General features: G+C 45.1%; 59 protein-coding genes and 2 pseudogenes (1 of these 61 only partly in view). 18 read left to right on the top strand and 43 right to left on the bottom strand.

The annotated features are described in order from the left end of the window. Positions 1 to 976 precede the first annotated feature (976 nt). Entirely contained in the window at positions 977 to 1,558 is a 582-nt protein-coding gene (locus tag ASD40_RS07810) for a polysaccharide deacetylase family protein (RefSeq protein ID WP_268795880.1), read from the bottom strand. On the opposite strand from ASD40_RS07810, the gene ASD40_RS37775 reads away from it, so the two are divergent. Beyond that, positions 1,538 to 1,846 (top strand): hypothetical protein, encoded by a 309-nt coding sequence (locus ASD40_RS37775; RefSeq protein WP_162251207.1) that lies wholly within the window; start codon positions 1,538 to 1,540, stop codon positions 1,844 to 1,846. The two genes, ASD40_RS07810 and ASD40_RS37775, sit on opposite strands and share 21 nt — an antisense overlap. A gap of 60 nt (positions 1,847 to 1,906) precedes the next feature. On the opposite strand, the gene ASD40_RS07805 is transcribed toward ASD40_RS37775, so the two are convergent. The 5 genes and pseudogenes from ASD40_RS07805 to ASD40_RS07785 form a co-directional block, all read right to left on the bottom strand. Then, complete coding sequence (locus ASD40_RS07805) at positions 1,907 to 2,266, bottom strand: GIY-YIG nuclease family protein (protein ID WP_057302757.1); 360 nt, start codon at positions 2,264 to 2,266, stop codon at positions 1,907 to 1,909. A 35-nt stretch (positions 2,267 to 2,301) separates the two neighbouring features. Further along, positions 2,302 to 3,000: pseudogene (locus ASD40_RS07800) on the bottom strand (DUF2087 domain-containing protein). Between the two features lie 62 nt (positions 3,001 to 3,062). Then, entirely contained in the window at positions 3,063 to 3,512 is a 450-nt protein-coding gene (locus ASD40_RS07795; protein WP_235549195.1) for a DUF6157 family protein, read from the bottom strand. 6 nt (positions 3,513 to 3,518) lie between these two features. After that, a complete protein-coding gene (locus ASD40_RS07790; RefSeq protein ID WP_057302755.1) occupies positions 3,519 to 4,067 on the bottom strand; it encodes a DUF1697 domain-containing protein in 549 nt (182 codons plus the stop codon). 183 nt (positions 4,068 to 4,250) lie between these two features. Next, positions 4,251 to 5,498 (bottom strand): TolB family protein, encoded by a 1,248-nt coding sequence (locus ASD40_RS07785; protein ID WP_057302741.1) that lies wholly within the window; start codon positions 5,496 to 5,498, stop codon positions 4,251 to 4,253. Positions 5,499 to 5,672: 174 nt separating this feature from the next. On the opposite strand from ASD40_RS07785, the gene ASD40_RS07780 reads away from it, so the two are divergent. The 3 genes from ASD40_RS07780 (at position 5,673) to ASD40_RS07770 (ending at position 7,731) form a co-directional block, all read left to right on the top strand. After that, on the top strand, positions 5,673 to 6,446 hold the full coding sequence (locus ASD40_RS07780; RefSeq protein ID WP_057302740.1) for a threonine/serine exporter family protein: 774 nt from the start codon (positions 5,673 to 5,675) through the stop codon (positions 6,444 to 6,446). 4 nt (positions 6,447 to 6,450) lie between these two features. Next, complete coding sequence (locus ASD40_RS07775) at positions 6,451 to 6,879, top strand: threonine/serine exporter family protein (protein ID WP_047677780.1); 429 nt, start codon at positions 6,451 to 6,453, stop codon at positions 6,877 to 6,879. A gap of 153 nt (positions 6,880 to 7,032) precedes the next feature. Continuing rightward, positions 7,033 to 7,731 (top strand): class I SAM-dependent methyltransferase, encoded by a 699-nt coding sequence (locus tag ASD40_RS07770; RefSeq protein ID WP_057302739.1) that lies wholly within the window; start codon positions 7,033 to 7,035, stop codon positions 7,729 to 7,731. 5 nt (positions 7,732 to 7,736) lie between these two features. On the opposite strand, the gene ASD40_RS07765 is transcribed toward ASD40_RS07770, so the two are convergent. The 3 genes from ASD40_RS07765 to ASD40_RS07755 form a co-directional block, all read right to left on the bottom strand. After that, a complete protein-coding gene (locus ASD40_RS07765) occupies positions 7,737 to 8,180 on the bottom strand; it encodes a DUF2269 family protein (RefSeq protein WP_057302754.1) in 444 nt (147 codons plus the stop codon). Between the two features lie 219 nt (positions 8,181 to 8,399). Continuing rightward, the gene (locus tag ASD40_RS07760; RefSeq protein ID WP_057302738.1) at positions 8,400 to 8,732 is read right to left on the bottom strand and encodes a hypothetical protein; all 333 of its coding nucleotides are present in this window, start codon (positions 8,730 to 8,732) and stop codon (positions 8,400 to 8,402) included. Between the two features lie 90 nt (positions 8,733 to 8,822). Continuing rightward, the gene (locus ASD40_RS07755) at positions 8,823 to 9,764 is read right to left on the bottom strand and encodes a helix-turn-helix transcriptional regulator (protein WP_057302737.1); all 942 of its coding nucleotides are present in this window, start codon (positions 9,762 to 9,764) and stop codon (positions 8,823 to 8,825) included. A 107-nt stretch (positions 9,765 to 9,871) separates the two neighbouring features. Between ASD40_RS07755 and ASD40_RS07750 the strand changes: the two genes are divergently transcribed. The 3 genes from ASD40_RS07750 to ASD40_RS38495 all read left to right on the top strand — a co-directional run bounded on the left by ASD40_RS07750 (position 9,872) and on the right by ASD40_RS38495 (position 12,675). Next, positions 9,872 to 10,297, top strand: a complete 426-nt coding sequence (locus ASD40_RS07750; RefSeq protein WP_057302736.1) for a VOC family protein — start codon at positions 9,872 to 9,874, stop codon at positions 10,295 to 10,297. A 1,371-nt stretch (positions 10,298 to 11,668) separates the two neighbouring features. Next, positions 11,669 to 12,211 carry a DUF3231 family protein gene (locus tag ASD40_RS38500; RefSeq protein ID WP_235549194.1) on the top strand — a complete coding sequence of 181 codons (543 nt, stop codon included), beginning with the start codon at positions 11,669 to 11,671 and terminating at the stop codon, positions 12,209 to 12,211. 47 nt (positions 12,212 to 12,258) lie between these two features. Further along, positions 12,259 to 12,675, top strand: a complete 417-nt coding sequence (locus ASD40_RS38495; RefSeq protein WP_235549193.1) for a DUF3231 family protein — start codon at positions 12,259 to 12,261, stop codon at positions 12,673 to 12,675. A gap of 55 nt (positions 12,676 to 12,730) precedes the next feature. Here ASD40_RS38495 and ASD40_RS36055 read toward each other — a convergent pair whose 3' ends face one another. The 4 genes from ASD40_RS36055 to ASD40_RS07725 form a co-directional block, all read right to left on the bottom strand. Beyond that, entirely contained in the window at positions 12,731 to 14,176 is a 1,446-nt protein-coding gene (locus ASD40_RS36055) for an eCIS core domain-containing protein (RefSeq protein ID WP_063870739.1), read from the bottom strand. A gap of 103 nt (positions 14,177 to 14,279) precedes the next feature. Further along, a complete protein-coding gene (locus tag ASD40_RS07735) occupies positions 14,280 to 16,109 on the bottom strand; it encodes a cache domain-containing sensor histidine kinase (RefSeq protein WP_057302735.1) in 1,830 nt (609 codons plus the stop codon). 38 nt (positions 16,110 to 16,147) lie between these two features. Then, positions 16,148 to 17,653 (bottom strand): extracellular solute-binding protein, encoded by a 1,506-nt coding sequence (locus ASD40_RS07730; protein ID WP_057302734.1) that lies wholly within the window; start codon positions 17,651 to 17,653, stop codon positions 16,148 to 16,150. Between the two features lie 39 nt (positions 17,654 to 17,692). Beyond that, complete coding sequence (locus ASD40_RS07725; protein ID WP_057302733.1) at positions 17,693 to 18,796, bottom strand: SGNH/GDSL hydrolase family protein; 1,104 nt, start codon at positions 18,794 to 18,796, stop codon at positions 17,693 to 17,695. A gap of 233 nt (positions 18,797 to 19,029) precedes the next feature. Here ASD40_RS07725 and ASD40_RS07720 point away from each other — a divergent pair, with 233 nt between their 5' ends. From ASD40_RS07720 to ASD40_RS07710, 3 genes are all read left to right on the top strand, one after another. Further along, positions 19,030 to 20,619: an FAD-dependent oxidoreductase gene (locus ASD40_RS07720; RefSeq protein WP_200957385.1), complete on the top strand. Its 1,590-nt coding sequence runs from the start codon at positions 19,030 to 19,032 to the stop codon at positions 20,617 to 20,619. A gap of 29 nt (positions 20,620 to 20,648) precedes the next feature. After that, the gene (locus ASD40_RS07715) at positions 20,649 to 21,707 is read left to right on the top strand and encodes a Gfo/Idh/MocA family protein (RefSeq protein WP_057302732.1); all 1,059 of its coding nucleotides are present in this window, start codon (positions 20,649 to 20,651) and stop codon (positions 21,705 to 21,707) included. 80 nt (positions 21,708 to 21,787) lie between these two features. Further along, positions 21,788 to 25,033 (top strand): family 10 glycosylhydrolase, encoded by a 3,246-nt coding sequence (locus tag ASD40_RS07710; RefSeq protein ID WP_156389930.1) that lies wholly within the window; start codon positions 21,788 to 21,790, stop codon positions 25,031 to 25,033. A 546-nt stretch (positions 25,034 to 25,579) separates the two neighbouring features. Here the strand turns inward: ASD40_RS07710 and ASD40_RS07700 are convergent. The 11 genes and pseudogenes from ASD40_RS07700 to ASD40_RS07655 form a co-directional block, all read right to left on the bottom strand. Beyond that, complete coding sequence (locus tag ASD40_RS07700; RefSeq protein ID WP_057302729.1) at positions 25,580 to 26,416, bottom strand: hypothetical protein; 837 nt, start codon at positions 26,414 to 26,416, stop codon at positions 25,580 to 25,582. A gap of 70 nt (positions 26,417 to 26,486) precedes the next feature. Next, positions 26,487 to 28,019, bottom strand: coding sequence for an extracellular solute-binding protein (locus tag ASD40_RS07695; protein ID WP_057302728.1), 1,533 nt, complete (start codon positions 28,017 to 28,019; stop codon positions 26,487 to 26,489). A gap of 113 nt (positions 28,020 to 28,132) precedes the next feature. Next, complete coding sequence (locus ASD40_RS07690; protein WP_057302727.1) at positions 28,133 to 29,053, bottom strand: carbohydrate ABC transporter permease; 921 nt, start codon at positions 29,051 to 29,053, stop codon at positions 28,133 to 28,135. Between the two features lie 66 nt (positions 29,054 to 29,119). After that, entirely contained in the window at positions 29,120 to 30,091 is a 972-nt protein-coding gene (locus tag ASD40_RS07685) for an ABC transporter permease (RefSeq protein ID WP_414858738.1), read from the bottom strand. A 285-nt stretch (positions 30,092 to 30,376) separates the two neighbouring features. Next, a complete protein-coding gene (locus ASD40_RS07680) occupies positions 30,377 to 31,975 on the bottom strand; it encodes a response regulator (RefSeq protein ID WP_057302726.1) in 1,599 nt (532 codons plus the stop codon). A gap of 295 nt (positions 31,976 to 32,270) precedes the next feature. Further along, on the bottom strand, positions 32,271 to 32,501 hold the full coding sequence (locus tag ASD40_RS07675; RefSeq protein WP_156389929.1) for a hypothetical protein: 231 nt from the start codon (positions 32,499 to 32,501) through the stop codon (positions 32,271 to 32,273). 67 nt (positions 32,502 to 32,568) lie between these two features. Beyond that, positions 32,569 to 33,570, bottom strand: a complete 1,002-nt coding sequence (locus tag ASD40_RS07670) for an aldose 1-epimerase (RefSeq protein ID WP_057302724.1) — start codon at positions 33,568 to 33,570, stop codon at positions 32,569 to 32,571. A 471-nt stretch (positions 33,571 to 34,041) separates the two neighbouring features. After that, positions 34,042 to 34,260, bottom strand: a pseudogene (locus ASD40_RS36285) (ribulokinase); the annotation flags it as partial. Between the two features lie 95 nt (positions 34,261 to 34,355). Next, positions 34,356 to 35,459, bottom strand: coding sequence for a GntR family transcriptional regulator (locus ASD40_RS07665; RefSeq protein ID WP_057302723.1), 1,104 nt, complete (start codon positions 35,457 to 35,459; stop codon positions 34,356 to 34,358). 234 nt (positions 35,460 to 35,693) lie between these two features. Continuing rightward, positions 35,694 to 36,743 carry a sulfite oxidase gene (locus ASD40_RS07660; protein ID WP_057302722.1) on the bottom strand — a complete coding sequence of 350 codons (1,050 nt, stop codon included), beginning with the start codon at positions 36,741 to 36,743 and terminating at the stop codon, positions 35,694 to 35,696. Positions 36,744 to 36,877: 134 nt separating this feature from the next. Then, positions 36,878 to 37,495 carry a hypothetical protein gene (locus tag ASD40_RS07655; protein ID WP_057302721.1) on the bottom strand — a complete coding sequence of 206 codons (618 nt, stop codon included), beginning with the start codon at positions 37,493 to 37,495 and terminating at the stop codon, positions 36,878 to 36,880. Between the two features lie 106 nt (positions 37,496 to 37,601). Here ASD40_RS07655 and ASD40_RS07650 point away from each other — a divergent pair, with 106 nt between their 5' ends. Continuing rightward, complete coding sequence (locus ASD40_RS07650; RefSeq protein ID WP_057302720.1) at positions 37,602 to 38,273, top strand: SIMPL domain-containing protein; 672 nt, start codon at positions 37,602 to 37,604, stop codon at positions 38,271 to 38,273. 44 nt (positions 38,274 to 38,317) lie between these two features. Here ASD40_RS07650 and ASD40_RS07645 read toward each other — a convergent pair whose 3' ends face one another. Continuing rightward, entirely contained in the window at positions 38,318 to 38,896 is a 579-nt protein-coding gene (locus ASD40_RS07645) for a histidine phosphatase family protein (protein ID WP_057302719.1), read from the bottom strand. Between the two features lie 71 nt (positions 38,897 to 38,967). On the opposite strand from ASD40_RS07645, the gene ASD40_RS07640 reads away from it, so the two are divergent. Continuing rightward, positions 38,968 to 39,387 (top strand): cupin domain-containing protein, encoded by a 420-nt coding sequence (locus tag ASD40_RS07640; protein ID WP_057302718.1) that lies wholly within the window; start codon positions 38,968 to 38,970, stop codon positions 39,385 to 39,387. Between the two features lie 29 nt (positions 39,388 to 39,416). On the opposite strand, the gene ASD40_RS07635 is transcribed toward ASD40_RS07640, so the two are convergent. From ASD40_RS07635 to ASD40_RS07625, 3 genes are all read right to left on the bottom strand, one after another. Beyond that, entirely contained in the window at positions 39,417 to 39,746 is a 330-nt protein-coding gene (locus tag ASD40_RS07635; RefSeq protein ID WP_057302717.1) for a DHCW motif cupin fold protein, read from the bottom strand. Positions 39,747 to 39,902: 156 nt separating this feature from the next. Beyond that, complete coding sequence (locus ASD40_RS39050) at positions 39,903 to 40,781, bottom strand: collagen-like protein (RefSeq protein ID WP_156389928.1); 879 nt, start codon at positions 40,779 to 40,781, stop codon at positions 39,903 to 39,905. 105 nt (positions 40,782 to 40,886) lie between these two features. Next, entirely contained in the window at positions 40,887 to 42,014 is a 1,128-nt protein-coding gene (locus ASD40_RS07625) for a low temperature requirement protein A (RefSeq protein WP_057302715.1), read from the bottom strand. A 196-nt stretch (positions 42,015 to 42,210) separates the two neighbouring features. Here ASD40_RS07625 and ASD40_RS07620 point away from each other — a divergent pair, with 196 nt between their 5' ends. Continuing rightward, positions 42,211 to 43,248, top strand: a complete 1,038-nt coding sequence (locus ASD40_RS07620) for a stalk domain-containing protein (protein WP_057302714.1) — start codon at positions 42,211 to 42,213, stop codon at positions 43,246 to 43,248. Positions 43,249 to 43,323: 75 nt separating this feature from the next. On the opposite strand, the gene ASD40_RS07615 is transcribed toward ASD40_RS07620, so the two are convergent. The 5 genes from ASD40_RS07615 to hrpB all read right to left on the bottom strand — a co-directional run bounded on the left by ASD40_RS07615 (position 43,324) and on the right by hrpB (position 48,168). After that, a complete protein-coding gene (locus ASD40_RS07615; protein WP_057302713.1) occupies positions 43,324 to 43,767 on the bottom strand; it encodes a hypothetical protein in 444 nt (147 codons plus the stop codon). 208 nt (positions 43,768 to 43,975) lie between these two features. Continuing rightward, positions 43,976 to 44,626, bottom strand: coding sequence for a class I SAM-dependent methyltransferase (locus ASD40_RS07610; RefSeq protein WP_057302712.1), 651 nt, complete (start codon positions 44,624 to 44,626; stop codon positions 43,976 to 43,978). Positions 44,627 to 44,669: 43 nt separating this feature from the next. Next, on the bottom strand, positions 44,670 to 44,936 hold the full coding sequence (locus ASD40_RS07605; protein ID WP_082562114.1) for a hypothetical protein: 267 nt from the start codon (positions 44,934 to 44,936) through the stop codon (positions 44,670 to 44,672). Then, positions 44,929 to 45,648 carry an alpha/beta hydrolase gene (locus ASD40_RS07600; RefSeq protein WP_057302710.1) on the bottom strand — a complete coding sequence of 240 codons (720 nt, stop codon included), beginning with the start codon at positions 45,646 to 45,648 and terminating at the stop codon, positions 44,929 to 44,931. Before ASD40_RS07600 ends, ASD40_RS07605 begins: the two co-directional genes overlap by 8 nt. 33 nt (positions 45,649 to 45,681) lie before the next feature. Further along, the gene (gene hrpB, locus ASD40_RS07595; RefSeq protein ID WP_057302709.1) at positions 45,682 to 48,168 is read right to left on the bottom strand and encodes an ATP-dependent helicase HrpB; all 2,487 of its coding nucleotides are present in this window, start codon (positions 48,166 to 48,168) and stop codon (positions 45,682 to 45,684) included. A gap of 176 nt (positions 48,169 to 48,344) precedes the next feature. Here hrpB and ASD40_RS07590 point away from each other — a divergent pair, with 176 nt between their 5' ends. Together ASD40_RS07590 and ASD40_RS37100 are read left to right on the top strand one after the other, a co-directional pair. Next, positions 48,345 to 48,599 carry a YpbS family protein gene (locus ASD40_RS07590; protein ID WP_057302708.1) on the top strand — a complete coding sequence of 85 codons (255 nt, stop codon included), beginning with the start codon at positions 48,345 to 48,347 and terminating at the stop codon, positions 48,597 to 48,599. Positions 48,600 to 48,613: 14 nt separating this feature from the next. Continuing rightward, positions 48,614 to 48,778, top strand: a complete 165-nt coding sequence (locus ASD40_RS37100) for a hypothetical protein (protein WP_156389927.1) — start codon at positions 48,614 to 48,616, stop codon at positions 48,776 to 48,778. A gap of 54 nt (positions 48,779 to 48,832) precedes the next feature. Here ASD40_RS37100 and ASD40_RS07585 read toward each other — a convergent pair whose 3' ends face one another. Genes ASD40_RS07585 through ASD40_RS07570 form a run of 4 tightly spaced genes read right to left on the bottom strand, consistent with a single transcriptional unit; the run spans position 48,833 to position 51,067 of the window. Further along, positions 48,833 to 49,471, bottom strand: coding sequence for an NUDIX hydrolase (locus ASD40_RS07585; RefSeq protein WP_156389926.1), 639 nt, complete (start codon positions 49,469 to 49,471; stop codon positions 48,833 to 48,835). A gap of 40 nt (positions 49,472 to 49,511) precedes the next feature. Beyond that, entirely contained in the window at positions 49,512 to 49,769 is a 258-nt protein-coding gene (locus tag ASD40_RS07580; protein ID WP_047677672.1) for a DUF2164 domain-containing protein, read from the bottom strand. A 9-nt stretch (positions 49,770 to 49,778) separates the two neighbouring features. After that, a complete protein-coding gene (locus ASD40_RS07575) occupies positions 49,779 to 50,087 on the bottom strand; it encodes a Dabb family protein (protein ID WP_057302707.1) in 309 nt (102 codons plus the stop codon). Positions 50,088 to 50,125: 38 nt separating this feature from the next. Next, positions 50,126 to 51,067, bottom strand: coding sequence for a hypothetical protein (locus tag ASD40_RS07570; RefSeq protein WP_057302706.1), 942 nt, complete (start codon positions 51,065 to 51,067; stop codon positions 50,126 to 50,128). Positions 51,068 to 51,217: 150 nt separating this feature from the next. Here ASD40_RS07570 and ASD40_RS37095 point away from each other — a divergent pair, with 150 nt between their 5' ends. From ASD40_RS37095 to ASD40_RS07560, 3 genes are all read left to right on the top strand, one after another. Continuing rightward, on the top strand, positions 51,218 to 51,394 hold the full coding sequence (locus ASD40_RS37095; RefSeq protein WP_156389925.1) for a hypothetical protein: 177 nt from the start codon (positions 51,218 to 51,220) through the stop codon (positions 51,392 to 51,394). A 143-nt stretch (positions 51,395 to 51,537) separates the two neighbouring features. Next, positions 51,538 to 52,527, top strand: a complete 990-nt coding sequence (locus ASD40_RS07565) for a YpdA family putative bacillithiol disulfide reductase (protein ID WP_057302705.1) — start codon at positions 51,538 to 51,540, stop codon at positions 52,525 to 52,527. A 124-nt stretch (positions 52,528 to 52,651) separates the two neighbouring features. Continuing rightward, the gene (locus tag ASD40_RS07560; RefSeq protein ID WP_235549192.1) at positions 52,652 to 52,954 is read left to right on the top strand and encodes a hypothetical protein; all 303 of its coding nucleotides are present in this window, start codon (positions 52,652 to 52,654) and stop codon (positions 52,952 to 52,954) included. Positions 52,955 to 53,018: 64 nt separating this feature from the next. On the opposite strand, the gene ASD40_RS07555 is transcribed toward ASD40_RS07560, so the two are convergent. From ASD40_RS07555 to ASD40_RS07530, 6 genes are all read right to left on the bottom strand, one after another. Continuing rightward, a complete protein-coding gene (locus ASD40_RS07555; RefSeq protein WP_057302704.1) occupies positions 53,019 to 53,573 on the bottom strand; it encodes a DNA-3-methyladenine glycosylase I in 555 nt (184 codons plus the stop codon). A gap of 84 nt (positions 53,574 to 53,657) precedes the next feature. Continuing rightward, positions 53,658 to 54,464: a TatD family hydrolase gene (locus ASD40_RS07550; RefSeq protein WP_057302703.1), complete on the bottom strand. Its 807-nt coding sequence runs from the start codon at positions 54,462 to 54,464 to the stop codon at positions 53,658 to 53,660. Next, positions 54,448 to 55,224, bottom strand: coding sequence for an ABC transporter ATP-binding protein (locus tag ASD40_RS07545; RefSeq protein WP_057302702.1), 777 nt, complete (start codon positions 55,222 to 55,224; stop codon positions 54,448 to 54,450). Before ASD40_RS07545 ends, ASD40_RS07550 begins: the two co-directional genes overlap by 17 nt. A gap of 18 nt (positions 55,225 to 55,242) precedes the next feature. Further along, positions 55,243 to 56,010, bottom strand: coding sequence for an ABC transporter permease (locus ASD40_RS07540; RefSeq protein ID WP_029194190.1), 768 nt, complete (start codon positions 56,008 to 56,010; stop codon positions 55,243 to 55,245). Continuing rightward, positions 56,010 to 56,300 carry a thiamine-binding protein gene (locus ASD40_RS07535; RefSeq protein WP_029194191.1) on the bottom strand — a complete coding sequence of 97 codons (291 nt, stop codon included), beginning with the start codon at positions 56,298 to 56,300 and terminating at the stop codon, positions 56,010 to 56,012. Before ASD40_RS07535 ends, ASD40_RS07540 begins: the two co-directional genes overlap by 1 nt. Positions 56,301 to 56,327: 27 nt before the next feature. Beyond that, positions 56,328 to 57,074, bottom strand: the 3' portion of a protein-coding gene (locus ASD40_RS07530) for an ABC transporter substrate-binding protein (protein WP_057302701.1). It continues 267 nt past the right edge of the window; the window shows 747 of its 1,014 coding nt (coding positions 268–1,014); its start codon lies off the right edge, out of view — the gene reads right to left on this strand; it ends in the stop codon at positions 56,328 to 56,330.

Raw genomic sequence — 57,074 nt, 5'->3', positions numbered from 1 at the left:
CTTTACCCTCATACGAACAACCTCCGGCTAATTTCATTGTATTTTCTTAGCCTAAAAGTGTCCAACTTAATTAGGGGGCTTTATAGAATTGTTGTACAGAATACAACATTGTTAGCTATCTGAGAAGAAACCAACGATAAATGTTGTACGATGTACAACTTCCCCCTCAACTAAGCCAAGGAAGGCTGTAAAACTGGCTTCCTAATTCACCTACTCTTACTCTTACTCTTACTCTTACTCCTTCTACTACTTCTACTCCTTTTTACTCTTCTACTCCTACTCCTACTCTTACTCCTTCTTACTCTTCTACTTCTACTTCTACTTCTACTTCTACTTCTACTTCTACTTCTACTTCTACTTCTACTTCTACTTCTACTTCTACTTCTACTTCTACTTCTACTTCTACTTCTACTTCTACTTCTACTTCTACTTCTACTCCTACTTCTACTTTTACTTTTACTTTTACTTTTACTTCTACTCCTACTTCTACTTCTACTTCTACTTCTACTTCTACTTCTACTTCTACTTCTACTTCTACTTTTACTTTTACTTTTACTTCTTCTTCTACGCCTTCTCTTTTTCTTTTTCTTTTTCCTTTTCCTTTTTCTTTTCCTTCCCCTACTCCTTCCCTTCTAACCGACTACAAATACACATTCCAAAAAATTCAATTTAACAATCTGACTTTGCCTAACAAACCAATCAAGCAAAACGAGCTAACCAAGCAGAACGAGCTAACCAAGCAGAACGAGCTAACCAAGCAGAACAAGCCGAATAAGCTAACCAAACTAAATAAGACAACTAAGACACAAACCTGGCCTTCCAAGCTAATAAGGATAAGTTTTACTCTCCAAAAACTCCATAAAAATTAATCTAGTCTGTCAAAACAACCGGATTTGTAGCACTTTAGTACATTACTCTACAGTCTAGTTAGATCGAAAAAGGGATAAGGTGATACTTATTACTCTACGTGAGTAACTTATTTCCTTCTTCCTGAATATAGAAGCTTCTGAACCCATGTAGCGAAATCATCTTCGCCATGAACGACAATTCGACTTAGTTCATATGGCGATTGGTTCGACGAAGCGTAGCCTTCCTTCGTTGTAAACGCGTAGCGGAATTCCTCCTCTTTTAAGATCTTCAACGTATCCTCGTTGTACTCGCCATACGGATGTGCAAAAACATCAGCGCTCTTCCCAATCGCCTGTTCAATACGTCGGCGCGATTCCGTGATCTCCTCGCGCTGCTGTTCTATACTGAGCTGCGGGAGATGCGGATGTGTCATGCTATGCGGCGCTATGTCCCACCCCGCCGCGCTCAGCTCTTGTACTTGCGGCCAGCTCAAGTAGCCTGGCTGGCCAATGAATCCTGGCGACAGGAACAGCGTCGCCGGAAAACCGTGCCGCTGGAGGATCGGCATCGCCACCTCAGCGTTGTTCGCGTAGCCGTCATCGAACGTGAGCAGCACGGGCCTCTCCGGTGACGGTTGTTTCTTCTCGATGATGCGCGCGAAGTCGCCCAGCGTCAACGGGGTGTAGTGATGCGCGGACAAATAGTCCATTTGACGCGCGAACTTATCGGGGTGGAGCACGTACGTGTTCCCTGGTTCCACCCCGATGCTGTGGTAGTTCAGCACGGGAATCGCGATCCCATGCTGCTGCCCTTCCGCCGCGACTTGGGACGCGGATGCTCGGGTTACTGCTGGCGCGAAGCATGCCAGCCAGAGCCACACGAACGCGAATATAGGCGCAAGCGTTCGCACAATTCGCAAATAATTATTAATACCCCTACCATTCATCGTTCACACCCCATTCTAGAATTATCTCCTTCACTTCACTTGCTCTCATAAAACATGTCATATATCTTATACTCCACACATTTCATTCCCGTATTATCTCCAATATTTGAATTACATCCCTAGCAAAAGGGGATTATAACCGCGATCCTCATATGGCTGGAGCTCCTCAAGCCACTTCTCTTCCAGCTTTTTCAGCGCATCATTTTCGTCGAAGTAACCGGTCTCCTTCACTTTGAGTACTTCTAGAACCTCAAGCACGAAGGCATCGCCACCAAATTCGTTCCATTCCTTCTGCAGAAGCTGGTTCCGATGCGTGTCCATTTGTAATTCCATTAGCTTCCCATTCATAGATTTTAAATTCTTCGTGCTTATAACCCACAGCTTTCCATTAATCGTATTTCGGACTTGAAATACACCGGCTTCCTTCTTCGTTTCTTTATATTGCTGCTGCAGCTCTTGTCTACGATTCATCTCATTGATCTCCTTTTTATTCATGTTGTTCATATTCATCCTTTCAGCCAATATTGACTTCCGTCTGGTTGTCGATCGAGAAAGCCATATTCAATGATCATCTCGTTTACTTCCTTTTCTCCATAAAAGCGATCCTGTTCGAATCGTTTGGCAATTTCACGCAGCACAACGACTTTATGCTTTTCTTGCTGTGAAAATGAGACTAGTTCACCTGACGTACCATCAGGGAAATACTTCTTAACGATCTTCTCGTACTCATCTTCCGTCATATTGTATCGTTCATCCACCATCTTGGCCGATTTATGAATCTCTACAAAAGCTGGCGCATGCTGGTCCTTCTCTTTCAACAGCTCCATCATCGTCACAAAAATTTTGGCTTAGCGCTCTTTCTCCTTCAATCCAAATCGATGATTGCGAATCGTTGAAGCACTGCCAATTCCCAATTCCTTTTGGATTTCACTATCGCTCTTTCCTTCATAGAAAAGCTGAAGCAAACTATTTTGATGATCAGTTAGACCTGTAAGCTTTTTATCCAACCCGATCAAATATTGAAAGACAGATCCATGTGCATGCCCAATATGCCATTTCAGATAACGCTCTGCCTCATACAAGACACCATCTTGGGGGTAAATAATCCCTGCTTCCGTTCTCTTGCCGCAAAGTAAACAAATGTAACCATCATCTTCCTGTAGATAGCCGCGTTTCCACTCATCGAGTGAGGCTTTCCAGAACATTACGAATAAAAAAAGAATCCCTTTCCGATAAAAGGATTCCATGTTTTCATTTCCTATTTCTTTCACCCGCGAGAATTTCTCATCGCAAATAATAACTTTGGACCATCTTCATGTCCCGTACCTGCTTCAACAAATTGCTGGTAAGCTTCAGATTCCATGGGGTAAATCGCAATTTTGCCTTCTTCATTGTAATGTACACCCCAACCGTGCTTCTTTGGAAGCATGGATGCTCTTAAACAAGGGTGGTTTTTAGAAAAAAGCTCCTCACGAATTTCATCACTACGAGCTTCGATTTCGCTCTGAGGTATTTGCTTATGTTGCAAATAGACTTCATAAATAAGCTCGCCTTGGGTATATTTGTATGGGTTCTGAGACAGCAGCTCGTATTGGATCAAATGAGCGGTTTTACTATCCTTTTTCATGGAAGGTACAATCCCTACTTCAACTGGACAGTCAGCAGAAACCTGTATAAATGTATTCTTATAACTCATGTGTTCATCATCATAGGCCATCTTGGTTTAACTCCCTCCTTCTGCAAGTTGAATCAATTTATTCACGGTCTCCCAGTTCCTTGTTGTCGCGGATACACCTAGCTTCTTTTCGATAAAATTGTTGCTGAACTTTGATTCTCCGTAGTTTTTACGAATGAGTAAATATACGGTTAGCCCTTTGACACGGAACTCGTCCACTTCATTTTGAAAGGCTTCTAATTTTGCGATAGCCGCATCAGTCGCTGAATGAGATAAAAAGGTTATATATCTTTGTTCATTCGCTTCTGCATTGACTATTTGGTAAGGTGTGTTTTCTACAACCTCGTGCAATTCCTCTAATGTTCGGATGACAACGGGAATATCGAAAGTAAGTTGTACCTTGAGCTCGTTCACAATTCGATCACGTACGTCTGCAGGATCATTTTCCTCACAATCAAAAATGACGTTACCGCTTTGTATATATGTCATTACATTTTTATAATCCATGGATTCAAAAATGCTCCGCAGCTTGTCCATCTTAATAATTTTCTGACCGCTTACATTAATTCCTCGCAAAAGTGCAATATACTTCGGCATCGCATAACCCCACAACATTTTTTAATTCCATTATACACCAATTATACCTTATTTGCTTTCATTCTAGCCTCAATATCGTTGGTTGGCACTCCAATATCCAATATGAGCATAACTAAACAACCTGAGTTCAACTAAATACTCGGCTCAGGTTGCATCAAATTTTTTAAGTGTAGTCTCAATCGCTTATTTTCGAATAAAAAAACTTAGAACAGTATTCCAATTCCTTTGTTCGTAGTAGTTGGCTCCAATGTCTATGTTTTCGATCCACGTTTCAGCATTTTTGCTATGAGGATCAGTGACTATGACATTTGAATAGCTGCGATTGGATCTAATCCATGCCAACTGGTGTGATGGTAGAGAAATGGGATTAAAATCGCCGTAAGTTTCCGAAGGCTGCGTCAATAATTTCTGATGTTGACTCTTCAGCTTCACATTAACCAAATATGGAAATTGCCGTTTGGCTGGGTCTATTGACCACTCCGCCTCTTTTGATCTTGAAGAAACGATATTCCGGAGACCATACCAAGTGAAGTTTTGCTCGACGTAACCATTAGGAGTGTAGGAAACAGATTTTCCGGCAGGAATCCGCATAACTTTCAAATGTTTATTCGTTGTAGCTTCTCTTCCAACACCTTCGATATAGGCAAGTGTTTCATCTTTGCTCGCCCACTCAAACCACATCTCGTTGTTAACCATTTGATCAATTGTTTTGAAAACTGAGCCATCTGCGGATAATACACAGAGTGTGTTGCCATCAGCCGACAGCGATGCGGTAGGTTTAGCTAAGAAGGCAATCCAACGTCCGTTTGCAGACCATTTGAAGATGCTTGTACCAACAGCAAAAAAATCATCAGACTGCTTGGGCAGTACATGCAACGTCTCAAAGCGGGTTGGATCGGCATTAGCGGTTAATGGTATCTTCATTATTCGTATCGGTGTCCATTCGTTGTCTAAGAGCTTGGCTTCCGTTGAAACTAAAATACTGCTCCCATCCGGATACCAGGAAAAATTCCCAATCCCCTCTGCAACTTTCTTCGGTTTTGCAAGTTCATCGGAGTCTATCCAATTAAGCTGCTGCGCGGTAAGAAATGCGAGAGAATTCCGGTTAGGTTGCCATTGGAAGTTCCTTCCGCCTTCCTGTGCAACGAGATGACTTTGTCCAGTTTGAACCTGTAATAGCCAAATTTCTTGTTCATTTTCGCCCTTTGTATAGGCTATCCACTTGCCGTCATAAGACCATTTCGGGTTTAATATGTATGCTCCTCGGGTCTGTTGTCTTTCGTTGTCACCAGCTTTAATCCATAGGTCGCCATTTCGAATGAATGCTGCTTTCAGCAGTTCGGCGGGCTTTTTTGCATAAATAGTCGTGCTATTCGTTATGATGAGTAATACAACCGACATAGCAAGAAATGTTCTCCTAAAAGCTCTCATGATATTCCTCCTTTTGGTAACTTATCTTTTACGATTTCCTTTTGTCGTTAAGAACATGCGGAGACATGGCCGATTGTAGTGGGACATACACCAAATGAGTTCAACTTAGGATTTTCAATGGTTTCCGTGATATATTATACTTTTGGCAAATACTTTTTCAGGAGAGAACAAACCATGGCTTATCCTGCTGCTACGAACTACGAAATTGCACAAGTTTGTTTACTAGCTGGTAAAATCATGCTGGAAAACGGTGGTGAAACCTATCGTGTCGAAGATACCATGACCCATGTCGCAGAAGCCTTTGGCGTACCGAACTCCCATAGCTTTGTAACACCTACTGGCATCATTTTCTCCATAGATGGGCCTGAGCAGACCACAAGACTAATTCGTATATCCGCTCGTTCGACCGATCTTCGCAAAGTCACGGTTGTGAATGCAATTTCTAGACGAATCAGCCAGGGGGAACTAACGCCCACAGAAGCTTATCGGCTGCTTGAGGACATTGATGTGGCCCAGATGCGTTATCCCGCTTGGTTTCAAATACTATCCGCTGCTGTTGCAAGCGGTTGTTTCTTAATCATGTTCCAAGGAGAATGGCATGATTTCCTACCTGCTTTCGTTGCTGGCGGAGCTGGCTTAGCCTTCCTTAATTATTTTAATCGGTTAGTGCCGATTAAGTTCTTCGCTGAATTTCTGGCGTCCTTACTCATCGGAACCATGGCTTTCTTGTTTGTCAAAGTGGGGTTTGGTCATGCACTTGATACCATTATTATTGGCTCTGTCATGCCGCTTGTTCCGGGACTTCTCATTACGAATGCCGTGCGCGACTTAATGGCTGGCCATTTCGTTTCAGGGGTTTCCAAAGGCGCTGAAGCCTTCTTAACTGCTTTTGCCATTGGAGCCGGCATTGCCTTTGTACTTTCATTTTATAACGGGGTGGGAGTTTAGGATGATGATGATTGAACAGCTCTTAACGAGTTTCATTGCGACTGCAGCATTCGCTATTCTATTCAATGTTCCTAAGGGCACACTTTTGCAGTGCGGCTTCGTGGGTATGTGCGGGTGGATGTTATATGTTTCCATTCAAATGATTCCTTTAGACCCCATCCTGGCCACGTTGATTGCCTCTTTTTTCGTAACTGTTATCAGTCAATTTTTTGCGAAAATATATAAAACACCTGTTATCGTATTCAGTGTATCGGGTATCATCCCGTTAGTTCCAGGAGGATTAGCCTATGATGCCATGCGTAATGTCGTCCTCAATCACTATGATCTGGCCGTACAGCTAGCAGCCAAAGCCTTCCTGTTATCTGGTGCTATCGCGATCGGACTAGTCTTCTCCGAGGTTCTTAATCAGCTGTTGCGTCGAACAAAACATTGACCCTTTTGAACTATTTCGCAATAGTTCATGCCACCTTGATAGTTTATACCTATAAAGATGATCGGTTTTATATCTTAGATTTTTCCTGCTTTTCCCTTTAAAATGAGACCAGGAAGCAAAAACAGCTAATCTACCGAACGGAGTGATCAAACTATGAGCGAGCAAGCAAACCAACAAATCACAACAAAATTCAACGAAATTGCTGAGAAGTATGATAGCCAGCGAAGAAAACTTATTCCTTGTTTTGATGATTTTTACCACACAGCAACTTCACTTGTGCAGGTCGATCATGCATCTCCACATATTCTCGACCTAGGAGCTGGTACAGGTCTCTTTTCCTCTTACGTACTAAACAAATATCCGAATGCCAAAATAACGTTAATTGATCTCTCACAAAGCATGCTCGACATCGCTATACGGCGATTTGGAGAAACCCAAGCCAATATGACCTACATTGCTGAGGATTATAGTACATTCGAGACTTCTGAACCATTTGATTGCGTAATCTCTTCGCTCTCCATTCACCATCTCGAGGATCAGGATAAGCATGCCCTGTATGAGAGGATTTTTAAGCTGCTTAAACCAGGAGGGGTCTTCATTAACGCAGATCAAGTCCAAGGCAGCAGCACTTTCCTTGATCAATTGTACCGTTCTGATTGGGAGGCCAAAGTTGAAGCCACTGATCTAACTCCTGAAGCTGTGCAAGCTGCCTACGAAAGGACAAAGCTGGATAAAATGGCTCCCCTCGATCAACAGCTGAATTGGCTTCGAGCTTGCGGCTTCATCGACGTTGACTGTGTCTATAAATATTACAATTTCGTTGTGATGTACGCTCGAAAGCTAGCAGATTAACCTATCTACCAAAGAGTCGGTTTGGCTACCATAAACCACATCATAGACAGCGTAATGATGACATACCAGAATAACGCCTTGCGCAGCTTGTTCACTAAGAAATCTCGACTATCGTGGGGTGCCTTTAGCTTACGAAGCAGTGGCGAGAATGCACGGGCGATAAAGTACAGCGAAGCAACCATAATGAGGACCGTAACTATAATCCATGATGTCTTCCACGTCCACGCCGTTAACCATGTGAGTAAAATCCCTGTCGCAACTAGCACATGGCCGGCATGCTTAGTAAGCCGAACCGTAATGCGAAATGGCTCTAGGTAGTCTGGCAATTGCTCGAATGGCGCATTTCGAATTCTAGCCAATAGTGGAAACAGGATAAAATAAGGGCCAATACTTAAAACAACACTAAATATATGGATATATAAAAGCAGTACGTACCAAGACAACACCATCATCCGTTCTATCTGAGAATTGAGAAAACCTCTATCGAGGCCATTCAAAGATGAGCGACCGCGTTTAACGAGGAGAGACTTTGGTCTACGACCAAAGATCCCTATATTAGGTTTTATCGCCAATAAGAAAGCGGTTTTCGGAAACCGAAAACTTATACTTTCTTATGTGGTCAACAAAACAGTGCAGATCCATGGATCCACACTGTTTTTTGTTCTTACTTATTCAGCCTTTTGAAATTCGTGTACCCATACTTTCATTTGCGGCAGCCATGGCATACCTGGATGCATAGCTAAAATACTATCACGGTACTCATCAACGGATGTATGACCTTCTGCTTTTGCATGTTCCACAGTCAATTCACCCAAAGCTTGTTGATAAACGTTAGTTACTGTAAAAGCAATGCCTTGCAATTCCATCGTTTCACCGATATCTGCATAGCGTCCATTACGTCTGCAAGCTGTTTTCTCACCAGCAAGTACCTTGCTAACTTCAGCTTCTTTCGTAACGAGTCGGTCGATCGAACACGTTTTTGGTGGCAATGTTTCGTTCATGTTAGTTCCCTCCTTTTGGCAGTTCTCATTATATCGAATGTAACTAGCTTTGTCGAACTGTACGGCAACCTTGTTACTAGTCATCTTTTCTTACTTGTATTTTGCCATGATTTCGGCCATCATCTCTTTCATCCCATCCACCAATTCCGATGGACTTTTTACGGTCGCCTCACTACCCAAACCAAGAATAAACTTTGCGAAAAACGGGATGTCACTTTTTGCAATGTTACCGTCTAGACAACCTGTGCCATCGTTACGGATATGTAATTTAGATACCGTCCATAATTCATTCTCGCACTTCTGGACACCTTCTTTGCTTAATTCCACAAATAAAATAACTTCTTCCTCTTCCTCTTTGCTAAGTGATTCTCTATTTCCAAGATGAACATGACGAAGATCCATCGGTTTCGAAGCAGAAGAAACCGCCGAATGAATTCTGTCACATCGGAATACACGAATATCGCCGCGAATAAAGCAATAAGCTGGACAGTACCATAAGCCATTGCTTGCATAGATACCAATCGGCTGGATTTCCCTACTAGATATTCCTTCTCGCGATTCATAATCGATGAGAAGGACTTTTTGATCGATAGCCCCATCCAGTAAGATGGATAAAAAGGGGGATTCCGAATGTCTTGACGGCGTTATAAAGTCAACCCGGTTTTTCATTTGATCAATACGATCCCGGACGTCTCCAGACATGTAGTTATAAAACTTGCTCAATGCCGAAGAAGCTTCCGTTTTAAAAGGGAGATTGGCATAGTGCCGCAGGGCATGACAAGCAAAAAATATGGCTATGGCCTCTTCCTCAGTAAAGGCAATGGGTGGCAGGATTCTTTCATTCAACACCTGATAACCGCCATGAGGTCCCACTTCCGAGTATAAAGGAACTCCTAACTCACTTAATTCCTGTAAATCTCTTAAAATCGTTCTCGATGACACCTCAAATTCTTGGGCAAGTTCCTTGACAGTAAACTTCCGTTTTCGGTTAACAGTCATCATCAATGCCAGGAGTCGTTTTGATTTGGGCATAGCAATTCTCCATTTTTTATATTTATGACAAGTACTGTCACTATTATAAATTATAATTGGCATTGAGCGAAAGAATAAAAAATTTGAACCAAGGGAGCTGTGTAATCATGATTTTACAATTAACACCTTTTATTATGTTGGACGGAAATGCCAAAGAAGCTATCGATTTTTATGTACAATCATTGGACGCTAAAGTTGTCTTTATCCAAACCTTTGGAGAGAGTCCGGATTCCGACGAATTATCATTTCCAGAAAATGCAAGAGATCGGATAGCTCACTCGGTGCTAAAAGTCGGCCAAACAGAACTGATGGTTTCCGATATTTTTCCGGGTCAACCCCATCCCATTGGTAATCAAGTTACTATCTGTATAACAACTTCTGAAAAGGAGCAGGCTGAGCAACTATATGAAGCGTTACGACAAGACGGCCAAGTGAGTTTGGAACTGCAAGAAACTCATTTCAGTCCAGCTTACGGTATGGTCATAGACAAGTTCGGTGTAGTCTTTCAGATCTTCACTGCGCGTCAACGCTAACCTATCTATTTATGGTGAGATCGAAATAACAGCACTTTTTTTGGGGGGGCGAAGGACTAATACCTCAATATAAAAATAAGAAAACCCTGACCATTAGCCAGGTCTTTCGTTTAACAGCCCCTCCCAGCTACTTGGACATCTGTAACGATGTAATTCATCGTTACAGCGCGAGACAGCCACGGCTGAGACATCTGCAACGATGTAAAACATCGTTGCAAGTTGCACGCAGCACGGGAGACAGCACTGTTTTCATCTGCAACGCTGAAAATCATCGTTACATCGCGAGACAGCTACGGTTGAGACATCTGTAACGTGTAAAACATCGTTACAAGTTGCACGCAGCGCGGGAGACAGCACTGTTTTCATCTGCAACGCTGAAAAACATCGTTACAGCGCGAGACAGCCACGGCTCAGACATCTGCAACGATGTAAAACATCGTTGCAAGTTGCACGCAGCGCGGAGCAAGCGCTGTTTTCATCTGCAACGCTGAAAATCATCGTTACAGCGCGAGACAGCTACGGCTGAGACATCTGCAACGATGTAAAACATCGTTACAAGCTGCACACAGCACGGGAGACAGCACTGTTTTCATCTGCAACGCTGAAAATCATCGTTACAGCGCGAGACAGCCACCGCTGAGACATCTTCAACGATGTAAAACATCGTTACAAGTACCTCGCAGCGCGGGAGACAGCACTGTTTTCATCTGCAACGATGAAAATCATCGTTACAGCGCGAGACAACCGGCTGAGACATCTGTAACGATGTAAAACATCGTTACAAGTACCTCGCAGCGCGGGAGACAGCACTGTTTTCATCTGCAACGTTGAAAATAATCGTTACAACGCGAGACAGCCTCGGCTGAGACATCTGTAACGATGTAAAACATCGTTACAAGTTGCACGCAGCGCGGGAGACAGCACTGTTTTCATCTGCAACGCTGAAAATCATCGTTACAGCGCGAGACAGCCACCGCTCAGACATCTGCAACGATGTAAAACATCGTTACAAGCCACACGCAGCGCGGGAGACAGCACTGTTTTCACCTGCAACGCTGAATATCATCGTTACAGCGCGAGACAGCCACGGCTGAGATATCTGTAACGATGTAAAACATCGTTACAAGTTGCACGCAGCGCGGATATCAGGCCTTATCTCACCTGTATTAAAGGGTTGCCTATACGTCACCCAAACCATATAAATACTTATCTTATAACCAAACCACTCCTTTATGGAGTGGCTTTTTTATGACAGATGGAGACATCACTTGCCCTGTCCGATGACAACTCACTAAACATCAGATATTGAATATTAATGCCAATGGAGGAAATATTATAAATAAATAATAACACCATTGGAAAGGTGATAAGATGCAAACAGAGCATAAGATTTTATTAACATCTGCAGAAATCGCAAACATTTGGTCTGCATATATAAATGATACATTAGCAGTTTGTACACTAGAGGTTTACTTGTCACATGTGGAAGATACAGAAATTCGTTCCGTCCTTGAATTTGCCATGCAATTATCACGAGCACACGTACAGAAATTAAAATCTTTTTTCATTGAGGAACAATACCCTGTTCCAGACGGATTTTCGGAAAAATTAGATGTTAATTTGGAAACTCCACGCTTGTTTCTAGATGATTTTTATCTTTTTTACATACAGAATATTGGCAAAGTTGGGCTTGAATTTTATACGCTGGCTTTGGCCAATGCCGCTCGTTTGGATATGTGTGAATACTTTACCGAATGTCTAAATGAATCGGCTCGATTGCTAAATAAAGCAACAGAAATCATGTTACAAAAAGGAACTTTCATAAGAGCTCCCTTTATTCCAATTCCGAAAAAAGTTGAGTATGTCCAAAATCAAAGTTATCTTGCAGGTTTGTTTGGACATGGTAGACGTTAAATGCTATTGAAATAAATCATATCTATTTTAACCTCATTCAAAATCAATTGGGTCGGTCTTTGCTGATTGGATATAGTCAAGTTGCTAAGGACAAAAAGGTCCGCGATTATTTCATTAGGGGCAGGAACATTGCAGATAAACACGTTGAAATCTTCGGAACATTACTAAGTAAAGAATATCTTCCATCTGCAAGTGCGTGGGATACACTACCAACAGAATCAACCGATGCGCCATTTTCAGAAAAACTAATGATGTTCCATACAACCGCGTTAAGCTCGGCTGGAATTGCACATTATGGCAGAAGTCTTGGTCAAAGTCCTAGGACTGATTTAGGAGAAATTTACGTTCGACTAACGGCAGAAATTTTGAATTTTGCAAAAGATGGATCAGATATCTTGATTGAGAATGGTTGGTTGGAACAACCGCCGCAAGCTGCTGACAGAGATAAACTAGCAAAAGCATAGTCCAACATGATTAAAATAAAAAAACCGCCAGACACATAGTGGCGGAATCAATCATCTATAACGCATTGTACGTTTTTTGGGTGTCGTCCATCCCAAGGAGTTCGGGAAGATTTACGACTGTATATCCGTAACCCGCTTCATATCTTTTATCATACGGTTTCGTATGCCCATAATTTGGCTGCGTATTGTTAGCGCCATAATGCGTATGGACAACTGCTTTATTGTCATACTTCGCGACCATATCAGCAGGACCAGCAACCTCAAATTCAGCCCCGTAATTAGCTGGGTTATTCCCATACTTTCTCACATAATCCAAACTGTCAACCCGGTTTTCGTTGATATCCTCGATGAGTTGAATAAACGGCTGAACAAACGGAACAAATTCTTCCGTCATATCGTAAAATTTAACCTTAGCCTTATCATACAGAACGTAGGCCAAGTAATTTTTCCATTCTGCCGTGAAGGCAGCAGCGCCGGTAACGAAATCAGACACCTTGTTCCCAGTTAATGTTATTATTTCCTCTAACCAGGCCTGCAATGGCTCGGGATCATCCTTACAGTAATCAATCGTTTCCTGATCTGTATACGCGTCAACACCATCGTAATCAGGATAAAGCGTGGAAATCTGTGTCCGCAGCGATTCAAAATCGCTAGCTTTTGCTTTTTTCCATAACTCATTCTGAATCAGTCCGGCAATGAAGCTTTCTTTTAACTCACCGGCGTCAACTTCCGCTTCATTTAACACTTTTTTCAGTCCTGCAATCCCTTTTTTCACCTCTCCTTTTACATAAGCAGAGGTGTCTTTTTTCAGGAATTGTGCATACTCCATAAATATGACATTGGCGTCTCCGAGATCGGAGGCTTCCACATGCTTTTCATCCTCGTCACCGTTACGTTTTTTTTCACTGGAAACAAGCATTCTTTGCACGACGCCGGCATCGCTCAGCAAACTTCTTTGAATGTCTGGACGTGAAGGCTCAGCTCCCCCTTGCACATGCTGTAAGGCCTTGGCACCCATGATATCAGCTTCTTGCTCCAACCCTGCATCATCGTTGATCGCAACGTCTCCCATTTGCATCCTAGGTTTCACCTTGCCTTGCTTTTGCTGTACAACATGCCACGTTTCATGAGGGAGATGCTGGTCTTGTCCGGGTGCAACATGAATATTCGTCCCCTCCGCATAAGCATGGGCTTGCAATTGGGCAGGCTTGGGAGAATTATAGTGGACTTTCACATCGTCCAAGGAAATCCCCGAAAGTCTCTCCACACCTGATTTCAAATCATCCGGAAGCCCTGTATGATTTGTCTTTCTCTGAACCGTTTGTGTCGGATTGGCTAGTTGGCCAGCCCGTACCATTTGGGCAACAGCCCGATTCCCTATCGTCTTTTGTAAGCTATGTATATAATTTGGACTCATTTGCACTTGAGTAGAAGCTGACAACCCGTGATCATTTAATGCAGATGTTTCTATTGACCTGCGCATTAAACTTTCATTTTTCATCCTGATACCTCCCCTCGTTACACTTAAGTTGATACCATTTTATCATATTATATGAAACAAGAATGCCACTATTTTCCTTCATCACCTTCACATTGAGATACCCTTAGCCCGCTTGCTCTTCTATTGGCGACACACATTTTTCCAACGGTAGGCGGAGTGTGATCCGGGTGCCCCTTTTGGCATCGCTCTCGAAGATAAATTGTGATTCCTTGCCGTAGTACATGATCATCCGTGTGACCACATTTCGCAGTCCGAACAGATCCTTATCTTTCTTGAAGTCCGTTGAAATACCTTCTGCCGCTAGCTTAGAAGCTTCCTCCAGTTTGACGCAAATATAGGCGAGCCTTTCGTCATTGACCCCTACCCCGTTGTCGCAAACTTCAAGCACAAGCCGATTACCTTCCAAATACGAGGAAATGAACAGTTCTCCGCCCCCGCTCTGCTTTTCCAAACCGTGCAGCACAGCATTTTCTACAAGCGGCTGCAGGAGGAGCTTCAATACATGATAAGGAGCGCTTTCCTCGGCGATGTCGTACCGAACCGTAAAATGATCCAAGAACCTCAGCTGTTGGACTTTAATGTAATATTTCAAATGCTCGATGGTCTCCCCAACCGCAAACGTTTCGTTTCCCTTATTCAGGCTTAGCCGGAAAAATTTCGACAGATTAAGCACCATTTCGCTGATTTCATCCGCTTCATAGTTTTTGGCCGTCCAATAGATGGAGTCTAGTGTGTTATAAAGAAAATGCGGGTTGATTTGCGACTGCAAAAACTTAAGCTCCATTTTGGACAGTAAAAGCTGTTTCTCATAGTGGTCACGAATAAGTGTCTTCTGGTTCTCAGCCATCCGATTGAACGATTCGATCACGTATCCCAGTTCGTCCACACGCGTATCTTCCAGTTGAATCGTGAAATTACCTGTACGGAGCTGTTTCATCCCATAAGCTAGCTTCCGCAGCGGTGCGGAAATTCCCCTATAGATGATCCAGGAAATCCAAACGGCTAGCACCAGACTGACGGCTAATATCCCATAACTAAACACCTTTAGAGAGTCGGTATGGCTGCGGAGCTCCGCCAAGGGCTGCTCCATCATGAGCGACCAACCGGAAAACTTTGATTTCACACTGATCGTAACCATTTCCGTACCGGTTTGCTGTGACTTGCGGATCGTCCTAACTTCATTCACGGTATCCCAAACTTGAGGTTGTACACTCGCACCTGTGCCCGTGATCGAGCTTCCGTCGCTGCCAAACAGATAGATATTCGCATTTTTAGAGGGAAGAAGCGGTTTCGCCAACTCGATTAGAGCGCTTTTTTTGACGGAAAGCACAAGCAGATTCGGATTAATGAGCGTCCTGTTATACGGATCCATCGTCCGAATCAGATGAACGCTGTCTGCATCGAAGTAAGATTCACCCTCCTTCGGCGTAAAAAAAACAGTACCCCCACTGGATTCCATTAAACGCTGGTACCATTCCTGCTTCTCCGCGCCTTCGGGCAGCTTGCGCCCCCCCAGTTTGGTGGAAATGACGGTACGTGACGGCATATGGATGATGGAGATTTGGTCCACGATCAAATTGACCGTCGTCATGTTCGTGATCTGGTCCATCACTTGTGCAAAATGAACGAACGACTGCTTTTCCGGCTCCTGCCCAACGGACTGCAGTGTTGTGTTCATGTTCATATCGAATGCGATCAGCGAAGAAAGCTGTTCGAGGTTCTGCAGTGTCAGGTCGATGTAATCCGTCATCGTATGCAGGGCCCCTTGTGTCCTCTCACCCGTTTGAACTTCTAAAATCGACTGTGATTTCGAGATGGCAAAAAGACTGAAGCCGGCGAGCGGAAGCAGAATCAGTAAAAAGTACCATGTTAGCCGAATCTGAATATAACCGACCAGTATTTTGCGCACTTTAGGCAGGATTTCTTTTAACATATTGGTGGTCCCTCCATTCGTGCCCTGTTACTTTCCGGCTACTTGCCGGTTTCTCGCCACCATTCGTTCACTTCTCCAGTTATTTCATCGCCGCCTGCATCCTTCCATTTCTTCACAAAGGCATCGAATTCCTCGATGGGACTCAACCCCGCGATGATTCGTGTAAAAGTCTCTTCTTGCAGCTTGGAAAGCTTGACGTAATGCTTGCCCATTGCGGGTGTCGGCGGTCCATTAAACCGGTCTTCCATCAGGTTGCTTTCGATTCGCTGCGTGTTTTCGTATAGATGAAATTGTTCGCCGAGTCCCTCCAGCCGATCCCGCGTTATGTCCCGCTCAGCGGTATCGACCAACGCTCCATAGATACCTCGATAGCCATGCTTCGTGTGCTCGTCAAACCGGATAGAAAGCTTTCCGTTCACTCGAGTCCAAATTTCGTTCTCAAAACCTAGCTTCAGGCTTGTTTGACCGGGGCCAGCGATGAAATCGAGAAACTTAACAACGGCTTCCGCGTTTTGACTCTTAATGGGCACCACATTGTAAGAACGGACGTTTGAAGTGCTGTAGACCCCGTGTTTACCGTTCGGTCCTAACGGGAAATCAAGCGGAATCCATATTGCATTTGGATCATTTTTACGGTTAGCCGCAATGTGGGTGCGTGTGTCAGACCATGCTGCGGAATATAAGCCGACCCTGCCAGTCGCAATCTTTTCGCCAAGTACATCGATTTTATTGAGCGGGAACTCCGGGTCCAGAATATTCTGGTCGTACAGGCTGCGAAGGTAAATGAGTGCCTCTTTCATTTCTGGGAGGATACCGGAGTAAACCAACTTACCGTCCCGCTCATACCAAGCGTTCATTTGTACGCCGAAGGCGCCGAGAAATGGTGACGTTCTCCTGAGACGCTCAAGGATCGAGAGACCAAAAGTATCCTTTCTACCATTTCCGTCCGGGTCTCCTTCGGCAAAAGCCTTCATCACCGTTGTAAACTCTTCGATTGTTCGCGGAGGCTGCAGGCCGAGCTTGTCCAGCCAGTCTTTTCGAGCATAAACAATTTCAGTTCCCTTCACTTCGTTCAGACTGGGTATTGCATATATATGACCATTGACGGTTACGTTATCCCAAGCTTCTTTTGGGATTTTGGCTTTCAGGTTCGCCCCATACTTCTCAATATAATCATTCAAAGGCGTGAGCGCCTTCTGATTCACGAAATTGATAAACCAAGAGGGATTGCTCGTGTTCAGTAGATCGGGAGGCTCCCCAGATGTCATAATGACATTTAGCTTTTCATCATATCCGTTCAGCGGCGGGAGTGTCACATTCACCTGTACGCCGATGTTTTTCTCAATGTAGCTAAGATAGGGGTTGTTGTTCTCGTCCATACCTTCCGGAAAGTTCATGCCCAGGCTGTTCACGATGATTCGAATGACCGGTTCCTGGACAGCTTCCGAAACGTTGTCTTGGTTCTTTGACCATTCCGGAAAGCTGCATCCGGCGGTAGCGAAGCACGTGAGTAGGGCTAGAATGGCCGCGCTATTTCTTTTCATTACTCAACCACCCCTCCAGGCATAATGAACCAGCAATCTTTAATCGGCCAAAATCTTTCGCAGGGCTGGCGTCAACCCATCTGACATACGCAAAAAGCCGAGGTCCGTCGGATGGACTCCGTCAACGGTACATTCGTGCGCATCCTCACCCAGCAGGTTAGATCCGTCGTAAAAATAAATGTTGGCATCGCCCATCTCGCGCTGCTGCTCTACAGTTCGGAGTTGGAATTGTTTGCGTTCCGACCGATCTTTCACCATTTGATCATGAAATTTGTCCTTCGCATAGATGATGCGCGACATTACAAGGATTGGAGTCAGCGGATGTTTATCTCGGTAGATCGATATGAACTCGGGTAGAGTTGTCTGAAGCAGTTCAGTAGAAACGCAGTTCGCCTCATAATCCAGTATCAGGCATGCAGGGTTCGGGATGTCCGAAAGGATATGAGCGAGCTCAGGTTCTCCCTTACCGTTGCCGGAAAAGCCCAGGTTGAGAAACTCCCTGTTGATACGTCTGGAAAGTATGTTGGTATAAGCCATCCCCGGACGGGCTGCACAGCCGCCTTGCGTGATTGAGGTGCCGTAGACAATGATCTTGCCGTTATTTTCGTATGCCGGTGGCGGAGCGATCTGCGCTTCACGTTCCAAGCCGATCCAAACCTCCTCTACGCCTTGGTAGAGTGGAAAATTTAGCGTAATGATCCGTCTCTCCCGCGCCATATCCTTAAAAATAACAGCTTCGTATTCGGCGAGCTTGTGATCATAAACCGTTGTGCCATAATATAGCTGCTCTCCTGGACCTCCAATGTAACAGTCAAACCCGCACTGCCCTGTCGAGGGCATATGATACATATTGGCAACTCCTAACAATTTTACTTTGACAGATAGCGATATAGCATCCGTCTCGAAGCGGATTTGACCGCCGGCGGTGCAGTTAGCCAATTGGTCTACCGCCTCTGGGAGTTTCCAATCTGGTTTTGCCGGTAACCTGCGGTAAAGCCTTTCTTCGTGCAGCCAACCGAAACCGGCAATTTGGAATGGCTTCTCTAACGGTGAATACCAATTAACATGATTGTCGCCTGATTGCTGAATTCGCATGTTTGCGTCCAACTGCACGGCGTTAACAGGTTGTTGTTGATTTGGCATCTAACATTCCTCCTCTACTTACTCCTTAAAATCCACTCACATTGTGGGGCTTTGTTATCCATTTTCGACTCCGATCCAGCAATCCCTTTTTTTCCATAGGCAATGGTTATTAAAGTACCAAAAGAAGTCATGGTCCTCCGCTGTGACCTCGTTCCCGCTGTATTACAATGAGGATAGCCTGTGAAATCCTGCAGGCGAGGAGGAAAAAGGAGGGAATATTTCCGTTGCCACACATGAACAGCAACTACAACATTCAAGAATTTCATGCCGATATCGTCGTGATTGGCGGGGGAACCGGCGGCTGCGCAGCCGCACTTGCCGCTGCCAAATCGGGCAAGACGGTGATCATGACCGAAGAAACCGACTGGATTGGCGGGCAATTAACGAGCCAGGCTGTTCCGCCAGATGAGCACCCCTGGATTGAACAGTTCGGCTGCACCCGCACGTACCGGCAGTTCCGGGATGGGGTGCGTGATTATTACCGGCGCCACTTTCCCCTTACCGAAGAGGCACGGTCCCGCATTCATCTTAACCCCGGGAATGGCGGCGTTTCGCGGTTGTGCCATGAGCCACGCGCAGCACTGGCAGTTCTGCAGGAAATGCTGGCTCCTTATATTCACAGCGGGAGGCTGCAGATTCTTACCCGTCATCGCGTTGAATCGGCTTCCGTGGACGGTGATGATGTACGAACCATAAGGGTAAGGAATTTGCTTACCGGTGAACTCGTGGAGCTATCCGCCGCCTACTTCCTTGACGCAACGGAATGTGGAGATGTTCTGCCGCTTGCCGGGGCGGAATATGTGACTGGGGCGGAGTCCAAGAGCCAAACCGGTGAACCGCATGCCGTGGAAGGGGAAGCTCTACCGCAGGACATGCAGGGCTTTACATACTGCTTTGCGATGGATTACATCGAAGGCGAAGACCACACCATCAAACGTCCAGAGCGCTATGATTTCTGGCGGCAGTATAAAGCCGATTTTTGGCCCGATCGCCTGCTAAGTTGGTCCGGCGTCCGCCCTCATACGCTAGAGCATGTCACTTATGAACTTTTTGAAGGGACGGAAAAGTACTCTCTGTTCTACTATCGACGCATCATCGACAGCAGAAACTTCGAGAAAGGCTTTTATCCTGGTAGCATTACACTGGTCAACTGGCCGCAGAATGACTACTGGGTTGGTTCGGTCATCGACGTGAGCGATGAGGAAAGAGAACGGAATTTGTGGGATGCGAAGCAGCTTAGCCTCTCGTTGCTTTACTGGCTGCAAACGGAAGCGCCTCGGCCGGACGGGGGTTTCGGCTACCCGGGACTTCGTCTGCGCAAAGACATCGTCGGCACCGAGGACGGACTGGCCATGACTCCGTACATGCGGGAGTCACGCAGGATCAAAGCACAGTTTACCGTACTGGAACAGCATGTGAGCACAGCCTGCTGCCCCGATGGTAAAGCAGAGCAATTTGCCGATTCTGTCGGCATCGGCTGTTACCGAATTGATCTGCACCCGAGCACGGGGAACCGCCATTATATCGATATCTCTTCCCTGCCGTTCCAGATTCCACTAGGCAGCCTGATTCCCGTCCGCATAAACAATCTGCTGCCGGCATGCAAAAATCTTGGCGTCACGCATATCACAAACGGCTGCTACCGGCTCCATCCTGTTGAATGGAACATCGGCGAGGCTGCTGGTTTTCTGGCAAGCCGCTGTATCGACCGTGAACTCCTGCCCCGCGAGGTGCGCAGTATGGAGACAGAGCTTCGTGGCTTCCAGAATATGCTTATAAGCTATGGGATTGAACTCGCTTGGCCAACGATTCATTCGGTATAAAAATAGTCTAGAGACGAGGAGTTTTTCAAATGAGCAAAGTACGTGTAGCGGTCATCGGAGCCGGATCCATTTCCGAAATGCATTTGAAATCATACCAAAATAATCCAGACGCTGAGCTTTACGCCATCTGCGACCTGAACGAAGAACGCGCTAAGGCGAAAGCCGAAAAATACGGCATAACACGCATTTACACTGACTACAAAGAATTGCTTGCCGATCCAGGAGTTGATGCCGTCAGCATCTGTACGTGGAACAATAGCCATGCGCCGATATCCATCGCCGCATTGGATGCCGGTAAAAACGTGCTTACGGAAAAACCGCTCTGCAAAACGGTAAATGAAGCGTTAGCCGTGGAGGAAGCGGTCCACCGCTCCGGTAAAACGCTTCAGGTCGGCTTCGTCCGCAGATATGCATCCAATACTCGTATCATCAAATCATTTCTAGAAAACGATGAACTCGGTGAAATTTACTACGCCAAAGCTTCGTGCATTCGTCGTCTCGGTAATCCTGGCGGCTGGTTTTCCGATGTGGAACGTTCTGGCGGCGGCCCGCTGATCGATGTAGGCGTCCACGTTATCGACCTTTGCTGGTACCTGATGGGCCGACCGAAAGTGAAATCAGTCTCCGGCAATACCTACAATAGACTCGGCAACCGTGCCAACGTGAAAAACCTTGCCTTCTACAAGGCAGCGGACTATGACGCTTCCCACAATACCGTAGAGGATATGGCGAATGCGCTGATTCGTTTCGAGAATGGCGCCTCCATCCTTGTCGACGTAAGCTTCACGCTTCATGCGAAGGAAGACGAGCTTACCGTGAAGCTGTATGGCGACAAAGGCGGCGCTGAATTGGAACCTCAGCTATCCATCGTCACAGAGAAGTATGATACTATCTTGAACCTCACTCCGCAGATCAACAACCTGTCTTTTGATTTTGTTGCCGGGTTTCAGGATGAAATCAATTACTTCATTGAAGTATGCCAAGGCAAAAAGGAAACCATTTCTCCTGTTCAAGACGGCGTTGAAATGATGAAAATTCTTTGCGGTATCTATGAATCTAGCGAAAAAGGCGAAGAAATACACTTCTAAGAAACGGCTTGCGACAAACCTCAAAGTTGAACTGGTCCAAAACTAGCCCTATCAAATGAATGGAAGGATAGTGAAACCCGTTGAATAAGTCGAAATGGATGTCTTTGACCTTATTGGTCACAATGATCGTTTCCCTTTGGTCCACGAACGCTGCTGCTGCTGCTGCGGAGACCGTTTCTGGCTCCGCTGCCACTGCCACTGCGGAGGCCGCCGCCGATTACATTGAAGTTGAAGCCGCTCCGGTAGATATAACCATTGATATTGAAGGTCCTCGCAAGCAAATTAATGCTGTCGATAAGGATGTAAGCGGTATTACCGATTATGTAGCTTTATTCACAACGGAATATGCACCTCAGATTACAGTTGGCAAAACTTCCATCGGCGTTATCGTCGATGGATCTAACCAAGTGACTCGCGTGGTAAACCCTTCCGTGAACGGCGGAGTGCCAGTCTGGACAGGGCCTACTGACCTAGTCATCCCTCAAGGCGGTTACATCCTAGTTTCGAATGACGACAGTTGGGCGAACAAAACCTATAAGCAATACCTCGCGAAAAATTTCAAGGTTGGTGACAAAATCAAGCTGCGTAAAAACGGGGAAGTCATTCCTGTCTCTGAATTAATGACAGGACAAGGTCTCAAAGCTCGGCTTAAACTGAACAACGACGAATGGTTTACGGTAACCGAGCCGAAAACAGTAGTCTCCGGCAAGCTGGAAAACCTAGAGCAAGGTATCCCCTATTCGATTCGTGTGAACCAATCCACGGTTGCGTTGCAAGCAAACGGCACCTTTCAGCTCGAGGTTGGTCTCACGGAGGGTGTCAATTATCTTGACGTCATCGCCATCAAGAATGGGACGGAAAATGACCGCAAGACGCTTGTCGTGTTTTACAAAAAACAAACGGGCACCGCAAAGGAAGTCGTCCTATGGGTCGACCAAGGAACGAATATTTTCAAGCTGCAAACGCCTGAAAATGTTCATGATATGCTGACCAAGGCAAAAGACGCCGGAGTCACGGCAATTGCACTAGATGTTAAAGGTGTAGAAGGCTTCGCCAACTACAAGAAGAACGACCTAACCGGTCGTCCGCATATCTCCCAAATGACCGCGCCGACCCGCGCGGGAGCGAATCCGAACCTTGACATGCTGGAGGAGTTCATCAGGTACGGGCATCAGCTCGGCATCAAAATCCATGCAGCGTTCAACGTCTTTGCCGAAGGCTCACCTGCGCACAACGAGTATGGGCTGCTGAACCAGCACCTCGACTGGGAAGAGCATGTTTACCGTCCTGAGGATGGCGGTCAGATTCTGCGGCTGCGTGAAAGCAACTATTACAAAACGGGTAAATCCCTCGTAGCTTTCGTTAACCCGGCTAATGATGACGTAAGAGCCTTTGAGTTGAAAAACATGGAAGAAGTTATCAAAAACTACGATGTTGACGGCGTCGTGCTAGACCGAACCCGCTATGACAATGAAACTGCCGACTTCAGCCCGTTAACCCGCTCGAAGTTCGAGGCGTTTCTCGCCGATCGCGGTAAGCAGCTTACAAATTGGCCTGCTGACGTCTTCACTTACGTGAACAATGTCCGGCAATACGGACCTCTCATCAACGATTGGTGGGAGTTCCGCTCGCAGACGATCAAGACGTTTACGGATGAAGTCCGTTCGCTCACCGATCGGTACACAGCACTGAAGGGCCATAAGATCTACTCTTCCGCCTATGTAGGCTCCTGGTTTGATTCTTATTACCTGAACGGCGTCCACTGGGGCAGCCCGAATTTCAAATACGACAGCCGTTTGCAATTCCCTGACGACAGCCTTTACACTGAGTCTTACGCACAAAGCGGTTATACGGGCAACATCGATTTTCTAATGATCGGCACGTATCAAACAACACAAAAAGAAATCGAGCATCACATCACGCTGGGCAGCATTGTAACGAACGGCGAAGTTCCGATGTACGCGAGTATCGCACTGGCGAACATCCAGGATCCTCCGCTTCAGCGGTCAGTGTTCCAGGCTGGCTTGTCGCAATCGAATGGTTTGATGCTCTTCGACTATTCGCAGGTTAATTGGTCGGTTGTTAAAGCGTCGCTCCAGAACGTGGAGTACGTCAAGGATTATCAGGTAGGCTCAAGTGTTCCTAGCAATCCGGAATCGTTCCTAGAAGGCGATTTGTACAATGTAAGCCGGAATGAGAATAATCTCAACGTCTATACGGATTCGTTCGGTCTAACGACAGCTACCAGCACCTTTGGTGTCGAAGCGATCGTAGACAGCACCGGTAAAGTCACTAAGGTCGTAAACCAACAACAGGCGCTTAGCTGGAACTGGACGAATATGTCGCCCAATAACAGCGTCATTCCGCAGGGCGGCTTCGTGATCTCTGCTCTGGATGCTTCAGGCGTTCGGACGAGACGGCAGCTGGTCGCCAAAACTTACAAGGTCGGTGATGCTGTCAGATCGGCCGTGCTGCGCGGTCACCTTGCCTATGCAAACGTTAGCACACCGCTGAAGAATCTCGAGATCAAAGGCAATGTTGAAGTACTTGGGCCGGGTACGGCTGATGTTCGTTTGAATGGCGTTCCCGCTGCACTGGCTAGCAACGGAGACTTTAGCGGTATGGTCCCGCTGGAAGTTGGTTCCAATCCTATAAAAATATCCGTTTACGTAGACGGCCGCAAAACGAACGAAAAAACCGTGAACATAACGCGTACGGCTCCTGTCATCACAGGCATTGAGCTTGATTCTGCCGCCTACCGTCTAGTGGCAGGCGACAAGCATGCAACTGTCACGACAGCTGTCTACTCGGACGAAACGAGAGCCGTAGTAACCGGTGCTGTGTTCAGCTCCACCAATCCTGAGACAGCAGCCGTTGCCGCAGACGGAACGGTTACCGCGCTGAAGGCCGGAACTGCGGAAATCATTGCTGTATATGATGGAAAAACAGCCAAATCAGTTGTTACTGTCGTCGAAATGGCAAGTATCACTTTTGAAGAGAATAAACACAGTCTTGTGAAAGGTGAGACCTTCCAAGCACCGCTCAAAGCAACTTACTCAGACGGCACAATGGCGTACATCACCCAAGGCGCGACATTCATCTCTTCGCTCGATAAAGTTGCATCCATAGCTGCAGACGGCACTATCACAGCTGTGAAGCCTGGATCAGCAACCATTACTGCCTCTTATCGTGGCAAACAATCGGAGATTAAGATCAAGGTATTCAATACACACAATGAAAAGATCGATGATAAAGAGAATGATGATGGCGTGTACGACGATGCAGCGAATGATAATAGAGAGAATGAAGTTGGAGATATGGGTTAAGATTTGACAACGGATAAGGATTGAGAACGGATAACCTCACATGTTCATAAAAAAGCATTCGGTTCTTTCCATTTGGAAAGGACCGAATGCTTTTTGGGGCAGATACAAATGGGGCCGATTGGTTAGAATTGTGCTTGCGCGTTGGTTCTCACGAGGAACTATCCCATCAGTTGGTTACGATGACCTGCGGAACGTCAGTACCTTATTTTCGGCCAAAGGGCTCAAATTGGGGTCTTCACGGAACGAGAATTCCTTATTTCTTCAAAATGCGGGCATTTAGTTGTATTCTTGCGAAATAGAGGATCGTCGTTCCGTTTGACCACAATATCGGCCTTTTACAGCACTTTAGCGCATCGTCGTTCCGCTTCCCTAGTGAAATCAACAGCTCGTTCCGCTTTCAGACCTCCGATCAACTTGCCAAAGTCATATGCTCCATTCAATCCAGGCTACGGGAGTTGTTATGCTGACAATATAGTTCCACACCGGATTACACGCATAATACACGCTTATTAAACGCGCTACTCAAAGCTCCCATCTCATCTCCGTTTACGGCAGCTCCAGCCACTGATATGGCGTATTCGCCGCCTTCATTCCAAATTCCAGAATCGTTGCAATCGCAATCGTTTCTGCCTGCGGAACAGGCGGCTTACCCGTCTCGAAAAAACCGATAAGATTCTCAATAAACGCCCCAAAGAAATCCGACTCGATCTTTAGAAACTTCGATGCTTCCGCTTCATAACTGAGCGCCATGCTGAACGGACATTCCCATCCATATAGGTTGATCGTTGCTTGGCGGCCGTCCGCATACCCGATTAGCAGCGCTGGCGTGTTTGCCGTTCCCGTCCACAACACTCGTTTGACATCCGTCCCCATCAACGAGACGATCGGCTCCACCTGATGGATCGAATAGTTCTCAAATTGTCCCGGTCCTAGGCTGCAAATGGACTCTAGTCCTTGTTTTTCTAGTCCTATATACTCTGAAGCGAACCGTAAAGCCGAAGTAGAGTACATGGGGGTCCCATGCTTATCTGCGAGTTCGAACATCCGCAAGGCCGCTGCTCGGTTAGGCGCGAACGTTTTATCAATGTAGGTAGGCTTGCCCGACCGAAGTGGAATCAACGACAGTTCCTCATGGTACTCCGGATGATCCGGTGACAGAACAAGCAAATAGTCACTCTGCTCCACAACCGCCTCGATCGACTCAAGAAGCTGGATTCCCTTCTTCTCGCTCCATTCCGCATTGCTAAGCTTTCCTTCGACATTAGACTTGCCATAAGCGTACGCGACCTTCATGCTGCCACTCGATGCCTTTTCAATCCAACCAGGATATTTTTCCGCATGCCACTCGTCTAGGAAATAGTCAATAAATCCGATCTTTTTCATCCTTTTCTCACTCCCTCAGAGAAATAAAACCCCCACGGCGTGAACCGCAGGGGAATATTGCGCCTTAAAATTACTTCTTGTTCGCTGCGTACCATTCGTTGACAGCTTTCGTCATTTCATCCCCGCCATCTGTTTTCCACTGAGCCAGGAATTTATCATAATTTTCGAGCTGTTCTGCACCTGTGATGTATTTCAGGAAGGTGTCTTCCATCAACTTTTGCAGTTTTAAATTGTATTTACCGATTGCTTCAAGTGGAGGTGCAAAAGAGAGCGGATCTACGACGATGTTGCCTTTGGCAGCTTCCTGATTTTTGTTAAATGCATCGGTCAGGATAGGATCTTTACGAACGCGGGCCTGCCAGTAGATCGGGTAGTTTTTCTCATCCACGCCAGTGAGAAACGAAGAAGCGTTATTATACTGGTCGTTGAAAATCGGCAGAATCGGGAAGTAGTTGCCGTTTTCCACCTTGTGGTGAACGCCTTCTTTTCCGATCGTCGCTTCCTTGTGAATGTCTTTATCGAGCTTCAAATCCAGGTATTTGATAATCTCTTCCTTGTTTTCAGCCCATTTCGGTATACCTACGTAATAGCTGATACCTGCGGAACCCATGACTTGTACTTTGCCGTCATCGCCTTTCAGGTAAGGAAGGCTTGCGATTTTGGCGTTAGGCGTGTTTTTCAGAAGTGCATTTTGTACAGTAGGCGCGTTGAAGTAGCCGTTTGAGATCATAGCCGCTTTGCCGCTCGTGAAGTTCTCTATGACTTTGTTCGCCTGATTGAGAGACCATTCCTGGTCAATCAATTTCTCCGAATAAAGCTTCTTCATGAACTCTAAATACTTTTTCATGTTCGGATTTTCTACCACATTGACCAGTTTGCCGTTAACATCCTGCCAGCCGGTCGTTGCGGTAGATTGAACCAGCGTGAGTCCGAAGGTCGGCATGATTTCAGGCACGAGCGGAGATTTACCGCCGGACAACGCCATGACATTCTTTTTCTCTTTAATTGTCTTCATCACGTTGTACAGCTCATCGCGTGTTGTCGGGGCCTTAAGTCCGAGTTCATCCATCCAATCCTGGCGCACGATCAGCGCTGTGTTGACGATCGTACCTGATCCGGTCTGTGGAATACCGTAAATTTTACCGTTCAGCTTCGCCCCGTTCCAGGAGTTTTGGGAAATAACGTTCTTCATGTTCGTGCCATATTTGTTCACAAACTCATCAATCGGCTCCAACGCGCCGGAAGATGAGAGTCTGGAATACTGTGGGCCACTGAGCAGCATGAAGCTGTATTTCTCCTTGTTGGCCATGAGCAGATTAAGCTTGTCGTCTGGGTTCTCGACCGGCAGCATGTCGTAGGTAACTTTGTAGCCGGTTTTTTCGTTCAGGAACTTCGCCACGACTTCAGCATTGGGATCAAAACGCGCATATTGCAGCAGCGCCTTGAATTCTGGCTTCGGCTTGTTGGTATCTACAGTTGCAACTGGAGCTGTGGACGCAGACGGCGCTGTGGTATTGCCTGCCGTTTGGCCGCTTCCGCCACAAGCGGTGATAGACGCTGCCAAAGTCGTGATGGACATCAGAGCTAAAAATTTTTTTACCATGAAAGAGCCTCCCTTTTTCGTTCTTTTGAGTATGGAGAAGTGCGTAAAACCAAATTTCATGGAACCATCTTTGAGCCTGCCCACCACCACCCTTCAAGTTTTGTTTGTGAGATTCAGCCTTTTACGGAGCCGACCAGAACACCCTTCACGAAATATTTTTGCAGGAACGGATACACGAATATGATTGGCATTGTTGCCAGAATGATGGAAGCCGCTTGGATCGACTGCGGTGAAACGTTCAACGATGCGTCAACATTGGTCCGCATGAAGGCATCCGTCGAAGAGACGAACAATTCCTTTAAATAAAGCTGCAGCGGCTTCATTTCTACTGAGTTGATATAGATAAGAGACGTAAAGTAATCGTTCCAGAACGTAACCGCGTAGAACAATGCGATGGTTGCCAGCACTGGCATCGACAGCGGCAAAATGATGCGCACAAGGATCGTCATATTGCTGGCCCCATCCATTTTCGCCGATTCTTCAAGGCTGTCAGGCAGGCTTTCGAAATAGCTTTTGACAATGAGCATGTTGTACACATTAATCATTAATGGCAGGAAGAGCACCGGCAGTTTATCGATAAGATTGAGTTCGTGCATAAGCAGGTAAGTCGGGATCAATCCACCGCTGAACAGCATTGTAAACAGGTACATGATGATAAAAAACTTGCGTCCCCGCAGCCTCGGCTTGGAAAGCGGATAAGCGGCTAGCGTCGTCATGAATAAAGCGAGCAGCGAACCAACCAGCGTCACCGTAATGGAAACCATAAACGCATTCAGGAATAAAGAATTGCTCGCCACATACTTGTAAGTCCCTACCTGAAAATCGATCGGGTACAGGGTAACCATCCCTGAAACGACCGCCGCCTCACTGCTAAGCGATTTGGCGATGAGATTGATGAACGGAAAGATAGTGGAAAGTCCCAGCAGAATAAAGAAAACATGATTGACCACTGTGAAGATTTTCTCGCCACGAGATGTTGGGATGGCTCCAGACCTTCTGCCGACAGGTGATTGTAAGATGCCTTTTGTATGCATAGCTGTTCCTCCTAAAAGTTTTGCTTTAGCAAAACTAACATCGTAAGCATAAGCTTTGTTCGCCCTTTACCAGATACCTCGTCCGAAAAACTTTCGGGCCAATCCATTACCCGTTAAGATCAAAATAAACGCAACTACGGATTCGAATACTCCTACGGCGGTTGAGAAGCTGTAATCCTGTTCACCAAGACCTATGCGATAAACAAAGGTGCCAATAACATCTGCGACGTTGTATACGCTTGGGTTATACATAACGAGAATTTGTTCAGTTCCCGCTTCGAGCACATAGCCGAGACGAAGAATGAACATGAGCAGGATAATTGGAATCAAACCAGGCAGTGTAATATGGATGATTTGCTTCCATTTATTCGCGCCATCTATTTTGGCCGCTTCGTACAACCCCGGATCGATGCCGGCCAAAGCCGCCAAGTATATGATCGTGTTCCAGCCGGTCTCCTTCCAGCCTGCCGTGCTGATGAGAACCGAGCGGAAAATATGGCTGTCCAGGAAAAAGCGGATCGGTTCGCCGCCCATGGCAACGATTATTTTGTTGACGATACCGCCGTTCGTGGAAAGCAGATCGATAAACAAGCCGCTGACGATAACCCAAGAAAGGAAATGAGGCAGGTAAACGACGGTTTGTATGCTTTTTTTGAACGCCATGTTCTTCAATTCGTTAAGCAAAATGGCGACCACAATTGGGAGCGGAAAGAGAAATACGATTTTATAAATAGAAATGATCAAGGTGTTCTGGAAAACTTGCAAAAAACTGGCGGAGGAAATCAATTTATCGAAATGCTTCCACCCGACCCATGGACTTGCGGCCATACCATCGAAAATATTGAAATCCTTGAAAGCGATGATAATCCCGTACATCGGCGTGTACTTAAACAGCAGTAGAAAAGCGATGCCGGGAATGAGTGCGAGATACAAATCCCAATCTTTCCTGATATCAATCCACAATTGCCGTCTATAGCTCTTTTTACCGTTTTTCTTTGTTAATATGAGAGTATCCGTCGTTGTGGTCGTTTCTCGCAAGGTGTCTCCTCCTTCTTACCTGTCTTTCTTAGATTTAGTTTATCACCCACCGTTTTTTTGCGAATTAGAGGAATATTACTTGTTTTGGTACTTTCATAACTTCTCGCGTCTGACATATGAGAAAACCTCTATCGAGGCCATTCAAAGATGAGCGACCGCGTTTAGAGGTAGGTTTTATCGCCAATAAGAAAGCAATTTTCTGGAACCGAAAACTTATACTTTCTTATGTGGTAAAAAAACCTTCCCAGATCAACTGAGAAGGCTGCCAAACGGCTTGCAAGGAATTCAATGACGAACTTCCCCGGGCGTCACGCCCCAATATTTGCGGAATACTCTTGTAAAATAGCTCACATCCCTATACCCGACTCCAGCAGCGGCATCATATACCCGTGCTCCCTCCTGCAGGATTGCCTTGGCCCGCTCCATTTTACGTTCCAGTACATAGGTGGAGAAGGCTTTTCCTGTTTCTTGTTTGAAGAGACGGCTTAGGTAGGAAGAGTTAACATACAGCCGGTCAGCGACAGCATGCAGCGTCATTTCCTGATCAATTTCATTTTCGACCAGACTTAATATGGTCTTGATCATGCCATGACTCGTCGATTTCCGCCTCTGGCTGGCATAGGTTAAATACGCCCTAATCATCCGCTGCAGCCAAAATAGAATTTGTTCCTTTGCGGCCAGCTCCAAGTGATTGTGGAAATACACGTAATCCTCACCGGCCACTTCCCTCACTGGCCAGCCCTGCTTCTGGATCATGCAAATAAAGAGGCTAGTGAAATAAAGGATGTGCTCATGCATGTCTTCTACCGTTTCCGCTTTGGCCATACCGCCGTCCCAGAGGGCAGTTAAGGTTTCGATCGCTTTGTCACCTTCCCCTGTTTCTAGAGCGATTTCCAGCGCCTTCTCCAGGTTTGGTTGAAATGACAGCTCAGGTTCTCTCCCCTGCTCTTCCCGGTACGGGATCGCCAGATCATAGCCCAGTACAATCCGATTCTGTAACGCACGAACCGCCTGGACATACAGCTTGTTCATATCCTCTCGGCCGCCTGTTATCCCGCTAATCCCTGCGCTTGCACTTAGCCTAAGGCAGCTTCGTACAGTTAAAAGCAGCTTTTCGGTCACCGCATTGACTTTCTGTAGGGCAACTCCGGGCTCTTCATTTCCATCAAGTTGGAACACAACGACCGTGCAGCCCGCATAATCGGTAGACACCCAACAAGGAGTGGCCAGCAACGTTTCCTTCACAATACTGCTCAGTGAAAATTGCAGTAGCGAAATATCTTTCTTACTGAATCGGGTTTCATCCTCCGACAATGGGTCCATATCGACTACGGCAACAGCATATTCGGCATCTTTTTGTAAATCCAGTTGGAGATCCTTGCTTTTCTGTTCAAGCTCCCAAGGTTCGTACTTCCCGTTCAGCCACCCCTGGAAAAATTCATTGACCAGCTGCGGAAGATGCAGCTTCCATTTATGCTTTAGCTCATCCTCGTTATGGCGCTGCTCAAGCTCACTCTTCAACCGATCGGCCGCTTCGAGCACCGTCTCCAAAATCTCCTCGTCTCCTGCCGGTTTTAACAAATATTTCATAACGCCAAGCCCCAATGCCTCTTGAGCGTATGCGAAATCGTCATGTCCGCTGAGAACAATGATTTTCAACAAAGGGTCGGCTTGGCGAAGTTGTCTTGCTAAAGTCAGCCCGTCCATCTCCGGCATCTGTAGGTCCAGCAAGATAATATCAGGCTTTTTACGGTCGATCAGCCGCAGCGCTTCCATTCCGTTTCCAGCCTGCCCGACGACTTCTATTCCGTGCTTGTCCCAGGGAATGTTGTTAGCTAGTGCATTTCTGAGTCGGATTTCATCTTCCACAATTAATAAATTCATAGTCGAAATCTCCTTGATGGATAAGATGTATTCAAAACCCATTCGCTCATGGCATGTTACTTTCCTGCCTTGGTCTAACTTGTCACTAACCCAACCGCCCCTCACATCCCTTTGGTTTGAGCCAAGAGCGTAATCCGCTCTGTTGTTTGTTTGGTATAGAAATTATCATATCTGCGGCGGACTTGATAGGGGGCAGTGGTTACTTTCTTTGGTATTTTGACATAAAAAAAATCTCCTGGAGATTCAACCCTCTCCAAGAGACTTCTTTTTTAGTGATCACAGATAGGCTTTACGATTACTCTCTCAACGCTTCTTTCAATTTCGTAGACATACTATCCATGGAGCCCGAAGATGGACGCTTAACTCCGCGTAGTTTCGCGATTTCTTGTTTCAATCTCTCGTTTTCTAATGTTAATTTTTTGATCTGATCTAGAAGCTGTTCCTTTTCCGAGCCTTCATTATTTTCCAACTGTACCGCGCCCTTTCTTCCGGATAAAAATGCCCCTCGCCACAAGCAGATCATCACGTCAGATTCACTCCATGCGTCAAAGGGGCTATTTAGGGATCTTTGGTCGGAGATCAAAGTCACTATTTTATTTGTTCAATTCAATCGTATAAAGACGTCCTGTTTCTTCCCAAATTTCGCCTGGTTCCAAGGAAACTAGTCCAATTTGATCAGCCGGGAGATCAACGTTCGGTGCATTCACTAGATTCATTTGCGGCTCTGGGCAGAAAAAACCTTCAGAAGCGCCATTATTCCAGATCATCCACTGTTTGTAGGAAGTCCCTACATCATAAACCAGTTTGATTCCTTCGCGTGAATCTGTCAACTCCATATAGTTACGACCATTTTGCGGCGAGGTTGTATAGTGATTATCCATGGATTCAAAGAACGGCGACAAGCCGCCTACTTTCATCTTCTCTTCCTCAGCTGACAATGGCTGATACTCACCTGTTGGCAGCATTCTTTCACTCATTTTCCAGCGGTTGCCGATTGTCATTTTGAATCCATAATCAGAAGCCTGACTGTTCGGAGCAAAAGGTGCATTAATCGTCGTGTGATACGCTAACAAACAAGGCATTGCCTCTTTGCCTTCATTATGTACGGATACATGCTGATGTAAACCATGTGCATTCAATGTGTAAGTCAAGCGAATCGTGAATTCATGAGGTAAATACGCATAAACCGAATGCCCTTCTCTTACGCGTAAAGCTAAAGTAACACGACTCTCAGATTCATCTCTACTAAATTTCTCAACAGCCCATGGAATATTGTGTACAAAACCGTGTAGGTGATTTCCTGTTTTCGGTTCATTGATCGGAAATTCATAGACTTTGCCTTTCCAAGGAAACTTCCCGTCCTCATACCGATTGGGTGGAAATAATACCGGAATCCCGTGCACGATCGGACGTTCTTTAAAAGCTTCCATCTCTTCCATTGCAGGCTCACGCAAAAAGCGATATTCTTTTTCAGTATCTCTAAAAGCAATTAGATTGGCCCCAATTTCCGGTAAAACAGCTGCTTCATAACGGCCAGCTTGTAACCAAATGACTTTCTCTCCTTGGTATGTTCCTTCAAACGCTTTCGTCGTCATTTCGCGTTAACCTCCTAGATAGCTGTGCCTTTAAATTTGGACAGGCTTATATGAATTTACTCTAAAGCATGTGAATCAAGGAAGTCAATGGATGAAAATAACGCAAACAATGATAAATGTGACTTTCTATATAGGTACGAAAAAAAACTGCGACTGACCAATCAACATACAGCTGTTGAGTAAGGAAATGGGTGTGAAATCAACTTCAGATTCATCTTTGCCGGCTAAAGGACTGGAGCGATGTTAATCCCCGAATAAGATTGAATTTGAAAATCTAATGGACTCGACAGCCCTTAATCTACTTCAAATTATGAAAATAAGATAGATTGAAACCGAATAACGGCGCTGAAGTCCGTAACCTCGAAATCATCGCTCCAAATAGGCAGTTAACGGCATCCAGGTCCGTTAAACGTCTATTCTGGTTAATTGCTCCGTCGTAGAAAAAAACTGTCACCTTCAAAAAAGATGTACGGATGCCTGCACAACCGCTGGAACAGACTGTGTCAATACAAAAATGTAGTCTTGGGGATGCTGCAAAGCCCAATCATACGCAAGCTTGATCTCAGATACAGGCAGTTTCTCATCAATAACGTTGTGCGGGTATGGCGTTACATGATCGGCAACCTCAGTTCCATCACTCAAGTCGACCAGTACGGCACGGCCAGATTCCGTTTCATAGTCAACACCAATCGCTTATATCTTAGACATGGATAGCCTCCTTCAAATATTCAGCTGTTTCTAAATTCAGTATATCACTTGTACGTACAAGTTGACTAGATGAATTTTTAAGAAAGTGAAACTTGGATGGTTGACTCCCTGACGATTAATTCTGGTTTATAGACTTTCCCCATTTCACTTCCATTTGCTCGTTTATTCTGTATCATATCGATCAATATCTTAGCTGCATCAGCTCCCATTTCCGTTTTGGGATGCGAAAGTGTCGTTAGCTTGACTTCTGTTGCGGTTGCTAAAGAAGAGTCATCAAAACCGACCAGCGAGATATCCTGTGGCACTTGAAGGCTTGTTGTACGTACAGCTTCAAGTAGGTGAATAGCTATCTCATCATTGTAGCAAACGAAAGCCGTTGGCCGCTCATCCGCCTGACCTAGCATCGTTATTGCGCTTTCGTAGGGTTTTTGTCTTTTCTCCTCCGTCAAATAATGAATGACGAGTTCCGGCAGCAACGGGATTTGATAGTGATGATGAGCTCGAATAAACCCTTTCAACCGATTAATCCCTTGCAAGTCATCGGTCTTGAAAAACCCAGCAATACGGCGATGCCCAAGCTCAATTAAATGCTGAGCAGCCTTGAATCCGCCCTCTTCATCATCCACGACCAAAGAAGGACAATTCATCTCAGGGTACCGCTCATTAATCATCAAATAAGGAATATGTAGATAGTCTAAGGAGAGGTAATAGCTTAAATTCGGATTGCCTTCCGCGCTTTTGGTTGGTTCAATAATAAGACCGCTTAAGGGCTGACTCATCATCATGTCGAGGCTTTCCTTCTCTTTTCCCTTATCATTGTCAGTGGAAGACAAGAGTAGTCTGTATCCTCTCTCGCGCAATGCAGACTCCGCTCCTCTTACGATATGAGGAAAAATGTAATCAGATATATAAGTTGTCAGAATGCCAATGGTTTGAACATCCCGACTTTTTTGGGTTTGGGGCGTGGAAACGAATGTCCCTTTTCCTTGCATCCGATACAGCCAGCCTTCTTGCTCTAACTCGCCGAACGTCTGACGAACCGTTTGACGGCTCATCTGAAATTGCTCGGCTATTTCATTTTCCGATGGCATTTGATCATTCGGTTTCAGCCTCCCGGTATGAAGCCACGATAAGATTTCTTGTTTGAGCTGTAAGTATTTTGGCATTTGCTTTTCTTTCATAATTCACCTCAGGTATTAATTCTGACCGTATTATATCATTTGCTCAACTTGTATGTACATATACGGTAGGGGGAGATGTACTATATGTAAGCGCGAAAAACGCGCTTAAGCTGAAGCAATCAAATAAAAAAGGGTAAGCTTAGCATAGGTACAACAAAAGCAGCACGCCCCTTGACGAGGAAAGCACTGCTTTTAAAGGTGTAGCACAACGCCCGTATTAAACGAATAAAAAGATTAGCTAATATACACTCGTATATGCTGAATCGCATTATAGCCATAACCTTTTACATTCCAATCTGCCATTTCGCTTTGAATATTACCTGCTGTATCCTTAGCTCTGATCTTAATATCGTAGGTTCCGGATTCCGTTACCGTCCATTTCCAACACCAACGCCTCCAAGAATAAGTTTCTTGCTGATCCAACCAAGATGCTGCGTGCCAAGTGTTTCCAATGTCCGTACTTATCTCTACCAGAACGACTGGATCACTGCCAGATATGGCCATCCCCCATACCCAATTCTCCCCTTTTGCCAATACCTCCTGATCTGTTGGACCCGCAATGGTCGAATTGAGGCGAATGGAAGTAACCGGTTCGGGAGTAGTTGGAGTTGATGGTTTTCGATCATAGACATAATCTACGACTTGGAAAGGTCCTTGAAAGTGCTCCTCCATTACGACGATACGGTGAAGCCATTTGACTGAAGCCATTCCATACCATCCTGGAACAATTAATCTAGCTGGATAACCGTGACGGAAGGGTAGAGGTTTTCCGTTCATGTAAAGGGCTACAATGGTATCGGGATGCAGAGCGTGTTTGAGAGTTAAACTTCTTGTATAGGAAAACACGCCTGGCATATCCGTTCGAACACCCTTATCCATACCCTCGAACGCCACTTCACGTGCATTTCTTTGAACGTCCGATACATACAATAAATCTTGAAGTCGAACCCCTGTCCAAACAGCATGACTAATTGCCCCTAGTCCCCATTGCTCGCCGCGAGTTTTCGGTTGAAAAAATGATCTCTTATCTCCAACACACTCGAGCGTTACAGGCAGTGTAACTTGAGGCATTTTCAAGAGATCATGATACCGAAAATGAATTGGTTTATTTACACTTCCTTCAATAGAAAGTCCCCAAGTTCGCATGTCCACATTCGGATATGGAAAATGGTTTCGGATATAAAACAGATGTTCAGGCGTGATTCGACTGGAAAGTGACAGCATTGGGAATTCTTGATTTTCTGGCATGATTCTACGTGTAATCAAATGAGGCGAATACAACAATTTTAACCATCCTTTCGTAAGAACAAGATCTTACTAAAAGATATGGACCACATGCTGAATTGAGACTTCAATAGTGTTGGACCTCTTCACTAGAAGTTGATCCAAAAAAAGTAACCTGCTGCTTCAGCAACAGATTACTCTACGTTAAATGATGATCTTTTGGCTATAAGGTCCTCAGCTATTCCTGTAATCATCTTCTTCATGAATGGATTGATAGGAGTGTGTTCCTCTAAAAAAGAAATAATTTCTAAGGCTGATTCAGGACAACGCTCATAACCTTGTATCATTCTCGTTAAGGAGGCAGCAAATATAGGGAATCTCTGCTCATAACGCCGCTCATTTTGAAAAGGATCCTTAAAGCAGGCTTCTTCACTCGTAAATATCCGCGAGCAAGCTAATAGCTTATCTAGTGCGAATGTTTTGAATATGTCTGGTAGCAGACAGGCTTCAAGAATTCCAAAATCGCAGAATATCCCGTCCCTATAGAAAAGCTTGTACCCATCGGCAGTAAACTGGTAGTAATATCCAACAGGACTGATCGACGTTAGCCAATCCAAATTTTCAATAAGTTCTGTTTTGAATCCCTTTTTTGGTATAACCAAAAAATCTAAATCTGAGTAAGCATCTACTCGCTCTTGCTCTGCCATGGATCCGAAACCGATGAGCGCCCTAGCTTTACCTGTTTTCCTTAGAGATTCACCTATTTGTTCCAGACGTAATAATTTACTTTCCTTTAATTTTGTCCAATCCACAGTTCTCCCCCTTTGCACACCAGCGATATTGCTTATTTAATCAAGAATTTTAGTCCGTTTATTTCCATACATTAGAATATGCCCTTCACTTGAAAGGAGTCCTTCTATGTGCAATTATCCAGTTAATAAGTCGGCCTCTTTTTCTCAATATAAATGCCCACCTACAATAGAAGTCCTAGGTACAGGCAGAGCGGCTGCAGCTCCCGACAGGGCGTTAGTGGTGCTGGGAGCCATAACCGAAGGTCCTGTCTTACCTGCTGTCCAAACCGAAAACGCAAAAATCGTAACCACTATCATTCAATCGTTATTAAAACTAAACATCCCCCGGGAAAAGATACAAACGTACGATTTTGGAATTGAAATTCAATACGATTATCATGATGGTAAGCAAATTTTTCGAGGCTATAAAGTAACCCATCTCTTACAAATCACCAACGATAAGGTAGAATTGACAGGAATTCTCGTTGATACCGCAGTTGCAAGTGGCGCTAATAACATCACCGATATTAAGTTTACGACATCACAGCCAGAAATTTACGAGAATCAAGCATTATCGCTTGCCATTCGTAACGCCCGTCAAAAGGCTGTTACTATCGCAAATACACTAGGAGTTACTCTTATCACAGTCCCCAGTCAAATCCAAGAAATTACCGAAACCGCCGAACCCATCCCCTATGCAACTACCATGCTTTCCAAAAGTGCTGTCACCCCGATCCAACCGGGACAATTAACGATTTATGCCAAAGTACGTGTGTGGTATCAGTTCTCCGACCGATAAATGAATCGTACTGATTTACACTACTGGTTGATGACCGGATGGTTTCATTGATTCCACAACCTCTCAACAAGCTTTAATTCCTTTTCTTCAAATTCTAGTTTATAAATATCAGGTTTAGTGGTCTTCTTCCAAAATTCGAATCCGTAATTAGAATCAAAATAATTCAATATGATCGTCATTATATTTCCGTGTGTACCTATAGCGATTTTCTTGCCTTCAAAGTCAGACAGTAATTTCTTAATTAATGGTATAGCCCGTTCCTGCGCCTGTCTTGTTGTTTCTCCTTCAGGCATGCAAAAATCAATATCGACAAAAGATTGTTCAATTGCAATTAATAATTCCTCTTCGGATACTGCGTAATTCAGGCTAGCAATTGGTCTCTCGGTAAGCTCTATGTATGGAATAATTTCTTTCTTTAATAGCTCTGCCAACGGACTAACCGTTTCTGTTGCTCGAAAATATGAACTTGAAACAATAACATCTATGTCTTCGTTACTTAATATCTCTGCCACTCTCATAGCGTCTAATTTTCCTTGTTCAGAAAGACTAGAGCCTCCTGCTCGTTCATGTTCAATTGAAAATGGGGCTAACCCATGCCGAATAAAATAAATAGAGGTTTTCATTCATTCTCCTTTCACTGACATCATTTCTCCGTAAAGTTAATATTTTGAATCTTAAGGAGGTGCGTAACTTAGTGGATAAAAAGAGTACTTGTCGACTTATCCGTTCGTCTCGAACTTATCATGGAAAACAAGGTCTTGATTATGCCGAAGCCATATCAAAGGAAAGCGTTGGTGCACAAGGGATCTGTATGCATTTATTGACTATACCGCCAGGAAAAAGAGCAAAGGCTCACCTTCATCAAGATCATGAGACAGCCATTTATATGCTTCAAGGAAAATCTGCAATGTGGTATGGTGAGCAGCTTGAACAGCATATGGAGTTGGATGCGGGGGATTTTCTATACATCCCAGCAGGGATCCCTCATCTCCCCTATAATCCAAGTGAGACTGAGTCCTGCACGGCTCTGATTGCCCGAACTGATCCAAATGAACAGGAGAGTGTATTCCTTCTTCCCGAGCTCGATGCTGTTTGGCAAAAGAAACAGTTATAAGCAGAATAGCGTAATAGTGACAGCATTTGTTAATCTACAATAAATAATTTAGCTCCAGTTTTCGTATAAGATCTATGTGGGTTTGCATCATCAGCCACTTGATAACTGACTCCTGGGGTGAGTTTAAATTCTCTTCCATCTGAAAGTTCGGTATACAGCTCACCTTCTAGTACTAACAGAACGTGACCTCTATTACACCAATGGTCAGCTATATAACCAGGCGTATATTCTACCATTCTCACCCTTATGTTTCCCATTTCAAATGTACGCCAATAAGCATCACCTTCAATTCCAGGATGTTGGGTAGCGCTTATTTCACTCCAGTCAATTGTGCAGAATGGAACATCCGTTATTTTCATAAAATGGTCCCCCTTTGATAATTTGGTTTTCATATGACTACCATTTTCCGATAGTCCAATGTTCTTCCACTAAAATTTTACATATATTAAAAATAAGGTTGAACACAAGTTGTGTCCAGCCTTATTTCCATTTTTTCCAATAACCTTATTAATTACTTACTGTGTTACAGTAATAATCATAGCGGTTAATCCCCTACTATTTATAGATGCTCCTGTTATGCCGTTAGCTGATCCTGCGATTGTAAACGAGTAACTATAGGTTCCTGGACCAGGATTATCCACCCAAGTCAAAGAAGTCGTTACAGCTGCTTGCGGAAAAAAGGGCTGATCCTGATTTTGGATCATTACGGCACTATCTGATGTAACGATGTCCCCTTGATTTCTGGAAATGGAGCTATCCACCGAATAATTTTGAACGATGATAAATTTAATATTCGCAAACGCATCTAATTTGACCACCTGATTAGCGAGCAATGTAATTGGCGGTAGAATTAATTCTGTCGCAGCATCTCCCGATCCTTGGATAATAGTAAATGGGACAGGAAGGTTGCTTCCCGCGAATCGAACATCGACAATACCAGAGGATCCCGTCGGCCCCTCAAGACCTTGCGCTCCTTGGAGTCCTTGAGCACCTGTTGGTCCTGGTACTCCGGCCGGTCCCATAGGACCTTCCTGTCCTTGTGGACCTTGTAAACCCTGTAGACCTAGCGGACCTTGTGGACCAGTCGATCCAACAGGCCCTTGTGATCCTAACGCACCTTGACTAGCCGCTGTTGCGACGTTTAATGCACTAGCACCAATCAATTGCACAACGTTTGATGTGATATTGTTAACCACGCTGGGAGCAAGTTTGTCTAATGTGATGGCTCTCCTTGCTATCTTGGATCCACTAACAGCTCTTGGAGCAAGTTCCCTTCTCGTTACCGCCCTACTTGCTATTCTGCCTGAGGTTATAGGCAGTTCAAGCTTCTTAACATCTCTCTTCAGAACTTGTATATCATTATCTAAGCTTGATATCGTTCGTCTTCTGACCAATGTCATCATCCTTTCTCATATGCTAGGGATAATAAACTACCCACATTATATGAGGAAGGTGATATGACTCGGCACGATGTTTGTCTTGGTTCATTCATCTAAAGTTCAAGTCGTTAATTTCGCATATACGCCAAAGAACAGCATCACTTCTCCAATAATCATGTAATTTGGTAAAAGAAAAAACATATCCAGCGTGAAAAATATCCCAAGTAACCCTGCCAATAACACTAAGTGAGATATACCTAGTCTTTGATGTGCGTGTCGATATTTATGAAAAACCAACGTGGTTGAGAAAAAGTAAAGCAGTACAGATCCAAAAACAAAACTTAGCATAAATGAATAATTTAATTGTTTCAAAAATAACAATTGGATCGATGCTGCAATCATACACATGGATAAATAAATGAATAAGTGGCCATATATGATTGTTTGCCCTGCTGTTTCTAATGTCTTATTCACTTTCTTTTCAACATTGTCAAAATATTGCCACCACATAGCAATAATTAATAAAAAAGTGAGGGTCGCAAATACAATAGATTGCCACGTCCAGTCACTAGACTGCAAGACTGCAAGTATACTGATTACGGATTCACCAAGAAGAATGAGTGTAAACAACGAAAAGCGCTCTAATAGATGATGCGTATTTATAGGGCTTTTCACCAAGTATTGCCGACCGATTAATGGGAGCGAAATGTCTACTGAAATGCCTGCGTACAAAACGGCATAACGAATCCACGAGTCGAAGAAAAGTGAGCAAGAAGATATCACCAATCCAATCCAAAAGCGGCTACCTAAATAACGGGCTGCGATCTTTCTATGCGCTTCTTCTTTTTTATGTACCGAAAGATATTGGATGGCTGTCATCGCTCTTAAACCAATATAACCTATTAAAAATGGGACATAATATTGGTCAAAATTAACCGATAGACTGGCCGTCATGATGAGAACAAAAAATAATTGCAGAATCAGAAATATTCGGTGAGATAAGATATCCCGTCCAAACCGGTTTACAAAGAGGGATTGCCCAACCCATGCCCACCAAATCGGAATAAATATGAGAACGAATTTGACTAAGTATTCAACTGGAATTGATCCATTTTCGACATGTAATAAAACATGACTAGCCTTTGAAACTGCCGCTACAAAAAGCAGATCATAGAAAAGTTCCAGCCAGGTAACTTTCTTCTCAGCAAATGCAGTGATTTGTTGAGATCTCGTTGTGTGTTGATTCATCATTCTGCTCCTTTGTTTTGGATGTGATTTAATAAAATGCTACCCACATTTTAACATATAGGCTTATCAAATTAATTAATTTTCTATCGTTTCTATTATTTCTCGTTGAAATAGTTACCACAAATTGGAAAGCAACTATCACCCACGCAGATGCGTCTATATATTACCAAAGAAAACTTAGTAAGGGTGTATGAACATGAAGATTAAAACCAGCTTTCTTACAGGCACAGTGTTTACGCTGCTGACCATGATGTTTCTCCAAACAACGTCGGCACAAGCCGAGGTGAATCCATCGCCTACTGTATTTCTGGACGGGCATCCGTTGTCCTTTCAGACTCCTCCCGTGATCGAAACCGGCTACAGCCTTGTTCCGATGCGTGCCATTTTTGAGGCTGAGGGTGCAAAAATTTCTTGGGATGAGACCACAAGAACGGTTACTGCCATTAATAAAGACGTCGTCCTTACATACCGAATCGGAGAAACAGTCGCTTATAAAAACCAAGAACGGCTGGAGATGCCCGTGCCAGGCAAAATTATCGACGGGTTTACTATGGTTCCGGTGCGATTTATTAGCGAAACACTTGGCAATATCGTGAAATGGCATGAATATTCCCGTTCGATTACCATTTCATCCGCTCATGACTATGAAACTACTATTGAATACGGCGTCAACCTGCGTGACTCTCCAGCAAAAGATACGGAAACCCAAGTGCTCCGAATTCTTCCGAAAAACGAGAGAATCCACGTAATCCGAGAAATCGACGCAAATTGGTTGGAGGTACAGACCAAAGACGATACAATTGGTTTCATCTCGGCTGCATCGATGTATACCGATTACACAAGTTCCGCTTTGGCCGAAAAGAAAGCCGATGAGTTACTCGCCTACGGTTCCAAATTCCTGGGAACCCCTTACGAGTTCGGTGCCGCTTCAGGCCAAACCAATACGTTCGACTGCTCTTCTTTCGTCCGGCATGTTTTTAACGAAGTACTGTCTATCGATCTGCCGCGAGTCTCCTATGACCAAGCCCAGAAAGGGAAAGAAATCGAACTCGACCAAATACGTAAAGGCGATCTACTGTTCTTCAGCGCTCGCGGGCTAGATATCGGCCACGTAGGCATCTATGCGGGAAACGGGAAAATCCTTCATACTTATTCGAAAGAGCTTGGCGTTCACATTGCAGACTTCGATGAAAAATGGAAGAAACGATTTGTCACGGCTAGGAGATTGTTCTAAATGAAGAAGAGTCATGTTGCGAATGCAGCATGACTCTTCTTTTTAACAAGGGGTCAAGTCCTTGACTATTATTCATTAGGCTTTGCTATTTCTCCTTAAAAAAGAAAGATGAATGCGTAGCATGATAACCCCAATGATATACACACCAACCGAATACCACATTGACCAATTATTATAGGTCAAATAATCGACACGTATGGCTATCCATTCAAAGAAAATAGAAAATAGCGTGCATCCAAATAAATAAGCGAAAAACTTGAATCTACTCAGTGGCATAAAGTTTAAGATTATAATACCTACCGCCCCTGGAAAAACAGTTTGGATCACAACAACTTGCCATTGTATGCCAGGACCAAGTTGATCATAAAGATGTAAAACAAGGTCTAACAACTGATCCGTGGAGCGTGTAATAAACACCATGAATAACCAAGTACTGTACATTTCTTGGCGAGTCAGTCGCTTAGGCATAAGCCAGACGATCAGATTGGCTAAGATTGATGCGATTGTCATGAACAGCAAAATTCTGCACCTCGTCTCAATGTACCAGGGTTCTCTCATTGAATAACAGTATGGTCAGAGAACTTAATGTTAATTCAGATAAAGCCCTACTTGATCCGAACAAAGCAAATTCTTTTCAAGCCCATCGAAACCAAAAATAAGCCTAATTAGTTCAACTAGTTCTGAACTAATTAGGCTTAACTTTTCATAAAAAAAGCTGAAGATTGTGCTACTTTGGTCCTGAGAGAGGTTTCTGTTGCGTTTTCCTGGCAAAAATCGATTGATAATCGGCCTGCATGCCCTCCATCGGGAGAACAGAAAGGTGTTCGATGTAGAATACTTCACTTACTATTCTCTGAATGTGCTCATCTTCATAGAAGGCGAAAAACCGCTGAGGTCTGTACGAGTCATTTTCCCAAATCCCTTCGCTTTCGTACCCGCCATACAGGCCTATGTACAAGAAACCGTCTGGCTTCAGCACTCGCTCTATATTGGCCAGAACTTGCAGGAGACTATCTTTTGGCACATGAAGCAGGGCATTCATCGTCCATATCGCGTCAAACGACTCCGGCTCCAATTCCAAGGTGTAGAAATCCATGACAAAGGCTTCAAGTCCTTTTTGAAGGCAAATGTTCACCATCTCATCGGATAAATCAACGCAAGAGACATGGCATCCATGATTTTTCAAATATATCGCTTGATGGCCAGGACCGCTTCCAAGATCTAAAATCCGTTGCCCAGTACCCTTATCATCTGCCTGAAGCCTAGCCAAAAAACGATCCATCTCATCTACTTTCCACGACTGAACTGTATCCCCAGCCCGCAATCGAGCCTGTTGATCATAGCTCATCTTGAGCGTTGCCTTTACCTCAGGATCCATCGGTGTTTTCTCCTATCCAAACGATCGATATGTAACAGAATGATTATTCCTTCACTAGGTTTTTTTGAGCTGCGTCCACTAGCAAATCAAACCATTCGTCGTCTTCCAACAAATCTTCAACAGCTTCAATATCCTCTTCTTTTCCTGATTCCTGTAAAAAGTGAAGCGCATAGCTCCAGTCATCTTTACCTCGTTTGCTTTGCAGGGTAATTTCGTACGGGTGCTCGTGGCCTTCCACCTTGAATTGCACTTGCCCGAGGTAACCTTCTTCTTTGTTGTGTTCCATGCTTGCCTTTAGAATTTCAATCATGTTCATCATCCTTTTCTATTCGTTGTAACCAAGTCCAAATCGTGTTCATTGTGGTTTGCAGGTTCGTTGCTTCATTCCATATATAGGGATTGTGATCTCTGAAATAATCGGCATGCCCACCTATTAACGGTAAAGTTTGTCGATGAGAAGGTGCATGTTTCATGCCATTCCAACGGCGCAATCCCAAGCGCGTTCTCATCCAGCCACCCCATGTGCCCAGTCTAGGTACTGGATCATTGGATTTATCCAACTGATTAGCAGCATCAAGATAAAGGACACGGTTCTTTAACGAGGGAGGAATCGCACATTTCGGCGATCCGATTTGGACCACACCGAGGATGGAAACCCCCTCTTTCATAAGGGCATCGGCCGCCAGAATACAAGCCACAGCCCCTGCACTATGCCCAATTAGCAGCAGTTGCTGGCCAGGGACCAGGTTGTCGTTGATCAACTTCAACAAGCTTTTGCCGCCATAATGAGACCTTTTTCGATGTGCATTGTTCCATAGATCACTGGTAATTTCTCGGAGCTGCACTTGCTTTCGCCGCGTCCAATCGCCATATGGATAATGGATAACGACTTGGACACGTGAACCGACTTGTTCAAAACGAGAAGCTAGTTCCGCGGCGAAAGCATCTAGGAAATAAGGCGCTGTGGCAAAACCAGCAGATACATAAATGACGAATTCCTCCGGTTTGGAGTGGATTGTCATGGCTTGCTCAGTTCCCTTCTCGTGCAAATTAGGTTAGGAACGCGGTTTAGCTCGATTTGTCGGCATCGCCGCCATCGGATCGTCCGGCCAGTAATGTTTGGGGTATCGGCCTTTGAGATCTTTTTTGACTTCGAAATAAGCATCCCGCCAGAAGCTAGCCAAATCCTTCGTCACCTGAACTGGACGCTGAGCAGGCGATAATAAGTGTAAGGTCACGGGCACCCTACCCTTTGCGATCCGAGGGGTATCGGCTAAACCAAACATTTCTTGCAAGCGAACTGATAACGCAGGCGACTCACTGACGCTATAATCAACGGGAATTCGGGAACCGCTGGGTACCTGAATGTGCGTTGGCGCCCATTCTTCTAACCATCGACGCTGCTCCCATGTTAGCATTTCTTCTAATATGCTTGTCAAGTTAAGACGCCCTAAAGCCCCTTTGCTTTTCAAACCATAAAGATGAGGTCCTAGCCAGTCCTCTAAGGAAGCAAGCAAATTGGCATCCCCCATATCTGGCCATTCTACATCAAATCGATGCAAAAACATAACACGCTGTTGAAGCTGCTTCGCACTCCGAGTCCAAGGCAGCAGCTCCAAAGATTCTTCTTGAATGCCGGATATCAAAGCTTGCAGCACCAAGTCTGGGTTTGGATCCTGCAATGGGTTTTCTTTGAGGATAATGGCACCTAACCGAAGGCGCTGTCTTGCTTTAACGGAACCCGTTGCCTGTTCCCAAACCACTTCTTGCTCTTTGAGCAAGCGGCCCTCAAAGGCTTCAAACAGCTCGTCCTCCTGTATCGGGGCTGCCAAGTATATGCGGCTCTCCGCTCCGTTATCATCCAGCTCGGCCGCGACGAGATAACGCTCGTTCGAGAGCGGCTGCAACTCGGGCAGCACAGCGCCGCGCCCGCTGCTGAGCAAGAACCGCCCCGTCGACCGCCGCTGCGCGACGCGGTCGGGATAAGCGAATGCGAGCAGCAACCCGCTCGCATTCGCTCTATTCCCGCTCGGACGGATGCCGAGCTGCTGCATGAGCACTTTGGCTTCCGCCGCGATGCGGCGGCATAAGCCAAAGTCAACGTCTGCGCGCTGCTCGCCCTGCGCAGCGCGCCAGAGCACTTCGATGCGGGTACGAATATCCGCATCTCTCCCCTCAGCAGCGCGCATGAAATCGCGCTCGCCAAGCATTACGGCGAGCTCGCACGCTAGCGCGCCGAGCTCAAGCGGTATGGCTTGCAGCACCATGTGCGCAAGCCGCGGGTGTAGACCCAGCGACGCTAGGCGTTTGCCGTGCGCGCTCAAGCCCCCGTCCTCGTGCAGCGCGCCCAGCTGCACGAGCAGTTCCCGCGCCTGCTGATACGCAGCAGCAGGCGGCGGGTCTAGCCAGACCAGCGAAGCTGGGTCTGGCACGCCCCAGGCGGCCAGCTCCAGCGCGAGCGGCGCCAGATCCGCTTCGCGGATCTCTGGCGTGCTGCTCAGCGGGAGCTGCCGCTGCTCGGTCTCGGTCCACAGGCGGTAACACACGCCTGGACCGAGTCGACCGGCACGGCCTCTGCGCTGATCCGCAGAGGCGACTGACACAGGCACCGTCGTCAGACGGGTCATGCCGGTGCGTGGCGAGAAGCGGGGCACGCGCATGAGCCCGCTGTCGATAACGACCGTGACGCCTTCGACGGTCAAGCTTGTCTCGGCAATCGAAGTGGCCAGCACAATCTTCCGGTGTCCAGGGGAACATACTGCCAATGCATGGTCTTGCGCCTCTTGAGAGAGATTACCATACAGAGGTGCAATCTCTATCTCTTTTCCTAATTTAAGCGCAGTAAGGCTGTTAGCAACACGATGAATTTCAGCTGCACCCGGGAGAAAAACGAGCAAACTACCTTCATTCATTTGCAAGGCGCGTTGGATGCTTGTTACTACAGCCTGTTCTAATTTGCTCGTAATTTTCGCATCCAGATAATGAGTTACAACCGGATAAGTTCGCCCTTCACTTTGAATAATCGGTGCATGATCAAGCATGGCCGAAACCGTGTTGGCCTCAATCGTAGCCGACATAATAAGAATTCGCAGATCCTCACGAAGCAAGGTTTGTGATTGCCTGCTAAGTGCCAACCCCAAATCAGCATGTAAGCTGCGCTCATGAAATTCATCAAAAATAACAGCCCCTACCCCTTCCAGGGCAGGATCTGCTTGAAGCATGCGAGTAAGAACACCTTCTGTTATCACTTCAATTCGTGTGTTCGGTCCGATTCGCGAGTCATTTTTCACCCGATAACCTATGGTCTGCCCAACTTCTTCACCACGAAGCTTCGACATATAGCGAGCAGCTGCACGAGCTGCCAATCTTCTGGGCTCGAGCATGAGTATCTTTTGGTTTTGAAGCCAAGACTCTTGCAGAATAGCAAGCGGTACTTGCGTTGTTTTACCTGCACCAGGCTGAGCGACTAATATCGCGCATGCATTTGTTCGTAACGCTTCTTTCAATTGAGGAAGCACGGTTTCAATCGGTAACGAGTTCATTTGTTTCACTCCGAGGCTTCTGTCAGTCTTATTATCGCTAATTAATGACATTAATTATTATTGAGGTGAAGTTGTATTGTCGATTTTTGTTCGGATTTCCTCTTACAAAAACTGTTCCTCACCTATTCAATCGTGTATACTAGATTAGAATCCGGTCACTAAAGGAGAACTTGAAGATGAATGTACATGAAGCGATATCCAAACATTCGAATGCACAGCACCTACATCTCGTTAGGTTTGCAGAGCTAGACGCACAGCGTGAGCAAGCTATTGATGCTGCTGTCGACCTGTGCAGAAGCGGGCTGCCTTTTAACGTTGATGCGATCAACGCCGTAACAGCCCAAATCATCGCCCATGCCAAAGAAGGTATTTCTCCGCTCCGTTCTTATGTAACAGAAGACATGGTGCGTGATTACGTAAACAAAGGTTAAGGAGATAAGTATCGATGGGTGTTCTAACATTTATTTCATTGCTAATTATAGGATCAGCATTTAGCGCTGGATTCTTGCTTTTGTTTAAGCGAAAAACAGCTCTTGGTATTGTCTGTATCGGACTCTCCATTGTCTGTTATATCGCTTATGCCTACATAGCAAACAAGTATTTCGTCTAAAATTGATATGTACGCTAATAGAGAACCGATTGGGTCACCCGATACGGTTCTTTTTCATTCCGACCATCCATTTTCCATTAATGTACGAAACACTAGATCAAAATAAGCGACTGGATGCGGCACCAAATGATCTAGGGTCAGAAGCAGACTTGTTTGATCTACCTCGCATTCAACACCCATTTTATAGCCACTTGCCATTATTTCTTTTGTTTCTTGATGAACTAAACGTTCAAGGTCAGCGACACTTACTGCGAACAGACCGCTTACCTCATCTGGCTGCAGCACGTAACGATTCAGTGGTTGGTCGCAACGGTATATAAACACATGACAAAACTCACGATCAATGAGCTGATCCGAAATCTGGTCTTCTTCTGCAAACATCCCGCAAGGGATTAAATCACTGAAATCGACCTTCAGCCCAAGCTCTTCCTCTAGTTCTCTCACACCGTCTTCCGTGGTTTCTCCGGCTGCGAGATGCCCGGCGCAAGAAATGTCCAGCAAGTTTGGAAACAGATCCTTCTCTGGATGTCTTAACTGGAGTAGGAGATTCGGCTCCTTCCCTTCCAGGCTAACTATCCAACACTGAAATGTGCGATGCCAAAGCCCTTTCGCATGCACTTCTGAGCGCGGAGCCACCCCAAGCCTATTCATCTTTTCATCATAGATATCAAACATCTCTTCTGACTTGTTCAAATTGCTCGAGTTCTCCCCTCAGAACCTTCTATGTACCTGGTTACCTGCGTGTTATTTTTTTCGTCATTTTCATCGCATAGAGGTCTTCTTCCAATGAACTCATTCTTTCCATCAATGTCTTGCCAGCATCTTCGATGGCCTGGTTATAAATAGGTGCAGCCAATTGTTGAAGCATATAATCGATTAATTGTTCTGTGGCCAACCGTCCTAATTCAATATTGTGGTCCAACTCCAGATGGCCTTGCAAATCCTCAATCAACAATTCCTTCTCTTCTTTTGCTAATTTCAATGGTTTCATACGAGCACCTCACTTAAAAATCATCAAATCGATTTCTTGAAACCGACTTACTTCTTTTGCCCAACGCTCCGAAACATAATGGGTATGTACCGGATGAGCATTGTAAGCTTCATAAGCCGCTCTATCAGCAAAAACCATTGAAAATCCGTAATCATAATCTGTCTTTGTGCTTACTTGACGAAACACTTCAAATTGATCAACGCCAGGTATTGCCGCCAGTTCTTCAGCACTGCTTTTTAGAAATTGTTCGGCTTCTAGCGTATCTTTACCTGCATGTAAATTAAATACAACCATATGCTTGATACTTGCCTGATTCATAGGTCTCTCTTCTCCTTTTGTTTCCATCTATATTTCCATTATAGCGGATTTTGTATCAACGAACTATATAACCTCTTCGCTTCTTCCATGCTCGACTCCGACCTACTTAAAGCTTGCTCTAACTCGTTACATATTCGATTCACTTCCATCGATTTATCTTCTACTTGTTTTGAAGTTTCGTGAATCTTACCTTGAACCAACCAATCGGTTAATAATCCGTCAAAGAAATAATCTGAGAATTTGAGAAATCCGCTAATATGACTATCCATCGATAACGTCATATGGACATCCTTAAGTTCCTTCTCAAAACGGCTTAGTCTACTCTGAGCAGCGTGTACATGATCCATGGCTTCATCAATTTTCCCGTGTTTGATATGCGTAGACAGCATGCCTCCGCCGAGCATATCATAAGTACCCCAATTCCGTGCAGAACGAAGTGAGTCAGCTGCTAATTGCAAATATTTCAGGACTGACTCTCCTGCGCTTAACGCTTCTTTAAGCTCTTTGATTTGTAATTGAAATTCCGCTATCCGTTCAGAGAGCTCCCGCAGCTGCCCGCTCTTCCCAGAGTCATTAGCATGAATATAGGATTCAATTCGTAGAGTCAGATCTTCCACTTCTATGTCCCAAAATCGCACGGAATGGAGCTTGTTCCGTATCTCTTGTATCTCTTGCTCAAGATGATCCCTTCGACGGACAGCTTCATTATATCTAAATTTCAATTCTAGCAGTTCTTGTTCCTCAACAGCCAGCTTCTCTGCTTTCTTGTTCATTAAATCATACAGAAAGCTGGTAAAGCTGCGAGTTTTCAATTTTTCCACATCTCTTTTTTCTTTGATGAGCTGTTCTTCCCAAATGACAATATGATCTTTTGAGTTACTCCATTCTCTTTCTAAATCCGCTAACCGGGCCGACCAAACTGCTTGCAATCGGCCATTTTCTTTGGCTGCTGCCAATCTTTGCACAAGCTCTTGAATCATATTCCACCATCCCTTACGCGATTTATCTACTTTAATAGACGACGTCCAGCTTTCATTGGTTTCATCAACTTCCTATTTATGGAGAATAAAAAAACCACAACTGTACACGTTAAAGATGAACGTTAAACTGCCCTTGAAAGGAAGAACGACATGGAAAACGAGAAGCATAGAGGTAAATACAAAGGCACAACGAATATGAATGCCAAAAATCAAGATATGGCTTTCGTTAACGACACATTAGAAAATGCACCCGACACAACACCTATCAACATCGCCAAGGACGACATTAGTGAAGGTAACGAAGAACAACAATTGAATCAGAAGTAAGGAGTCATTCTTCCATTTAGAGCAGTCTGCTATTTCCTAAAGTTGGGTATAGCCGTCTGCTCTTTTTTACTTTACGCAACTTGGCATCTCCTTCGGCTTGCGATACTATGGAATGAGTATTTAGTCTTGGGGAGGTTATCACATTGGAACAAGTCATCGTTATTGGTGCGGGTCCTTGCGGATTGTCTGCTGCTATCGCTTTACAGCGCGAAGGCCTTTCACCTTTACTTATAGAAAAAAGTTGCATCGTAAATGCCATTTATTTGTATCCAACCTATTTACAGTTTTTCAGCACACCAGAGCTGTTGGAAATTGGCGGTTATCCATTCACAACACCTCATGAGAAACCTTATCGCCAAGAAGCTTTGGTCTACTACAGAGAGGTTGCGCGAAGAGAACAGCTGCGAATTCATTCCTATGAGGAAGCTTTTTCTATCGAACGACTAGAGACGGGATTTAAAGTTCATACAGAGGATCAATTTGGGAAAAAGGCGGCGTATATCACGCGCAATGTTATCGTAGCTACGGGTTATTTTGATCATCCTAATTTACTAGGTATTCCCGGTGAAGAACTGCCAAAGACGACGCATTATTATAAAGAAGCACATCCGTATGCAGGGGCAAAAGTAGCCGTTATTGGCGGAAACAACTCCGCTGTCGATGCTGCTATGGATTTGCTTAGAGTTGGCGCTGAAGTTACAGTGGTTTACCGCGGCAAGGACTTCTCAGCCAACATTAAACCGTGGGTTCGTCCGATATTTGAAAGTATGGTGAATAAAGGCCGTATTCGAATGTGGTTCGATTCCCAAGTAGAACGTATTGATGAGCATACCATTACCGTGCGAAAAGGAACCGAACACGTCACTTTAGATAATGACTTCGTACTTGCCCTAACCGGATTTCGACCGGATCGTGAGCTTCTGACCTCCATCGGTGTACAATTCCACGAAGAAACTAACGCTCCTCTTGTTCAACCAGACACGATGGAAACGAACATTCCAGGTTTATATGTAGCTGGAGTTGTCGCTTCATCTAAATATGATGCGAACGAAATTTTCATTGAAACAGGCCGTACGCATGGTCTGGCAATCACGAAGCATATCGTTTCCAGAACGAACCTCCAATCCAATTGATTGGAGGTTTTTTTATATATGAAAATATTTCCCATTTTTCATAGATTCCTCTTCCATTACGAACATTTGTTTGCTATAATGAAAACAAGAACAAATGTTCCAATTAGATGAGGAGGTTGTTAACATGATGAACACCAGTCACAATTTTCGGTTTATTGAGAGGGATTATTGGTACCACAAAACATTGTGTAACACTGACCATCTTCTTCCCGGACAGATTGACGCCATGCTGGACGAAGCACACACCCACTACGCCGATTATACGTTCAAGTTTTATGACGATGGTTCGGTGACAATCATAGATAACGACACAAATAACCGCATTAAACCTCGCGAGCTAACAGGAGCCGTATATGACTTCTACATTCGTAAGCGTATTTATTTAATTAAAACCAATCTAATGGAGAAGCAACTCCAATACGCCTGATTGAAGCACAAAAAGGCCATCTGATTTGGACGATCGTCCGATCAGATGGCCTTTTCTCTACACTTTATTTATATCGAAAACAGGTTTGAATGTGATCGTTCACCATGCCAACCGCTTGCATATAAGCATAACAAATCGTCGAACCTACGAACTTAAAGCCGCGTTTTTTTAAATCTTTACTCATAGCATCAGAGATTTCCGTCGTCGCGGGCACCTGACTCATATCCGTCCAATGATTGTTGATCGGCTTCCCGCCAACGAATCCCCAGATATAGGAATCAAACGTACCAAACTCCTGCTGCACCTTTAGAAAGGCTTTCGCATTCTGAACTACAGACGCAATTTTCAAGCGATTGCGAACGATCCCTGAGTTCTCAAGAAGTTCATTCAGCTTTTTATCGTCATAGTTCACAATAATCTGCGGATCAAACCCATCGAAAGCTTCCCGATAGCTCTCCCGCTTCTTCAGAATCGTATACCAGCTCAGTCCCGCTTGTGCGCCTTCCAGATTAAGCATCTCGAACAAATGCCGGTCATCATGGACAGGAACACCCCATTCATGATCATGGTAATCGATATATAACGGATCTTCATTAACCCAACCGCATCTAATAGTCATTTAAACACTCACCTTATCCAGAAATCGAACATGCGTTCTATATTATTATAAAACCTCTACGAATAGATGTCCAGTTAGATTTAATTAGAATAAGTGAGGTGTAGGAATGCCGTAGAATTGTTTGGTATTATTCAAAAGCGTATGTGCCGCTTCTTCTACTGGCAGTCCTTTTAGAAGCGCTATCTGTTCAATGACAGCATGGACCATACGCGGATGCGTCTGCTGCCCCTCAAAGGGCCCCTCGAAAGGCCATGGGCCATCCGTTTCGACCATCAACAGCGTAATAGGATAATTACGAACGAGCGTGCGTATTTCTTCTTCATATAGAACGTCCGGTGTTATGGAGATAAAATAGCCAGCTTGAATCATACGTTCTACCGTTGAATGTGACCCTTTGAACCAATGAAAATGTGCTTTTTTCATGCCATGCTTTTCAAGTAAGTCGCACACAATGTCAGCATCCTCGTACACTGCGTGCAAGACTACCGGTTTATCCAATTCCACTGCCAGCTTCAAGAAGCTCTCAAGCAGTGCAATGTAAGGCGCTAAGTCAAAAACACGCCCCTGTGCTTCGGCTTCCAGCCTCATATAATAAGGCAAACCAATTTCACCAACAGCAATCATCCTAGACGAATGCTCACAAATCCATTTGTTTAAATCATTCAACTGATTTTCAGTAGGCAGATCTTGTTCAGGGTGATAGCCATATGCTGGAAAAACTTGCTCTGGGGCTTGCAATAACAGCTGCTCAGTTGCCTTACAGGAGTCCAGGTGTCTCGACACTGCGATCAATGCCTCAATGCGGCACTCTGCTAATTCCGTTAAAAGAGTCCGTGCAGCAGATTCTGTGTACATATCGAGATGAATATGAGCATCAATGGCTTTTATCATATGTAATCTCCTGACGCAAAAGCCCTTGAATATACTGCCGGAGCTCTTGAAATTTCGGTTCAAGCATGACGGACTCTTGGCGCGGCCTTGCAAACGGAATAACCAACTCTTCTATGATCTTGGCAGGCTTGTTAGAGAGTACATAGATACGATCGGATAGAAACAACGCTTCTTCAATGCTATGTGTCACAAATAGAATGGAGCGCTTATTCTGTTCCCATATATTAAGCAGCCATGCCTGCATGTCTTGCCGTGTAAGTGCGTCTAAGGAGCCGAACGGCTCGTCCAGACACATGAGTTCCTGTGGACTGAGCAAAGCTCTCAGAAAAGAAACACGCTGCTGCATCCCACCTGAAAGTACATGCGGAAGTTCTTGCTCATAGCCACCTAATCCGACCTTCGGCAGCCACTCCCTTGCTTTGGCTAGCGCGTCCGTTCGCGTTTCTCCTGCAACTTCCTGAGCAAGTGCTACATTGGACTCAATAGAGCGCCATGGGAACAAGGCAGGCTGCTGAGGCATGTATGAGATTAGGCCTTTAGAGCCGGTCACATTCACACCATCCAGCCATACCTCCCCTGAAGAAGGCTTTACAAGCCCGCCAATAATGTGAAACAAGGTGCTCTTTCCGCTGCCCGATGGACCGATAAGTGAAACAAGCTCCCCCTTTTTAACATGTAAAGAAATATCTGCAAGCACGGATACGCGCTGTTTTTTACCAGGGAACGTTTGATGAATGCCTCTAAGTTCTAATTTACTCATGTACTCATCTCCCCTTTCTTAAGATGACCGTTTCGCGTTCCATCGAATGACGAGCTTCTCAAGCCCAGCGATGAGCCAGAAGAAGAGTAAGCTGAGCGTGACAATCATCAGAATTGCAACAAATTCGCGGTCAGCGCGGAATGCCGATTTTTGCAAAATCATATAATAGCCCAGTCCAACGCCTCCGCCAAGCCATTCGGCAATCACGGCCCCCATCACACTGTATGTGGCCGATATTTTGAGTCCTGTGAAGAGGAATGGCAAAGCATGCGGTAGTTCTAATTTATAAAAGATTTGCCGTTTGCTGGCGCCGATCATCTGCATATAGTTATACATACTGCGATCCGTTTGCATGAAACCGTCCAAGGTAGACATCGTTACAGGAAAAAAGCAAACAAGTGAGATTAATAGAATTTTAGGTAAAATGCCAAAACCAAATAAAATGATAAGCAGCGGTCCCAGTGCAATGGTCGGGACATTTTGAGATAAAATAAGGAGCGGGTAAAAACCAGCCTTTAGCGCAGGCACTCGATGTAAGCAGCTAGCGACAATCACGCCGCCTGTTACACCAGCACTAAACCCAATCAACATTAAACGCAGTGTAGCGAATGTGTGCATCCATACCCTGGGCATATCCGTAGTGCCGTCTTTCCATATTTTGAGCGGACTAGGCAGCAGCCAGCTTGCTGTACCTCCCCAAGTCACGGCAAGCTGCCATAAAAGCAGCAGAAGGATGACCACAACAATCGGTGGCCACCCCGCTTTGAACCAGCGATGCTGTTTCATTATCTGTATTTCTCCGTCAATTTGTCCATAGAAGCACCTGACGGATTGAAGTAAATTTTCACCTGCGAAATTACGTTAGGGCTGCCCATCTCAATCATCGCGGCATTCATGTCTTGAATGATCGCCAGAAGTTGGTCGAGCTCCCCTTCCATTGTCGTTTCCAGCGGAGATACGAAATATTTCACGCCAGACTTGGCTATCACTTCAATAGCACGGTCTACATAGGGGATGACATCTTCATTGTTTTTCGTTTTCGGAATGATTTGAATACTGACAAGTGCATTAGCCACTATAAGTGCCTCCTCCAACAAATCGTGTTATTTTGAGCTTTCCGGTAAGAATTTGTTCGTGAATGCAGCATCTGCATCGATATTTTTCTCGAGCAGCTTGTGATCAAGCATCCAGGTCGCATAATTTTCCCATACGGATTTTTTTTGTTCGCCCCAACGAACGGCATCATCTTGATAACGCGGGCTAAGCCATTTTTGACTGGCAAGCACAAGTTTTTTATCTAAATCAGGAACCGCTTTGATCAAAATATTAGCAGCGTCCTCAGGCTTGCTGATCGCAAATTGATACCCTTTCGATGCAGCAGCCATGAAGGCTTTCACGAGCTCAGGCTTCTCTTTGATCATTTTCTCATTCGTCGCAAGAACCGGTGTATAGTAATCCAGTTTATCCGAATATTTGTTCAAATAAATCATGTTCAGCGGCTCACCGCGCAGCTCGGCATCTACACCTGTCCAAGCGTAGTAAATCCATGCGAAATCAATATCCCGCTTAACGGCAGTGAAATAATCGGCATCACCGATGTTCACGATCTTCACTTTGCTTGGATCTGCTTTTTCGGATTGCATAAGCGAGTCGATCATCGCACTTTCTGACGGTGCACCCCAACCGCCATACGTTTTCCCCTCGAAATCCTTAGGCGACTTGATGTTCTTCGCTACCGGCGATGCAAAACCGGATGTGTTATGCTGAATCACCGCAGCAATGGAAACTAACGGTACACCTTGAATTCGTCCTTGTGTAATACTTTCTTGATAACTGACACCGAATTCCGC

It is taken from the genome of Paenibacillus sp. Root444D2, from assembly GCF_001426375.1.
Classification (GTDB): domain Bacteria; phylum Bacillota; class Bacilli; order Paenibacillales; family NBRC-103111; genus Paenibacillus_E.
This window is presented reverse-complemented; position numbering and strand designations above follow the sequence as displayed.

Bases quoted from the DNA above. Each gene is read 5' to 3' on its own strand.
- hrpB (WP_057302709.1), bottom strand. From the start codon at position 48,168: ATGAACTCGTTACCGATTGAAACCGTGCTTCCTCAATTGAAAGAAGCG.
- ASD40_RS07810 (WP_268795880.1), bottom strand. From the start codon at position 1,558: ATGGACTATTTGTCCGCGCATCACTACACCCCGTTGACGCTGGGCGAC.
- ASD40_RS07600 (WP_057302710.1), bottom strand. From the start codon at position 45,648: ATGACAATCCACTCCAAACCGGAGGAATTCGTCATTTATGTATCTGCT.
- ASD40_RS07635 (WP_057302717.1), bottom strand. From the start codon at position 39,746: ATGAAAATAACGGATGTTCCATTCTGCACAATTGACTGGAGTGAAATA.
- ASD40_RS07785 (WP_057302741.1), bottom strand. From the start codon at position 5,498: ATGAGAGCTTTTAGGAGAACATTTCTTGCTATGTCGGTTGTATTACTC.
- ASD40_RS07770 (WP_057302739.1), top strand. From the start codon at position 7,033: ATGAGCGAGCAAGCAAACCAACAAATCACAACAAAATTCAACGAAATT.
- ASD40_RS07550 (WP_057302703.1), bottom strand. From the start codon at position 54,464: ATGATAAAAGCCATTGATGCTCATATTCATCTCGATATGTACACAGAA.
- ASD40_RS07555 (WP_057302704.1), bottom strand. From the start codon at position 53,573: ATGACTATTAGATGCGGTTGGGTTAATGAAGATCCGTTATATATCGAT.
- ASD40_RS07720 (WP_200957385.1), top strand. From the start codon at position 19,030: ATGAACAGCAACTACAACATTCAAGAATTTCATGCCGATATCGTCGTG.
- ASD40_RS07725 (WP_057302733.1), bottom strand. From the start codon at position 18,796: ATGCCAAATCAACAACAACCTGTTAACGCCGTGCAGTTGGACGCAAAC.
- ASD40_RS37095 (WP_156389925.1), top strand. From the start codon at position 51,218: ATGGAAAACGAGAAGCATAGAGGTAAATACAAAGGCACAACGAATATG.
- ASD40_RS07545 (WP_057302702.1), bottom strand. From the start codon at position 55,224: ATGAGTAAATTAGAACTTAGAGGCATTCATCAAACGTTCCCTGGTAAA.
- ASD40_RS07790 (WP_057302755.1), bottom strand. From the start codon at position 4,067: ATGCCGAAGTATATTGCACTTTTGCGAGGAATTAATGTAAGCGGTCAG.
- ASD40_RS07750 (WP_057302736.1), top strand. From the start codon at position 9,872: ATGATTTTACAATTAACACCTTTTATTATGTTGGACGGAAATGCCAAA.
- ASD40_RS07760 (WP_057302738.1), bottom strand. From the start codon at position 8,732: ATGAACGAAACATTGCCACCAAAAACGTGTTCGATCGACCGACTCGTT.
- ASD40_RS07580 (WP_047677672.1), bottom strand. From the start codon at position 49,769: ATGAAACCATTGAAATTAGCAAAAGAAGAGAAGGAATTGTTGATTGAG.
- ASD40_RS07670 (WP_057302724.1), bottom strand. From the start codon at position 33,570: ATGACGACGAAAGCGTTTGAAGGAACATACCAAGGAGAGAAAGTCATT.
- ASD40_RS07590 (WP_057302708.1), top strand. From the start codon at position 48,345: ATGAATGTACATGAAGCGATATCCAAACATTCGAATGCACAGCACCTA.
- ASD40_RS07680 (WP_057302726.1), bottom strand. From the start codon at position 31,975: ATGAATTTATTAATTGTGGAAGATGAAATCCGACTCAGAAATGCACTA.
- ASD40_RS07620 (WP_057302714.1), top strand. From the start codon at position 42,211: ATGAAGATTAAAACCAGCTTTCTTACAGGCACAGTGTTTACGCTGCTG.
- ASD40_RS07775 (WP_047677780.1), top strand. From the start codon at position 6,451: ATGATGATTGAACAGCTCTTAACGAGTTTCATTGCGACTGCAGCATTC.
- ASD40_RS07805 (WP_057302757.1), bottom strand. From the start codon at position 2,266: ATGAATCGTAGACAAGAGCTGCAGCAGCAATATAAAGAAACGAAGAAG.
- ASD40_RS07540 (WP_029194190.1), bottom strand. From the start codon at position 56,010: ATGAAACAGCATCGCTGGTTCAAAGCGGGGTGGCCACCGATTGTTGTG.
- ASD40_RS07755 (WP_057302737.1), bottom strand. From the start codon at position 9,764: ATGCCCAAATCAAAACGACTCCTGGCATTGATGATGACTGTTAACCGA.
- ASD40_RS07610 (WP_057302712.1), bottom strand. From the start codon at position 44,626: ATGGATCCTGAGGTAAAGGCAACGCTCAAGATGAGCTATGATCAACAG.
- ASD40_RS07605 (WP_082562114.1), bottom strand. From the start codon at position 44,936: ATGATTGAAATTCTAAAGGCAAGCATGGAACACAACAAAGAAGAAGGT.
- ASD40_RS07730 (WP_057302734.1), bottom strand. From the start codon at position 17,653: ATGAAAAGAAATAGCGCGGCCATTCTAGCCCTACTCACGTGCTTCGCT.
- ASD40_RS07735 (WP_057302735.1), bottom strand. From the start codon at position 16,109: ATGTTAAAAGAAATCCTGCCTAAAGTGCGCAAAATACTGGTCGGTTAT.
- ASD40_RS36055 (WP_063870739.1), bottom strand. From the start codon at position 14,176: ATGAAAAATGAAAGTTTAATGCGCAGGTCAATAGAAACATCTGCATTA.
- ASD40_RS07665 (WP_057302723.1), bottom strand. From the start codon at position 35,459: ATGAAAGAAAAGCAAATGCCAAAATACTTACAGCTCAAACAAGAAATC.
- ASD40_RS07650 (WP_057302720.1), top strand. From the start codon at position 37,602: ATGTGCAATTATCCAGTTAATAAGTCGGCCTCTTTTTCTCAATATAAA.
- ASD40_RS07570 (WP_057302706.1), bottom strand. From the start codon at position 51,067: ATGATTCAAGAGCTTGTGCAAAGATTGGCAGCAGCCAAAGAAAATGGC.
- ASD40_RS07700 (WP_057302729.1), bottom strand. From the start codon at position 26,416: ATGAAAAAGATCGGATTTATTGACTATTTCCTAGACGAGTGGCATGCG.
- ASD40_RS37100 (WP_156389927.1), top strand. From the start codon at position 48,614: ATGGGTGTTCTAACATTTATTTCATTGCTAATTATAGGATCAGCATTT.
- ASD40_RS37775 (WP_162251207.1), top strand. From the start codon at position 1,538: ATGCGCGGACAAATAGTCCATTTGACGCGCGAACTTATCGGGGTGGAG.
- ASD40_RS07625 (WP_057302715.1), bottom strand. From the start codon at position 42,014: ATGAATCAACACACAACGAGATCTCAACAAATCACTGCATTTGCTGAG.
- ASD40_RS07575 (WP_057302707.1), bottom strand. From the start codon at position 50,087: ATGAATCAGGCAAGTATCAAGCATATGGTTGTATTTAATTTACATGCA.
- ASD40_RS07780 (WP_057302740.1), top strand. From the start codon at position 5,673: ATGGCTTATCCTGCTGCTACGAACTACGAAATTGCACAAGTTTGTTTA.
- ASD40_RS07645 (WP_057302719.1), bottom strand. From the start codon at position 38,896: ATGAAAACCTCTATTTATTTTATTCGGCATGGGTTAGCCCCATTTTCA.
- ASD40_RS07765 (WP_057302754.1), bottom strand. From the start codon at position 8,180: ATGGTGTTGTCTTGGTACGTACTGCTTTTATATATCCATATATTTAGT.
- ASD40_RS07795 (WP_235549195.1), bottom strand. From the start codon at position 3,512: ATGGCCTATGATGATGAACACATGAGTTATAAGAATACATTTATACAG.
- ASD40_RS07715 (WP_057302732.1), top strand. From the start codon at position 20,649: ATGAGCAAAGTACGTGTAGCGGTCATCGGAGCCGGATCCATTTCCGAA.
- ASD40_RS07690 (WP_057302727.1), bottom strand. From the start codon at position 29,053: ATGCATACAAAAGGCATCTTACAATCACCTGTCGGCAGAAGGTCTGGA.
- ASD40_RS07560 (WP_235549192.1), top strand. From the start codon at position 52,652: ATGATGAACACCAGTCACAATTTTCGGTTTATTGAGAGGGATTATTGG.
- ASD40_RS38500 (WP_235549194.1), top strand. From the start codon at position 11,669: ATGCAAACAGAGCATAAGATTTTATTAACATCTGCAGAAATCGCAAAC.
- ASD40_RS07695 (WP_057302728.1), bottom strand. From the start codon at position 28,019: ATGGTAAAAAAATTTTTAGCTCTGATGTCCATCACGACTTTGGCAGCG.